This is a genomic window from Lactobacillus bombicola (assembly GCF_900112665.1).
GTDB classification, from domain to species: Bacteria; Bacillota; Bacilli; order Lactobacillales; family Lactobacillaceae; genus Lactobacillus; species Lactobacillus bombicola.
In genome coordinates this window covers 288,358-329,658 of record NZ_FOMN01000002.1, presented here as the reverse complement: position 1 = coordinate 329,658, position 41,301 = coordinate 288,358, and the positions used below count along the sequence as shown (strand labels likewise).

The window sequence follows — 41,301 nt, the reverse complement described above, 5'->3', positions numbered from 1 at the left end:
CAGGTGCAAGTAACGGAACTTCAACCCCAGATGCAGGAAATGGAACTTCAACCCCAGGTGAATTACCAACACCGGGCGAACTACCAACACCAAAAATTGGACTTAAGTTATACTTAAATAGAGCCTCATATCAATATACTAAAGCAGGTAAACGTGTACCAAAAAGCAAACTTTCCAAGAAAAAGACCGTTATGAGTAATGGTAAAGTTTACACTATTAAAGGCAAAAAGTATTATTGTATTGGTCATAATAGATATATTAAAGCAGTTAACGTGCTCCCATATAGTAAAAAGCATGATGAACTACTTAAGTTATATTTAAATAGAGCGTCATATCAGTATACTAAGACAGGTAAACGTGTACTAAAAAGTTTGCTTTCCAAGAAAAAGACAGTTATGAGTAATCGTGAAGTTTACACTATTAAAGGTAAAAAATATTATCGTATTGGTCATAATAGATATATCAAAGTTGCTAACGTTGTTACTCCTTATTAATGATTGGGAAAATCAATTAATCAATTGAATTTACAAATGTACAACTAATTGCCTAACGTAAAGCGATATTGTAAAAATAGAAAAATACCCTAAGTTCGTTTGAACCTAAGGTATTTTTTTATACAATTGTATTTAATTAAACTGCACATAACAATATAGAGTTGACAGTTTATGTTGAAGTTTGTTTACTTAAATAGTGATTGGAGTAACCAAAAGCGCTTATTTAAACTAGTTTCAGCCGGCTTTGACCCTTTAGCTTTTCTAAATTTTAATATAGGAGACTTACGATACTGGCGCTTACTGATTGCTTCTTTTTTGCTTTCAGCTTTGTGACTTCTTTTTTTGCTGTTTTTGTAGCAATAATTTTTGAACTTATACAAATAATTAATAATAGGTGGATAAAGTATGAGGCTTAACTAAGCAAATAGTCAAATTGTTTTAAGAATAATCTTTCCTGACTATTGACATTAGGAGTTTTATAGCATAAATTAGTCAATAATTAAATTGTGATTAAACAAATTGGTTAAGTAGGAGGTTTTTATGAAACAACGAGTAGAAGATCTTGATTGGAAAAACTTAGGTTTTGTGTATCGCGATTTGCCATATCGCTATGTAGCAAAGTACAAAGATGGTCAATGGCAGGAAGGTAAATTAGTCGAAGCTTCAACTTTGACCCTGTCTGAAGGAGCTGAAATTTTACATTACGGCCAAGAAATCTTTGAAGGTCTAAAGGCTTATCGTAGAAAAGATGGTAAGATTAACTTATTTCGCCCGGAGCAAAATGCCCATCGCTTTACTTTGTCGGCGGAGCGCTTGGCGATGCCACCATTTCCAGAAGAACAATTTGTGGCTGCAGTTAAGCAAGTCGTTTTGGCTAACCAAGAATTTGTACCACCATATGATAGTGGCGCCACCTTATATTTACGGCCATTCATGGTAGGCACTTCTAATGTTTTGGGCGTTCAAGCCGCCAATGAATATACTTTTCGTATTTTTGCCGTACCAGTTGGCGCATACATTAAGGGGTTAAATCCGGCGGCTTATATTGTCAGTGACTACGATCGTGCTGCTTATGCTGGGACAGGTCAAGCTAAGACTGCTGGCAATTATGCCAGTAGTTTATTGCCGTCAGTTGAGGCGCATCAAAAGGGGTATGCTGATTGTCTTTATCTTGATCCCCGCGAACATAAATATATTGATGAATTTGGCGGGGCCAATTTCTTTGGCATTACGTCAGAGGGGCAATTTGTGACACCTAAATCCCCGTCGATTTTGATTTCCATTACTAAAAAATCACTGCTGGAATTGGCCAAAAAGCAAGGCTTAAATCCAGTTGAACGTCAGATTACTTTAGCAGAGGCTTTTGAATTGAAAGAAGCAGGCGCCATGGGTACAGCAGCTGTTATTTCGCCAGTTGGGTCAATCACTTACCAGGGGCAAAAGCATGTGATTTATAGTGAAAAAGAAACCGGTCCGATTACAACCAAGCTGTATCAAGAATTGGTTGACATCCAATATGGTAATGAAGAAGGACCGGAAGGTTGGGTACAAGAAATTAGTGAATAAGGGAATAAAAAAATGGATACGCTATTGATTATTTTTCTCATTTTAGCTTTTGAACTTTTACCAATAGACTCTTGGCTTAATAAGCATAATCTAATCTATGTTACCCCTATTTGCTATAGTTTATTGCTGATTTTGATTTTACTACTTTCCGTATTTGGTTTTGCGAATGCTTTCCATTGGTATGACTATGTAATAGCAATCATTACCTTTATTTATGAATGGCTAGTACTTTTTAAACGTATTCAAAAAAATTAGGTATCTTAATAAAAAACAAGCGGCAACAATTATGAGGGTTGCCGCTTTTATTTACTGTTATGAATTAAAAAGAATCAACTAGTAGTTAATTTTTTAAGACGGATTGACAAAGTACTTAGTTTGAGTAGAAAAAATAATTCAAATAAGCCAAAGAAACCTAAGCCAAAGTATCTTGCCCAGCCACTATTGCCATTACTAATATCAGTCATGAGCATTTGAATTAGTGGTAATGGAAATAGCGTTGTGAGTAATATTTGTCTGCGAATGCGTTTTAAATAGCTTAGCTTGGAGTCATTATCTGAATAAAGTTGAAAGTCTCCTTGAACTGCGGAACGCCGGAAATAGATCCATTGGCCAATTTGAGCAATTTTTTCGGCACCGGTCTCTTCAATAAAATTAATATAATCTTGTTGTTTCGTTTTAGAAGCTTTAGGATCAAGAAAATCAATGCGATAAATATATTTGGGCTTTTGATTAGTAAAATAATAGAGTAACCCCTTAATTTTGGTTAACTGCCAGCCAGCAGCTGCCATTTGATTAAGCCAAGTTTCTTCTTGTTTGTCACTAAAAAATAGCCGGAACTTCTTCTTTTCCAATTTAGTTATCCTCCATAATTTTGTGCCCATTATTTACCAATTCTTCTAATCTCTTAAGTTCATTGATTACAATTTCTTTCCCTTGGGAAGTAATAACGTATTGTTTTTTGTGATCAATGTTGTTTACGGGCAAGGCTTTAATCCATTGATTTTGCTCTAATTTATTTAGTGCTCCATACAATGTACCTGCAGCTAGCATGACTCTTTCGTCAGATAGCTCAGCAATTTTCTTCATAATGCCATAGCCATGTAATGGTTTAAATAATGATAATAGGATGTAGTAATAGGCTTCTGTTAGAACGATATGTTTAGGATGCAAAATTGACACGATCCTTTATATAAGTAAAGTATAAAATAAATTTCAGTAAACGCTTTCTAAAAATGAAAGAATGTGCTAACATAGAGGTTAAATAGGATCGTAACAGTTTAAAAACTGGCGAAACCGAAGAAGTATATAAGTTATATGCTTTTTCGGTTTTTTTGTGTCTAAGGGAGGATTTTTATGGAACAAAGACAATATTCGCATACTTTAATTGAGGAATTACAAACAAAGACTATGCGAAAAGTTATTAATGGAGTGGAAGAAATAGTTAAGCCTGTTCCAGGACAAGATGGTAATCCAAAATTAAATATTGTGGATCCGCACGTTAAGATGATTATACAGAAAAAAATTGATGAGGGAATTGGTGACAAGCCTTTTTCACTAAATTTTGATCGCAATCGTCCGGAAAACATTACCTATGATTTAACTACCAGTCCAGTTAAACTAGATGAAAAATTAGTAGAAATTGATGGTGATCATTATATTGATACATTTATTTATAGTGCAGAAAACTTAAATCATGCTAACCCTATATTAATCTATTTTCATGGTGGAGCCTTTATGACAGGTAAGATTGAAGAATTTGGCGAGCAGATGAAATTTATTGCTGAACAAGCTAAATCAACAGTAATTTTCCCGCATTATCGTTTAGCACCAGAAAATCCATATCCTGCAGCAATTGATGATGCGATGGGAATCATTAATTGGGTAAAAGCCAATCATCAACAACTGGGTTCAGATAATGAAAAAATAATTTTAGCAGGTGACAGTGCGGGGGCAAGCATAATTAATTCTTGCATTGTGCGATTACACAATACATCAATTATTGCTAAAGCAGTTGAACTATACCCAGCTATTGATAATGACATGGAAAAGTATTATAAATGGAGCAAGTTCGATGTTTGCTCTAAAGATGAAAAATATGCTAAAAATAGAGTTAACAGGATGCTTAAGTCTTTACCTGCATTTGAGAATAATTATTTACATCACAAAATTGATCCAAGAGATGAGATAGTTAATCTTTTTAATCTAAGAGATTGGGGTAAGCTGCCCCCGATTACATTTATTGTTAATCAATATGATTTGTTGACGTTAGTAACAGAAGAATTTGTTAAAAAGGCACTTGAACATAATGCTGATCTAAAAGTTATTAAATATATGGGATGTGATCATGGTAGTCTTAACTTTTTTGGAACAGAACCACAAGCAGAAGATATGTGCTTGGAGATAGCAAAAATCATAATAGAATCATCCAATTTAAATGAAAGCACTTGCAAAAGCAAAAATTGATTGATAAGATAAAGAAAATTAAATAAAGGATCGTAACAGTTTAAAAACTGGCGAAACCAAAATAATGATTTATACACGTCAAATTGTGTCAATAATCATTGTTTTGGTTTTTTGTTTTTTGGAGGAATAAATAATGGCAATTGTAGGAGCAAGAATTGATAATCGTTTATTACATGGTATAGTAGCAACCAGTTGGGCACCAGATTCAAATGCTACAAGAGTAATGGTGGTTGATGATGGGGTAGCCAATGACCCACAAAAAAAGCAAGCTATGAAACTTGGACGTCCATCAGGTATGGCAGTATCAATCATTACTAAACAAAAAGCATTGGACAACTTCAAAAATCATAAATATGATCGACAGAAAGTTTTTATTGTATCACAAACACCAGATGTATTTTTAAATTTAATTGAACAGGGAGAAAAAATTTCTGAACTCATTTTGGGTGGTACTTTAACTTTTGATGATGCAATTAAAGTAACTAATAGAGCATATATAAAATCAAAGCAAGTTGATACATATAAAGAAATTATTGCTAAAGGATGTAAAATCATTTCTAAATATGTTCCGCAGGATGATAGTGTTGATGTTGCAGAAGTTTTAGGTAATAAGAAAGCTGGTGCTTAATTATGGGTCTAACAATTTGGCAAGTAATTTTGATTACAGTTATTGCTTATATCCAAAGATTAGATTTTGAAACAACTCAAATCATTTCAATGAATTATATGTTTTGGTCTTGTGTAGTTGGTGCTTTATTAGGCGACTTTCAAATGGGACTCATAGTTGGTGCAACTATTCAGCTAATGTCGCTGGGAGTGGCTGCTTTAGGAGGTAGTTCTACGCCGGACTATGCAGTTGCAGCTATTATTTCAACAACTGTAGCAATTACTGCAGGTAAGGGAATGGCAGCTGGCTTGGCTCTAGGTATTCCTGTAGGAATGATATGTATTCAATTAGATGTTTTATTAAAGATTATCAACTCGTTTATTACCAATAAGGCGCATGATTTAGCTAATAAACGCCAATATAGAAAAATGAGAAACCTTATCCCTGTTATGACTGTGTTGATGCCTCTTGAATCAGCTATTCCTGTATTTATTGCTGTGCTATTTGGTAAAACTGTGGTTAGTAGCATTCTTAACTTTATGCCAGCCTGGTTTACCGTTGGCTTAAATGTAGCTGGTGGAATGTTGCCAGCAGTTGGGATGGCAATGTTGTTAACTTACATGCCTCTTAAAAAATATGGTTACTGGTTATTAATCGGGTTTGCTTTAACCGCATATTTAAAAATGCCGGTTCTAGGTGTTGCTTTAATCGGAACAGCTGGTGCAATACCAACATTTATGAATCATTCAAATAGTGGTAATAGCTTGGTAACTACAACAAATGGAATGACAGAGGAGGATATGGAAGATGAATAGGGACAATGTAGTGGAAAAAAATGATCAAGTTTTAACAAAAAAAGATCTTTGGCGTGCGATGAGAAGGCACTATTTGGCAATTAGTACATATAACTATGATAGTGGCTTTGCAGCTACGCTTGTTTGGGAATTATTCCCTGCTTTAAGTAAAATCTATAAAGATGATCCAGATGGTTTGCAAGAGTCAATTGATAATCAATTTAAGTTTTATAACTGTAATCCATGGGTTTCTCCAATTATTACGGGAGCAACTTTAGCAATTGAGGAAAAGGGTAAAAACAAATCTCTTCAAGCTGTCCAAGATTTAAAAGCTGCCTTAATGGGCCCTTTTTCTGGAATTGGGGACACATTGATTTGGGTATTATTTCCAACAGTATTAGGAGCTATTGCTGCTTCAATGGGAAAACATGGCAGTAGTATAGGTATGTGGATCTATGCAACAATTTATATACTATTCTTTTTCTTACGCTCATTTTTATATAATGTTGGTTATCAATCAGGCACATCATTAATGACTAATATGAGCGATAAGCTTTCTGCTTTAACTGATGCAGTTTCGGTATTAGGCATTGCCGTAATTGGTGCGATAGTTCCAGCAACAGTTAATTTCAAATTGGCACTAAAGTTTAGTCAAGCAGGCGTATCTTTGACAGGGCAACAAATCTTAGATCAATTAATGCCAGGATTAATGCCCGTACTGTTAACTGGGTTATTATACTGGATGCTTAAAAAGGGTCATAAAATGACAACTTTAATTTTAATGGTAATCATTATTGCAATGGCTGGAGCAGGACTAGGTATTTTTAAGGCATAATATGAAACAAATAATAATTATATCGCATAAAACAATGTCACAAGGGATGGTAGAAACAATTAAGTTTTTTGCTGGAAATATTCAGAATTTGCACTTTATTTGTGCCTATGAGAATGAAGAAAATGAATTTCCAATTGATAAACTTATTAAACTGATTGATGGTTTTAATTCTCAAGATCAAGTCTTTTTATTAACTGATTTATTGGGTGGAAGTGTTAATCAAAATTGTACACAACTTATTAATGAGAGACATGTTAATGTGATTACGGGAATAAATCTAGCTATAGCTTTGTCAATTGTACTTGATACTGGCGATTATCTTTCAAATGAAAAAATAAGTGAATTAATTAAGGAGGCGAAGAGTCAGATGATTTATATGAATAATTATATTGATAATAATGAATCAGATGATGAGTAGGAATTAGTAAAATGAAAGTAATCAAAGTCTTTAACAATAATGTTGTTTTAGTTAGTGATCAAAATCATCAACAAGCAATTCTTTTTGGTAAAGGAATAGGATTTAAAAAACATCCAGGAGATGAAATAGCAAAAAGTAAAGATGTACAAACTTTTATTAAAAATATTAGGGATCCTGAATGGCTTAATTCACTATCAAATTTACTTGAGAGTGTGCCAATAGAATATCTGGCAATTTCTAAAAATATCATTGAATATGCAGAGAAAAAACTCAATACAACATTTAATCAATTTTTGATTATTAGTTTAGCAGACCATATTTACTTTGCAGTAAAGCGGAGTAGTGAACATGATGTGTCTTCACTTGCTAGTGTCAGGGATGTTTATCCATTAGAATATAATGTTGCACAAGAAAGTGTTAAAAGAATCAATACAACTTTTAATGTAATATTACCACCTGGTGAAGCAGGCTTAATAGCAATTCATTTTGTGGAAAATGAAATTAGTCCGATTAATGAGAATCAGCAATTAAGTGAAAATTTTGTTACGCTACACCTAAGTAAAGTACTGCAAATTATTATTTCAGATTTAGGTTATCCTGCTCAACCCACATCTTTGGAACGCTTGACAATACACTTAAGATTCTTAATTACGCAAATTCAAAGTAATAGTAAGTATTTAGTAAATACGTCCTCGGATAATAGACAGATATTGGATTCCTTTTTAAAACAATTTCCCGAATTAAGAGAAACACTTAAAAAATTACAAGATTATTTTTACCAAGAAATGGAATATAAATTAAATAGCAGTGAACGGCTTTACTTAGTTATTCACCTAAAGCAAATTGAGAATGCAACAGATGATGAATGATGTAATTAGCAAAAAATAAAATTTTATATGAATTTGGCTTTTTTAAAGTTAAATATCCTATCCCCCTGACGATAACTTTTAGTAATACTTAGTATTAAGTAATTGGTATTTTAAATTAAATGATTTTTGTTTAATAATTAAAATATGCAAAGATTATGATAGGGAGAGGGATAATGAATAGTATTAAGAACCACTACTTTACAGGCGAACGAATCCTTTTTGGACTTAAAAAAGCCGAATTGGCAGGTATTGTTTTTGGAGAAGGTGAGTCACCGCTCAAAGAAGCGCATAATCTGAATATTAAAAATTCAATTTTCAAATGGAAATATCCTTTGTGGTATGACACCGATATTGAAGTTGAGAATACTACGTTTGAAACCATGGCGCGCAGCGGCATCTGGTATACCCAAAATATTAAAATGACGAATTCAGCCCTTCAGGCTCCTAAGTTGTTTAGAAGATCAGCCGGCATTAAGTTAGACCACGTTCATTTTGCTAATGCTGAAGAAACAATGTGGAGCTGCCAAGATATCAAAATGACCAATTGTCAGGTTAATGGCGCTTATTTTGGTAAAGATAGTGCGAATATTTATCTTGACCAGGTAAGTATTATTGGCAACTATGCTTTTGATGGCGCAAAAAATGTTGAGGTACATCATTCTACCTTAATTTCAAAAGATGCCTTCTGGAATTGTGAAAATGTGACTGTCTATGATTCCACAATTGTTGGTGAATATTTGGCTTGGAATAGTAAAAATATTAAGTTTATCAATTGTAAAATTGAAAGCAATCAAGGCTTAAATTACATTAATCAACTTAAAATGAAAAATACTAGCTTGTTTCATACAGACTTAGCTTTTGAATATGTATCAAAGCTTGATGTTGAAGTGACGACTAAGATTGATAGTGTCAAAAATCCTATCTCTGGTAAAATTGTTGCCCCAGAAATAGGTACATTAATTATTGATCCCAATAAAGTCTCTCCAGATAAGACGCAGGTTGTATGTGATAAGATCGGTATAAGAACTGTTTGTTCAGATTTAAATCAGAAACCCGAGGATTAAATGATGGAAAATAAGTATGATTTTATTAATGCCCCTGATCGGCGCCAAACTGATTCAGTAAAGTGGGCTGTTCAAGCTGGGGAGTTGCCCATGTCGCTTGCTGATATGGACTTTAAGACAGCTCCCGAAATTATTGCAGCACTGAAAGAAAAAATTTCCTTAGGTTGCTTTGGTTATGAATGGCCAAGAGATAATTATTTTGAGGCTGTTGCTGACTGGTATGAAAAAGAACACAATCAGCGTCCTAAAACTGAGTGGATGCTCTTTACTACTGGAGTTGTGCCAGCTATTTCTGCAATTGTGCGTCGTGTATCGCAAATTGGTGACAATGTTTTAGTACAAGCGCCAGTTTACAATGTTTTTTATAATTCGATTGAAAATAATGGGCGGCATGTTTTGAGTAGCGATTTAAAGTTTGCTGATAATGAATATCACATTGATTGGCAGGATCTAGCAGCAAAATTAGCCCAGCCACTGACTAGCTTGATGATTTTTTGTAATCCGCATAATCCTATTGGCAAAGTATGGACTAAGGCAGAAGTGCAACATTTAGCGGATCTTTGTTATCAAAATCATGTTATCTTACTATCAGATGAAATTCATGGCGATTTAGTTAGAAATGGTGAAGATTATACGCCAGCCTTTGCAGTTAATGGTGAAAGCCTGGCTCAAGTTATTTCGTTAGTCTCTCCAAGTAAAACTTTTAATGTGGCTGCGCTCCATGCTGCTACAATCATAGTACCTGATGCTAATTTGCGAGCACAGGTTAATCGCGGAATAAATAGTGATGAAGTAGCTGAACCAAATTTATTAGCAATTCCCGGAACAATTGCTGCTTATGAGCAAGGTCATGAGTGGCGGCAAGCATTATTAGCAGAGTTAAGGTCAAATTTTACTTATGCTGAGAATTTTATCAGTCGAGAAATTCCTAGCATAAAAGTTGTCTCGGGGACGGCAACTTATTTGTTATGGTTAAATGTTGGACAGTTAAGTAGCAATTCTTCAGAATTAGCGGCTTATTTACGTCAAGCAACAGGGCTAATTCTAGCACCCGGAAATATTTATCGTGGAAATGGGAACCAATTTTTACGAATGAATTTGGCCTGTCCATTATCCATGGTGCAAGATGGGTTAAATCGTTTAAAAAATGGGTTAGATTGTTGGATAAATAGAGTATAATTTTTAATTGTATATTAGAATAGATTATTTTATTTTTTTAACAGAAAAATAAAATAATCTGTATAAACATTAATGGTAATGCGATATTATAGTTTTGTTCAATCCATATATACTATATAATTAAACTATATATTAATAGTATTATCTATTATTAATAATTTTTATATATTGCAAAAATTTTAATTTTGTTATATTATATTTCTTGGCTTAATGCTAATATCTAAATGGGGGGACGTTAACATGAACTGGTTACAAATTTTGCAACTTATTCTTGACACGCTTAAGCACATCTTTGCTTAATGCCAAGTAATAACAAAAAAGCCTTATTCTAAATAAGAATAAGGCTTTTTTTATTTCTCTATGCTGTATAAGATTTAAAAATTCATGTCGTGTTATCGTTATTTATGACATGCTTTAGTTTTGTCCTATCATTTATGTTAGCTGTAACAATTATTTAGTATTACTTGCTTTGAATTTTTTGGCAAGATCAATTGCAGTTAGAATATAATCTAAGATAGACATAATTGATAAAATTGATTTTTTAGGATTAAATGTTTTTTTGATAATAAGCGGTATTTGACTACTAAAAGCGATAAAAAGAACGATAACTAATAATTTAGTTGCAGGAAATGGACTATTTTTTTGATCGAAACGATTTAATAGATTTCTAATTGTGTTAACTGCTTTTGGTGAAAGCTTCATTTTGTCGGCTAGCAAACTTAAAAAAGCTTGATTTTTAAAAATAGGAACCAGTTCAGTGCTTGCTTTGTGCGACAATTGGACTAATTGTTGGTGCACCTGTTCGCTATTTTTGGCACTATCAGCTAATAATTTTTCTACTTGTTCTAAGCCGGATTGAGTCCAGGAATAATTGCTATCTGGTAACTTTTGCCAAATTTTTGGCCCCTGATTACCTACTATTTTTAGTTGCTTAAGTAAATTCAAAGGAAAATTAATAAAATACTTTTTAATGTTCATAATTTTACCTCCTAGCGGCCTCATTATAGCAGGGATATCAACTAAATGAATTAAATATGCTTGATTTATCTTGCAATAACTTAAGTATATTATTCTTATTTAAGAATCAAAAGAGTGAAAGGCTCTCATGTGAGAACCTTTCACTTCGTTAAAATTTATTCAATTTTGCCATTTGTTTTTAGATGATTTTGCTAAATTATTAATGCTGAGTAAAATTTTGTTGAATATTAATATATTCCATGTGAGCGACTTGAGCAAATCTTTTGATAATTGAAGTTACTGGTTTAATCGTATCTGCAGGATTACTACCTTGAATAAAGACGGAAAGTTTTTTTCCTGCTAAAGTGTCCAGTTCTGGATCTTGCCCAATTCGTTCAATTAAGGTTTTGAGATAACCACTCATATCATGCCAATAAGCAGGTGTACCAAGGACAATCCAATCTGTTTTTTGTAATCTGGCTAATACTTTTCCAAATTGATCATCGGAATAATGTTGATTGATTTGGTAAATTTTATAATCAACTAAATTGATTTGCTCAAAGTCTTTGTCTTTAAGAAAAGCCTTTCCCATCCGGCTAGTGTTACCTGCTTGATTTTGACTCGCATTAATGAATAAAATTTTCATTTTATCTACTTTCATTTTATTCTGAATCGATAATTAATAAAGATTTAATTGCTTCTCGTTGATCCATTGCCTCATATGCTTCTTGAATCTGGTTTAAAGAAAAGCGTTTAGTGAAGACTTTTCCGGGATGAATTTTTCCATTTAAAACAGCATCAAGTAAAATTTTGCGATCATCAAAAGTAACGGACGCAATTCCACCACGCAAGCCAATGTTGCGCCAGAATAAGTTACGCGTATCTAGACTTGAGCTTTGTGGAACACCAACGCGACCAACAATTGAACCGGGACGTCCAACTTGAACCGCTGTTGCGACAGCTTGATCAGTACCTACACATTCTAGTACAGCATCAGCACCTATTCCATTAGTTAATGTCATTACGTGGTCAACTGCTTGTTTGCCTCTTTCTGGCACGATATCGGTTGCTCCAAACTCTGTTGCTAATTTTTGCCGATCTTCATGGCGACTCATAGCGATGATTTTTTTGGCTCCCAATAGTTTAGCAGCAATTACACCACATAGACCAACCGCACCGTCACCAATAACAACGACTGTATCACCATTTTTAACTTCGGCACTGTCTGCGGCATGGTAGCCAGTTGCCATAACATCAGCTAATGTTAGAAAATCATTTAATTGTTCATCACTGTAATTCTGTGGTTTTCCCGGGATCTTGACTAAAGCCCAATTAGCATTATGAAATTCAAGATATTCGCCTTGATAGCCACCGTTAGTATCATTGCCTTGATTTAAACAGTTTCCATCAAAACCTGCTAGACAAGCGGCACAATGACCACAACCATGGGTAAAAGGAGCGATTACAAAATCACCTGGTTTAATATTAGTCACGTTTGTACCAACTTTTTCAACAATACCAATTGCCTCGTGTCCAGTTGTCGTATTAGGATCACGGTGAGAAAGTCCCCTAAACCACCATAAGTCAGACCCACAAACTGAAGCGCGAACGACATGAATAATTGCATCATCTCCAGATTTAAGTTTAGGCATTGGGTAATCTTGCACTTCAATTTTACCTGGTTTAATAAATGTTCCTACTTTCATTTTTAACCTCCTACTTTTTTTAATATACTGGTTGCTCTTGCCCTTGAGTAGCAGGATCAGCAATTCCAATACTATCATTGACATAAAGTTCGGGTTTGAGCACAATTTTCAAAATTGCATCAGCAATGCTTTGGCGCGACCCCGAGACACCAACATATGGTTGATGACGGGTAGTGATCGTATATTTAATTTCGTTACGATCATTAAGCCATGGCAACCGCAAAGTCGTGTATTGCAAGCCAGAATCTGCTAAAAGTCGATCTGAATTAATTGCGGTTGCCAGTCCACTTAATGTATATTCATGATTCCAACGACCAAATTCTCCACTAACTTCGTTGTATATACCAAGAATATTAGTAAAGAGAACTCTTGATACGTGATGATTTTTCATTGCTGTAATGACGTTTTTAGTAATGGTATTGTTTTGAGAATGATCAACAACTGCAACAAGAACCAGATCCTGCCCGTTTATTGCTCGATCAACTTCATCTTGTTTTAGTAAATCTACTTCTAGAACACGTGCGCTATCAGCGTGGCGTAGACCTAAGGTTAACTTGATATTGTTAAAATCAGGCTGATTTAAAATACGTTGTTCAACAATTTGAGCAATTTGCCCGTTTGCTGCTAATATTAAGAACTTCATTTATAACCTCCTTTTTGTTACTTACCAAAAGTATATGACCTTAGAGCAACTCTAAGTCAACTTTTTTAAAAGCTATTTTAGTTAATAATTAAATTCACCTAGTATTAGATAGAGATGAATTTTTTAAGAGCTATTCATAGAAAAGTATCAAATAACAGATGTTAATGAACTATTATGAAAGGATTGTTTTGTTAATGCAAATTTCAAAAATTTTCCTTTCAAGCATAATTGTTGCTTTATTATTGTAAGCGCTATAAATTAAAGATAGGTTAATGAAAGGAGATTATAATGATGGACAACAACTTAATAAATCCGTTAACTCGTTACCATGATGATGATTTTTCCAAACAGTCACAAAAATATCCGGGAATTCAAAGTAAGATGGATCCGTTACCTAATGGTGATATGCGCGACTATGAGGGACATAATTTACTTACTGGTCGCCATGCCTTAATTACTGGAGGCGATTCAGGTATTGGTCGAGCAGTAGCGATTGGTTTTGCTAAAGAAGGTGCCGATGTTGCTATTCAATATTTACCAGAAGAAGCTGATGATGCCAAAGAAGTTGCAAAATTAATTGAACAAGAAGGACAAAAGGCAGTGCTGATACCGGCTGATTTTCGCAAGCGTGGTGAAGCATCCCGGGTGAGTGAACAGGCAATTAAAGAGTTTGGTAGTCTAGAATTACTGGTAATGAATTCAGCAATCCAGCAAAACTCTGCTAGCTTGGAAGATTTATCAATGGATCAAGTTCATGATACGTTTGAAGTTAACATTATTTCAATGTATGAAATGGTTAAAGCTAGTGTACCAAAGATGAAACCAGGTAGTGTGATCTTGACGACGACCTCGCTGCAGGCATTTAGTCCAACCCCAATTTTACTTGATTATGCCGCAACTAAAGCAGCCATTGCTAACTTTTCAATCAACTTGGCGCAAGAATTGGCGCCTAAGGGGATCAGGGTCAATAGTGTTTCGCCCGGTCCCGTTTGGACACCACTTCAAGTGGCTGGAGGACAACCGACCGACGCTTTAGAGAAATTTGGGCAAGAAGAACCATTGAATCGGGCGGGTCAACCCGATGAATTAGCTCCAGTCTATATCTTCTTAGCTTCTAATATGGCTAGTTATATCACGGGACAAGTTTATGGTGTGACTGGTGGTCAATCAATTAATTAGCTTAAAAGTTATCTTGAAGCTCCATTGCTATTTGAAACCTATCAAGTAACAATCGGGGCTTTATTTTTATTTAATTTTTTGATAAATTATATTTAATAAATTACCAAAAATAAGACAAGACCGTTTTAATAAAAACTTTCATTTTGTTTTGTCAGTATTTTGGCGGCAAGTTTATTGAAAGGGTTAGAGTGATTGACTTAGAAAAAGTCCCACAAATAGCTCTATTATTTAGCAAAGAAGCTGGAAGGAGCAAAAAATGGACCAGCAATGGCAAGAAATGCTTGCGGCAGCAAAGAAAGTCCAAGGCTTTCGCTTAATTGGTAATCACATGGAGGTCGGTGGTGTAGCAGCCGCTGTTTTATCAGAGTCTGGTAAAATTTATACTGGCATTTGTGTTGATACTGCCTGTGGGTTGGGGTTATGTGCGGAAAGAAACGCCTTAATGAGTATGCTTACTCAAGGCGAAACAAGAATTACTAGAGTGTTAGCGATTATGTCAAATGGGCAAAATGGCGCCCCCTGTGGCGCTTGCCGTGAATTTATTGTTCAATTAATGGAAAAAGATTATCAAAAGGTTGAAGTAATGCTAGATTATAAGCAAGCAAAAGTAATGACAATGGGTGAATTAACACCACAATGGTGGCTCTAATGAATGAAGAAACAATTAAATATTGGCAAGACTTTTGTCAAAAACATCAATTACCTCAAAATACGCCAGTTACGGCCTGGTCATTTGGCGCTACTAGTGATAAATTAGCTAATTTAGTAAAGCAAGGGCTTAAAACGGCGACGACTTCTGCATATGAACTTTACACAAAAGATGAGCCATTGCCACAAGTTGGGGATTGGAATATCATCCTTGATCAGGCTGCTAGGCCAGTTTGTGTAGTTCAAGATAAAGTAGTTGAAATAATTCCCTATGAGCAAATTTCAGCTGAGCATGCCTATCATGAAGGTGATGGTAGTTATCAAAATTGGCGCCGAATTCATGATGAGTATTTTACTAAAGAATATCAAGAAGAAGGAAATAAGGAATTTTATCCGCAAGCACCAATGGTTTGTGAGGTTTTTGAAAAGATTGATTAGTTTTTATTTAATCTTTTAACAAATATGATATAATAATTAAAAGATGAAGAAAGAGAGACTACTACTAAAATGAAAAATTAATTTCTGAAATATTATTATGCGAAAAAGATTGATAACCCATACATTTCGGTGTGTTTTTTTTTGCTGATAATCAGAAATTAGTCTTGAATTTAGCTTAGGTAGTCGTATCTGACACTGGCTTTTTTGTGCACTGCTAATTTAGGTTGGAAGCAACTGTTATCAGTGCTTTTTCTTTACTCAAGAAAGCGAGTTATTAGGTATGGAATATCTCAAAATTAATCAATTGCAACTTGAATACCAAGGAGAAAAACTATTATACGTTGACAAACTAAATGTACAAGATGGGCAGAGGATTGGCCTGATTGGTAAAAACGGTACTGGCAAAACGACTTTGTTTAATGTAATCAGCCAAAAGCCAGTGGTATTTAGCGTTACGGGCCAAATTCAACGTAATTGTCAATTGGCAATGGTAGCACAGATTATAAGTTACAGTAAACAAAGTGGTGGTGAAAGGGAACGACAGGAAATTATGACAGCAATGGCGCAAATGCGCCATAGTAAGAATACTTTACTATTATTGGATGAACCTACATCGAATTTAGATATTGGTCAACAGCAATGGCTCATTGAAATTTTAAATCACCTAAAAAACCCATATATTGTAATTAGTCATGATCGCCATTTTTTAACACAAACTGTCAATACAATTTGGTATTTGAATGACAAAAAAGTTATTGCGTACAAAGAATCATTTTTAAATTTTGAACAAGATCTCAAAAAAAGAAGAGAAAATGAGGCAATACAGTATCATAATCAAATAAAGCAAATTCAAAAATTAAAAAAGGCGCAGCAACGAAAGCAACAACAAGTCAATCGTGCCAATCGTAAGAAAAAACCTTTATCTTGGTCAGAATGGAAAAATCGAGATTATGGTGGTAAAGAAAAACATTTGGCGCATACACAAAAGATAATTAAGCAACGGATTAAAGAAGAAACTACAAACATAGCAAGACCATATATTCATAAACCAATGACATTAAATAATTTGAAGTGGCAATCTTCAGCTATTTCTATAAAAGATAACTTACTCCGCATTGAGCCACAAAAAATAACTATTGCCCAGCGTGAATTATTTACAATCGCAACGCAACTAAAGCTTAAAACTGGCCAAAAAGTGGCTTTAACGGGTCCTAATGGTTGCGGCAAGTCTGTTTTTTTAAGTCAGATAGTTGCGAAAACTTTGGTTGAATGGCTTAATCCTCAAGCTAAAATTGGCTTTTTTCGGCAAGATTTTCGGCAAGAAACTAAAAATAAGAAGACTGTTCTAAGTGAAATAATGCAACTTAGTTTATTCGATAAAACAGCAACGCTTCAATTTTTAGGTGATTTACGTTTACAACCGTTTTTAAAAACAACAATATGTTCTCTGAGTGGAGGACAATTAGTTTGTTATAAATTGGCACGGGTGTTATTGGGACAACATGATTTATTAATTCTGGATGAACCAAATAATTTCTTAGATCTTGCTGCAATTAAAGCGGTAGAAAATTTTCTGAATAACTATCCTTTTGCAGTAATCTTGGTTTCACATGATCAACAATTTTTAACTAATTTGAATTTTCCAACTTGGAAAATCAAAAAGCAGCAATTGCTTCTACCAGAAAGCGATTCTAACCAAAAAAGCATACAAAATAATAGTGAATTAGAATTATTAAAGTTTAAGTTAGCTAAAGCTATTTCCGACCCTAATGTGGCAATTGCCGAAGTCAAGCAACTAAAGCAAAAAATAACTGACTTAACGCTGCCTAAATAGTTAAAAGAGATAAGTAAGAAAGCAAATAACCCCCCAAATAAACGGATTACTATTATAATGTTATTAGTAAGAAGATGAATTGTGTAGCAAAAGAAGTGAGATAAAAAATGAAAAAACCAATTATAGGAATTTCCGGTTCAATCATAATTGATTCTGGTGGAATGTTTCCTGGCTATCGGCGCAGTTATGTTAATGATGATTATATTGATTCAGTAGTGCAAAATGGTGGTGTGCCTTTTATTATTCCATATTCGGCTGATGAGGAAGTAATTAAAGCACAAATGGAACATGTTCAAGGTTTAATCTTGTCTGGTGGGCACGATGTTGATCCGCATTTATACGGTGAAGAGTTATTGCCACAAATTGGCGAAATTTGGCCAATGCGTGATCATTTTGACATGTTATTATTGAAAATAGCAGAAAAAATGGGTAAACCAATTCTTGGCATTTGTCGTGGGGCACAAATTATTAATGTTGCCCACGGTGGTAGTCTTTATCAGGATATTACATATCGTTCAGAAAAAACTTTTAAGCATGAACAAGGGCATACGCCAGATTTACCAACGCATCGGGTAAAAGTTGAAGCAGCTAGTTTATTGGCACAGACTTTAGGTGAGACAGACTTTTTAACTAATTCTTTTCACCATCAATTAATTAAAACAGTTGCTCCTGATTTAAAAGCAGTTGCAAAAACGGATGATGGTGTAGTTGAAGGATTAGAAAATCAAACTGGTAATCTTTTAGCAGTACAGTGGCATCCAGAAATGTTACATCGCAATCAACATGTTAAGTTTATGAATAATTTATTTAAATTTGTAATTGAGAAGGCTAGGTGATTGGATGCAAGGAAATAAAACTGTAAATGATAAATTAGGCTTTTGGTCGATTGTTTTTTTAGCAATTAATTCAATTATTGGTTCAGGTATCTTTTTAACGCCAGGCAGTGTGGTTAAACAAGCAGGTAGTAAGGCATTACTTGTTTATTTGATTGCGGCAACTTTTGCGGCCATTTTAGCTATTTCATTTTCGGCAGCGGCTAAGTATGTGACCAAATCAGGGGCATCATATGCCTATGCTAAAGCAGCATTTGGGGATAATATTGGCTTTTATGTTGGTATTTTACGTTATTTTTCGGCTAGTGTTGCTTGGGGCGTAATGGCAGTAGGGGTAATTAAATCAGCTATTTCTATTTTTGGTGGTAATCCAGATAATATTAGTGCAGTGACCCTTGGCTTTGTAATTTTGATGGTAGCAATTACGGTCATTAATATATTCGGGCAAAAATTTGTTAAATTTGTAATGAATCTTGCTACAGCTGGAAAGTTAGCTGCTTTAGTTTTGATTATCGTTGCAGGTGTGACACTCTTGATCACAAGTGGTGCATCCCATAATTTAGCAGAAGTTGATCAAATTACACAAAATGGTCAAAAAATTGTCCCAACATTAACAACCACTAGTTTTGTAATGGCAATTGTATCTGCTTTTTATGCTTTTACCGGGTTTGAATCAGTTGCTTCAGGTTCAGACGATATGCAAGCACCCGAAAAAAATCTACCGCGGGCGATTCCCTTGGCAATTTTTGTGATTGCAGCAATTTACATTGGCGTTGTAGCGGTGGCGATGGTACTGAATCCGCGAGCACTGATGACGACTAATCAGGTAGTTGCAATTAGTGCAATCTTTAATAATGAAATTTTACGAGATGTAATTTTAGTAGGTGCCTTAATTTCAATGTTGGGTATTAATGTTGCATCTAGTTTCAATGCGCCCCGCATTTTAGAGGCCATGGCCCGTGAACATCAATTACCAATCTCGTTGACTAAAAGAACGCAAAATAATTTTCCAATTAGAACATTTTTCATTTCTGCAGCTTTAGCTCTTTTAGTACCGTTAGCTTTTCAATATAATATGGGCAACTTAATTACCTTGAGCGCCATGGTACGTTTTCTGGGTTTTATCATTGTTCCATTGGCCGTTATTTGTTTTTATTATGGTAAAAATAAAGAGGCAATTTTACCTGCTGCTAAAAATTTTTTAACCGACATTATTGTGCCTGTTTTATCAATTGTCTTAGTTATCTTTTTATTGATTAATTATAATTGGCAAGCACAGTTTGGTATTATTGCAAATGGAAAAGTTATCGGGATTAATTGGTACGCAATCTTGATGATGATTTTTGGTTTTGTTATTTTACCATTATTTATGTTCTGGTTTTCCAGAAAAGAACGGCGGTAACAGTAATTTATAGATAAATATTATGTAATTAAATAATCTTATCTTTAATTACAATATACCCCCTTTGAGAGTAGCAGCTCAAAGGGGGTATTTATTGTAGACTCATAAAATATATTTTAGAAAGTAATTAATTGTTTTATTAGTTAAACTGTTAGTACCTAATAACTAATGTTTATTTTTAGTTTGTAGATAATGAACGCCACTATAACAAAATAAGATTGTCATACCTAAACTAGCAATTGTTATATCGGCACGTGCAGATCCATTACCTAAAGTATTACCTAGCCAATTAATAATTGTTGGTGAAACAGCACAACCTATATTAACTAAAATTAAAGTAATCGTTGTTGCAAAATTAATTGAATTTTTGGGGGCAACATTACCTAGCCAGTTGAAGATATAGGGAACCGATAGACCAAATCCGGTACCTAAGACAATAGCAGCAAATATTAACATTAGAAGATTTGCTGAAAAAGCAATTGCTAATAAGCCAACAACTTGTAAAAATAAACCAATTGGTAAAATCAAATCTTGCAATTTCTTTTTTAAATAGCCATAAGCTAACCCGACCGGAATGCCGATAAGAGTTATCATTGAAGAAACAAAAGCAACTTGACTAACATCAGCTATTTTTTGACTAATTGCTAATTGTGGTAATTTAAAAGTCATTGGCATGAAGAAGATGTACATAAAAAACATTAGTAAAGCAATTTTTATTACCTGAATATTTAATCTATTATCATTTTTAGTCATCTGATTTTGTGATGCAGCTATCTGATTTTGCTCACGAGGCAGTGTCACTATCCAACTGAATAAAACTAAAATTGGTAATGCAGCTAAATAAATTAAAAATGTAGTGTGCCAACCCAGTCCAGCTAAACATCCTACACAGAATGAAAAAAGTGCCGCACCAATGCTTCCCATTGAATTTTGAAATCCTAGCATGGTTGATAATTCATTACCCTGATAAAATTTTGCTAATAGGCTAACCGCTAATGAATTAAATAAACCAATGCCTAAACCTAATAAGAAACGGGAAATTAGAATCATGTAATAATTTGTAGAGTATATAGGATAAGTACCTGCTAATAAAATAATTAATAATCCAGATATAATTGTCGGTTTACTGCCAACTAGTCTTATTAAAAATGGGCTTAGCATTAAGCCGATAACAATTCCAATATTAGGAATAGTACTTAAGGTTTCGACGCCAGCTCGAGAAATAGTGGGAAAGGACGAATACATTAAAGGCAATACTGGTGAAATTTGGGGAGCAATCATTAATAATAATGAAATTGATAATAGGGCAATCTTGAATAATCCAGATTGAGGCTTTGCTTTTTTCATATAATTCCTCTTTTCTAAAATAGATACACTGTTATTTTAATTTTTAGTAACTTAAATATGGCGTTGAGTAACTTTTTTTATTTGCATACTTGTTTTTCCATAATTAGCAACTAGTGCCCGATTCATTGAGCGGACACCGCTAAAACCAGTATTGCTTGCAATAGTAGTTAATGTATGTGAACTATTACAAAGCTCATGATAAGCTTTTTGTGCTCGATATTTTTTAAGATATTTTCCTAAAGTAATCCCCATATTTTGCCTAAAAATTTTTTGTAGATATTGGCGTGCTAAATGACAATTATTTGCAATGTCTTGTAGTGAAATTTGTTCTTGATAATGAGTTTGAATAAAATCTAATGCATTACGTAAATGACCAGTAATAATTAAGTTATCAGATAGACGACTGTTATTATCTCGCGGCTCTAGGAAATATTTGAGTAAAATTTCGAGAACTTGGTAGCTCAGGATAGTTAGTTCTAAATTTTTAAATGTGTCACTATTATTTAAACTGATGGTTGTCATTTGACTAAGCAGAGTTTGTAGGTGGTAATACTGGCTTAGCTGATTAAATGCTAACTCTGATACATTTTTTAAAACAATCAGATAATGATTTATTTCGGGAAACATACTCGAAACTAGTGAATAAGGGAAAAGTATCGTTAACATCAAATCTGTTTGTTTATTGTTAATGTTTTGTATACTATGAACGATTTGTGTATTAATAACTAGAATCTCACCTGGGTGTGTTTGGTAATCTAGACCTTCAATTATGAAATGATCAATTTTACCTCTCATGGTAAAGCTTAGTTCAATGCTTTGATGCCAATGAGGTGGAACTTCAGTTTTTCCTGGCTTTTGATGCACTTTAATATAAATTGGTAATTTATCTAGTTGGACTAATTCGTGTATATCAGTGTTCATATTTTCTACCTTTATAAAAAATGATTAAACACTTAGCTCCTATGTCAACCATTATTTCGTTAGCTTGCTCATGCATTAATTTATGTATTTTCGGAAAAAGTTTAATTCGTCTAAATTGCATTGTCTGGCTAAATCATCTTTTTGATTAATGTGAAATACATGTCCACGCAGATGGTTAGTATCACCATAGAAATGCATTTCATGAAAAATATTTTTAGCAGATAGATACCCAGAAAGTGTAAAGGCACTATTTCGTAAAAAATCGCCATTACTAGTCATTAAAAAAATTGGTGGTAACGCTTGAGTTAAGTAGCGTTCTACGTTCAATTGATCATGCTTAGTTAAACGAATTTCTGGACGAAAGTAAGCTTCTGGGGCACCAACTATTAAGTTAGTTTCTGTTAAAAAGTACAGACCACAATTTAGTGCGGCTGCTTTAATGGTTAGATTGGGTAAAGTATAGCCAAAATATTTACGATACTCATTATTAGTATAAATTGCTAAAATCTGTTCTGCCATCTGTCCGCCAGCACTGTCGCCGACAATGAAGACATTATTAAGATCAAACTGGTAGTTGTTGGCATTGGTACTGTCTGCTATCCAATGAAAAACTAAATTTAGATCATCAAGTTCACCAGGATAGACTACATCGGGCGCTAAACGATAATTGGCGTTGACTACAGCAAAGCCCGCTTTAGCTAAAGCAAGACAGTAGAATTGATATGTTTCTTTTGTACCATAAACCCAGCCGCCACCATGGATATTAACAATTACAGGCAATTTTTGGTCGGTTCTTTTTTTGGGTAGATAAACATCAAGCGACTGAAATTGCGGTACGACCCCGTAGGATAGATTGTCAAAGCGCTCAACTTCAGGAATTTGTGTTGGTAATCCTGCATCGCGTTTATCATCTCCTTGTTTAAATTCAGTACGCATTTTATTAACTAATTTTTGATAGTCTGGTTCAGTCATTTTTTACTCCTTTATGAAATCGCTTTATTTAATTTTAATCCATTGCAAGCAAAAAAAAAGTGCATAAAGGCACTTTAAAATGGCAAATAGTAATAAATTTAATCAAGAAAATCAAGAATGTTTAGTAATAAATTCTTGATACGCCTGATTTTCAACTGTCGATTTAACTTTAAATTTAGTAAAATCAATTACATTTTGATGCAGTTCATTTTCAGCAACTTCGATGTAGTGAGTAAAAGTGGCATTACCAATTAGTTCAATCCAATAATGGTTATTATCCTGATGAACAATAGTTTGTACAAAGCCTCCGGGATTAGTGACAGTAATTAGGTTATTAAACAGGGAGTTTTGGGGATAAGTTAGGGCATAAACTAGACTAGCTGCCGACATGCCAGTTCCGCAGGCATTGGTAAAACCAACGCCACGTTCAAAGGTGCGGACAAAAAGGCGTTGAGGATTAATAATTTGGGCAAAACTAACATTAATGCCATCAGGGAAATAAGAATTAGGTCGATTAAGCTGGGTTCCCAATTGTTTTAATAAATCTGTTTGCATCAGATCGGCTGATACTATGCTAATAAGATGAGGATTAGGAACAGCAACTGCCGTAAATTTCAAGTTAGCAGCAAATTCGGGAACAGGTTGATTAATTAGCTCTTTTTTGCCTAAATTGCTGAAGGGTAAGTCTTGCTGCTGAAAACTAACTGGACTAATTTCCACACTAACTGCTTTGACGTGTGGTGCCCAATCTGGCTGACAACTAACTCTTAAATTGGCTTGGTCAGTTTCGACGATTAAATTTTTCTGCTGATATTTTTCTGCTAAATAGCGCCCGACTGTTCGTAGTCCATTGCCACACATTGAGGCAATAGAACCGTCAGCGTTAATTACCTGCATTTTGCCACAAGCACTGGGTTGAGAAGATGGGCTCACGACTAAAAGACCATCAGCCCCATTTAAAAGATTGTGCGAATTAGTTAATTGCTTTGTTAAATTGACTAGTTCCAGTTGGGTAAAAGTTTGATTAAGTTGTGTTTGATCAAGTAAAAAAAAGCTATTTTGTGAACCATGAACCTTTAATAGTTGTACCATTTTTACTCCTCCGGAAATTAATTGAAAAATTGTTGATAAATTTGTTTAACGGCTATCGGGGCATCAGCTTTTTTAGTGCCTAACATGATTGATATACGCGAAGCACCTTGATTAATCATATGGATTGCAACCTTCTTTTTGGCTAATGGTGCAGTAATGCTTCTCATGGCGCCAATTTTATTTCGCATTCCTTCTCCCACTACCATAATGATGGCATAATCATCAATCCATTCAAGATAGTCAGGTTTTAGAACTTTTTGGATTTCATCACACATATTTTGCTGAATTGCTACTGTAAATTGCCGTTTATCAAAAATAACCGTTAAATCATCAATTCCAGAAGGCATATGCTCGTATGAAATTTTAAACTTGTAAAATATTTGGAGTAATTTAAGCGTAAAACCCAATTCTTTATTCAATAAATATTTATGTAAGTATAAAGCGGCAAAATGATTAGAACTAGCTACGCCTGTAACTATATTTTGTGCTAGGAAATTTTTTGCGGGTACAATTTTAGTCCCAGGTAAGTCGGGATAATTAGTATTTTTAACATTAATTGGTATTTGACCTTGAATGGCTGGTATAAGAGCTTCATCATGAAAGACAGAAAATCCAGCATAGGATAATTCTCTTAATTCGCGATAAGTCATAACTTTAATAGCGCAAGGATTATTAACAATATGGGGGTCAGCTGCATAGATTGCATTAACATCAGTAAAATTCTCGTATAAATCGGCTTGTACTCCACGCGCCCAAATCGCTCCAGTAATGTCTGAACCACCACGAGAAAAAGTGGCAATATCCCCTTTTTTTGTAATACCATAAAAGCCTGGAAAAATTAATAATTGATTAGTGTGATGCCATTTATATAAATTGTGATAGGTCTGAGGTAAGATTTGAGCATCATTGGCACTATCAGTAACCATGAATTTAATATTTTGAGGATCTAAAAAGCGAGCTGGTAGTTTTTCTTGTTGCAAAATTAAGGCTAATAACTCAGCACTTAATTTTTCTCCTTGAGCTTTAAAAGCAGCAATTAGAAAATCAGAATTACGATAATTATTTTTTGGTAAATCAAATAGTTGCTGTTTTAGCGGTTGTAGTAAGGCAGGTGTTATTTTAAAATAAGCTGCTATTTCTTGGTATCTTGCCCAAATTTCTTTAACTACAGGCTGATAATTTTTTTGGGTTAAATATTGTTTAGCATATTTTATTAATAAATCTGTTACTTTAAAATCATCAGCAAATCTTTTACCAGGAGCAGAGGTAATAATAATTTTACGTGCAGGATCGGCCTTGATAATATTAATAACTTTTTGAAATTGTGTTCCATTAGCTAGCGAACTACCACCAAATTTAACGACTTTCATTCCTAATCCCTTTCTTAAATTAAATTAATTTTAGTTTTATTAGTTTTGCATTTTAACATTCTAATTTAAATATGCAACTATGACTTAGTTAATTGCTAATTATATTTTTAAATATTAAATCTTGCTGAAATGTATTGACATTAATATTAATTAATAATAATATTTTTAATAAATCGAAGAGGTTGCAACTAACATGAGTAACTAGCCGAGTTTCTGCATAAACAATGAAACTAGTAAAAGGGAAAGTTGCCGAAGCATTAATTATTGCAGTGATTAATTAGCTGGGACGTAATTTAATAGATTACGGACTGTCGCAAATGTAAGTTTGCGGAGCGCTATCGGCCAAAATTGAATCCAATTATAATTTCAATCTGAGGACTCTTTTGTGTACTGTGCGCACAAAAGAGTCCTTTTTACATAGAGAGGATTTTACGCATGAATAATTATTACCAAACCAATAACCAAGGACATTTAATAATTGGTGGGGTTGATGCTTTAGAGCTAGCTAAAAATTATGGTACGCCATTAGTAGTCTATGATGTTGCCCAAATTCGGCAACAATTTCAAGCATTTCAGCAAGCTTTTACCAACCTAAAAGTAAATTCCGTAATAAGTTATGCTAGTAAAGCTTTCTCTGCCATCGCTATGTATCAACTGATTAATCAGTTAAAAGGACATATTGATGTGGTTTCTGGGGGGGAATTGTATACCGCGCTTAAAGCAAATTTTCCGACAGATAGAATCAGCTTTCATGGCAATAATAAAACTAAAGAAGAATTAGCATTGGCTGTTGAAAATCAAGTTGGTGTAATTATTCTTGATAATTTTCATGAAATTGAACTACTTGAGCAGATTCTGAATAATACGTCTAAGCGTGTGTCAGTTATGCTTAGGGTAACGCCCGGTATTACAGCTCATACTCATCAATATGTACAGACAGGTCAAGAAGATAGCAAATTTGGGTTTGATATTTCTTCGGGTCAAGCTGAACAAGCATTGCTTAAAGTACAAGCTAATAAGCAATTGAAATTAATTGGTATTCATGCTCACATTGGTTCACAAATTTTAGCGGTAGGCGGTTTTAAATTAGAAGTAAAAAAGCTCATGCATTTAATACATGAGTGGGCCCAAAAATATGCTTATCAACCACAAATTTTAAATTTAGGTGGCGGCTTTGGTATCCGTTACACCGCGCAAGATCAAGTTTTAGCACCGGACATCTTTATTAAAGAAATTGTCCAGACAATGCGTGCTTATGCGCAAAAATATCACTTGGAACTGCCTGAAATTTGGATTGAACCGGGACGCTCAATTGTAGGCCAAGCAGGCTACAGCTTATATACGATTGGCTCAAGTAAAACAGTTCCTGGCCTTATGCCGTATATAACGGTAGATGGTGGTATGGGTGATAATATCAGACCGGCGCTTTATCAAGCTGAGTATGAGACAGTACTAGCGCGCTGTCCACAAGCTGAACCCAAGCAGGTAGTACACCTAGCTGGTCGCTATTGTGAATCTGGTGATATTTTGATTAAGCAAGCTTCCTTGCCACAAGTTAAAGCAGGTGATGTAGTGGCAGTCTTAGCTACTGGTGCTTATGGCTATAGTATGGCATCTAATTATAATCGTGTACCGCGTCCAGCAGTGGTTTTTGCAGAAGCTGGACATGCTCAAGAAGTAATTAGGCGGGAGACTTATGCTGATTTAGTTAGTCATGATTGTTTTTATTAGGTAAAAGGAGATTTTAGTATGGAGAATATGTCAGCAAGCGAAATAATTGATTTTATTGCTCAAGCACCTAAGCAAACTGCAGTTAAAATTTATCTTAAAGGTGAACTAGATAAATTGACCTGGCCTGATAAAGTAAAAACTTTTATTGAAGGTCATATGGGAGTTGTTTTTGGCGATTGGCAAGAAATTGCTCCTTTTTTAAGAGATAATGCTGATTTGATTACTGATTATCAAGTAGAAAATGCCAGTCGTAATTCCGCTATTCCACTATTAGATTTAAAAAATATCTCTGCTCGAATTGAGCCTGGAGCTTTAATAAGAGAGCAAGTAAGTATTGGTGATAATGCAGTGATTATGATGGGCGCGGTAATTAATATTGGAGCGCAAGTGGGTTCTGGAACCATGATTGATATGAATGCTGTTTTAGGTGGCCGCGCAATTGTGGGAGCAAATAGTCACATTGGGGCTGGAGCAGTCCTAGCTGGTGTTATAGAACCAGCATCTGCCCAACCAGTTAGAGTGGGAAATGGCGTGTTAGTTGGAGCTAATGCGGTTGTTTTAGAGGGGGTTAAAATTGGCGATAATGCAGTAATTGCAGCCGGAGCTGTGGTAACTAAGGACGTACCAAAAAATGCAGTCGTTGCGGGCGTTCCTGCAAAAATAATTAAACAAAAAACACAAAAAACTACTGCTAAAACAAAGATTGAAGCAGATTTAAGAAGGTTGTGATTTTATGCTATCAGTAAATGAACTAAATGAGATAAGACGTAACTTACATCAAATTCCTGAAGTGGCTCTACAGGAATTTAAAACGCAAGCATATTTAGTTAAGATAATCAGCCGCTTTAACCAGCAATATTTACAAATTAAAACTTGTCCAGCAATGCCCACAGCATTATTAGTCCATGTTCAAGGCAGCAATCCTAAAAAAACAATTGGTTATCGGGCCGATATTGATGCTTTACCGATTCAAGAAAAAACAGCCCTGCCCTTTTCTTCACAAAATCCGGGTCAGATGCATGCATGTGGCCATGACATACATATGACGGTAGCTTTAGGAATTTTAAGTTATTATAGCGAGCACCAACCTCAAGATAATTTATTATTCTTTTTTCAACCAGCAGAAGAGAGTAAAAATGGCGGTAAACTTGCTTATGAACAAGGAATTTTTACTGGTCAATGGCGCCCAGATGAATTTTTTGCCTTGCATGTTACTCCGGATTTATCGGTGGGCACAATTGGCTGTTGTTTAGGAACTTTATTTGCTGGGGCAGCTGAGGTAAATATTGATCTTTATGGTCAAGATGGGCATGCGGCCTATCCCCAAAGGGGTAATGATATGGTTGTTGCAGCAGCTGCTATGATTGGGCAAATTCAGACGATTGTTTCACGTAGCATTGACCCAATTGAAGGTGGCGTAATTACTATTGGTAAGCTACGAGCGGGGAAAATTAGGAATGCAATCGCTGGTCATGCTAGATTAGAAGGAACTATTCGCGGTTTAACTCAAACAATGATTGAGCAAATTGAACAACGATTACAAGATGTTACACAAGGAATTGCGCAAAGCTTTGGGGCAAAAGTAGAAATTGAATTTAATCAAGGTGGTTATTGGCCGGTAGAAAATAATTCAGAAATTACGACTGAATTTATTGATTATCTGAAAAAAAACCCCGAAGTGAACTATCAAGCAACTCCACCAGCAATGACGGGAGAAGATTTTGGCTATTTATTAGCCAAAATTCCCGGAACTATGTTTTGGTTGGGAGTAGAAGATACTTCACAGCTGCATTCAGCAACATTTTCCCCCCAAGAAAAAGCAATTATGACTGGAGTTAAAACAATGATAGGTTTTTTACAGAAGCATATGTAAGTAATTAAAAGGAGCACTTGCAATGATAGATTTGACACACGCAGATATTTTAACAGCACTAATTACGCCGTTTGATAAGCAGGGAAAGATTGATTATCCAGGTTTAGAAGAGTTAGCGGAGCATTTAATTGAAACGGGTACTAAAGGTTTTGTAATTGGAGGCACAACTGGCGAAGCAGCAACAATGACACATGATGAAAAAGTTGAACTGTATACTCGTTTTGCCCAGATAATTAATAAGCGGGTACCACTGATTGCAGGCACTGGCAGTAATGATACCGCTCAAACAATCCAATTTACGCAAGAGGTGGCGCAGATACCTGGAATTGATGCTGCCCTAGTAGTTGCTCCTTATTATAACAAGCCTAATCAGCGGGGAATTAAAGCTCATTTTGAAGCTATTACAAGTCAAGTTAAGTTGCCAGTATTAATTTATAACATTCCGAGTCGAACGGGAATAAAGATTGCTAAAGAAACTTTGGTAGATTTAGCGCGTAATTCACAAATTATTGGCGTTAAACAATGCACTAATTTAGAAGACTTAGAATACATAGTTGAGCATACTGATGATGACTTTTTAGTTTATACAGGAGAAGACTTACAGGCTTTAGCGGCTAAAGTTTTGGGTGCACAAGGTGTGATTTCAGTAGCTTCACATATTTATGGTAAAGCGATGCGTCAAATGTATGACAATTTAGCGCAAGGTAATTTAGCAGAGGCGGGTAAATTACAACGACAGTTAATGCCTAAAATGCAAGCCTTATTTATGTATCCTTCGCCAGCCCCAGTTAAAGCCGTTTTAACTGCGCAAGGACTAGCAGCCGGTGGGTGTCGGCTACCAATAGTTGAATTAAATAATGAAGAAAAGCAGCAACTAGCCTTAGGCTTGGGCTTGAATAAAACTGCCTTGTTACATCCACTGGCAAGTATTTAGGAGAAGATTAATGAAGAAAATTATAGTAGCTGGTGCTACCGGATCAATGGGGCAGCAAGTAGTGAAATTGATTGAAAATCAGTCGGACTGTGAATTGGTAGCTGTTTTAGCGCCCAATATGGCAAGTAACTCAAATTTTAAGCAGGTGGTTAAATGTTATAAAAGTTTAAGGGATATTAATAACCTGACAGCCGATATTTGGATAGACTTTACGACCCCAGCGGCAGTCTTTGAAAATACTAAATTTGCGATTGAGCATCAGATATGTCCACTGATTGGTACTAGTGGCTTGACGACAGAGCAGATTACACAATTGCAAAAAAAGGCGCAGGAACAAAAAATTGGTGGTCTGATTGCGCCTAACTTTGGCTTATCTGCTGTATTGTTAATGAAATTTGCCCAAGAAGCTGCTCGTTATTTTCCCGATGCAGAAGTGATAGAAATGCATCATGCTGATAAATTAGATGCACCCTCGGCAACGGCAATTGCTACAGCGCGTTTGATTGCTGCTAACCAAGAGCAAGCAATTGACCAAAATAGTAGCAATGAGTCAAGGGCAAGAGGGGAAAATTATGCTGGGATTCCGGTACATTCAGTTCGCCTGCCAGGCTATGTTGCGCATGAACAAGTATTATTTGGTGGATTAGGCGAAGCCCTTACGCTTAGACAAGATTCTTTTGACCGGTCTTCTTTTATGTCAGGGGTGAAGCTAGCTTTGGAACATATTATGGAATTACCAGAATTAGTGGTTGGTTTAGAAAAAATATTATAAATAGAAGGAGAAAAAATGCCTCAATTAGCTGCTGATTTAGCTGAAATTATTAATACGCCGCTTGAAAAAATTCCCCCGTCGGGTATTCGCGCATTTGCCCAAAAGATTAATGATATTCCTGATTTAATTAAGTTAACTTTAGGTGAACCAGATTTAGATACACCTGAACATGTTAAACAAGCGGCAATTAAAAGTATTATTACTAACGATTCCCATTATTCAGCGCAAAAAGGTACATTAGAGTTGCGGCAAGCGATTAGTAATTACCTAAAGCGCAAACAGAACTTAATTTATGATTGTAATAGTGAAATTATTGTCACTGTTGGTGCTACCGAAGCAATAGCAGCTAGTATGCTATCTTTATTTCAACCAGGAGATGAAATTATTGTTCCTACGCCATCATATGCACTATATTTTCCCTTAATTAAATATACTAAGGCTCATTTAATACCGATTAATACAGCGACTAGTGATTTTGTTTTAACTCCTAGTCTTTTAGAACAGACTTTACAACAATATCCACAGGCTAAAGCGATTTTATTGAATTACCCAACTAATCCAACTGGAAGGACATATTCAAAGGAACAATTAAAAGGCTTAGCAAAAATCATTGCCCGTTACCATCTTTATGTGATTGCTGATGAAATTTATAGTGAACTGACTTATGGTTTTCAACATGTTTCTATCGCTCGCTATTTGCCTGAACGTACTTTAATAATTAATGGTCTGTCTAAATCACATGCAATGACTGGCTATCGGATTGGTTATCTAGCAGGGCCTAAAAAAATAATTAATTTAGTTGCTAAAATGCATGCCTTTATGGTAACTGCACCGTCTAATCCAGCCCAAGCAGCAGCAACTGAAGCCTTAGAACATGGCGATCAGGATCCGGTAATAGCAAGAGAAATTTATCGCCACAGGCGTGACTACGTGCGATCAAGTCTTAATAAAATGGGCTTAAAAACGGTAGCTAATGAAGGTACGTTTTATGTTTTTGTGAAAATTCCTGAGCGGTATGGCAAAGATGATTTAAGATTTGCCTTGGACTTAGCTGATCAAGCTAAAGTTGGTGGTACTCCTGGTAGTGCTTTTGGCATTGGAGGTCAAGGGTACATTCGCTTTTCTTATGCAGCTAGTGAGACTGAGTTACAACTTGCAATGTTACGTATCCAAAAGTTTTTAGTTAAGGAGAATTAGAATGAAAGAGTATGTGATGGCAATTCTGGGGGCTACTGGTGCCGTTGGCCAGCGTTTGGTCAAGGAATTAGCCCAAGCAAATATCCCAATTAAACAGGTTAAGTTACTTGCTTCGAAAAGGTCAGTTGGTAAAAAGTTAAAATTTAAGAACCAAGAAATAGAAGTGGAGCAGGCGCAACCAGATTCTTTTACTGGCGTTGACATAGTTTTATCATCGGCTGGTGGAGCAATTTCGAAAAAATTATTACCCGAAGCAGTCAAACGGGGAGCAGTTTGTGTAGATAATACTAGTGCTTTTCGGATGGCAGAAAACGTCCCGTTAGTAATTCCTGGTGTCAATGACCAGCAATTAGCCCAGCATCAAGGAATTATTGCCAATCCTAACTGCTCTACTATTCAAATGGTTGCTGCATTATATCCGCTTTATAGACGTTGGGGTATCAAGCAGATTGTAGTTTCAACCTATCAAGCAGTATCAGGAGCAGGTAAAAAAGCTTGGGATGAAATGCTGGGGCAGGCCCAAGCTAGGCTAGACAACCAGCAGGTGGCAGCTGCTATTTTACCTACTCCAGCAGCTAAGGAGCACTATCCGTTAGCTTTTAATCTTTTGCCCCAAATCGACATTTTTGAAGCTGATGGCTATACTCATGAAGAATGGAAAATGATTCATGAAACTAAAAAAATTTTGTTTAATGACCAAGATTCGAATCAAATTAAAGTAACGGCTACTTGTGTTCGAGTTCCAGTAGAAATTGGTCATGGTGAGGCGGTTTATTTTATACTGCAAGATAAACAGGTGACGGTTAAGGAAATCCAAGCTGAAATTCAAAAAACAGCCGGGCTAATTTTACAGGATGATTTTAAAAAACAACTTTATCCGCAACCATTGCAGATTGCAGGTAAGCGGGAAACCTTCGTTGGTCGTATTCGAGCAGATCAGGAAAACTTGGGTGCTTTTCATATGTGGGTCGTAGCCGACAATTTATTAAGAGGAGCTGCGACTAATACAGTTGAAATCGCGGAATGTTTAGTACGCAAAAATTTAGTAAGAGTCCCTAATATTTAGCTAAAAATGGTATTAAAAAAGCATTCATTTTTAAAATGAATGCTTTTTTAATTACTTATGTAGCCATTCAGTGATTAATTTTTTATACTCACTAACTTTTAAAGAACTTGCGGTTCCGGTATCTGCAGCATTAAAAACATCGACATATCCCTTACTGTTTGGAATCATATGCGCCATGCCCATGATACAATGATTCTTGTTCACTAAGTTTAAATAATGCCCTGACTCTTTATAACCATTAGCGCCATAAACGGCATATCCATATTTATTGTTCTTCCAATTAGGAGAAAACTCGTAAGGTGCTAAGCTTGGTGTTTTAGTGACATTTGCTTTCCAATTAGCTTGTTCACTTAGCCATTTTTTGACGGGATCAGTTCCACTAGCTAAGTTTTCTAAATTATTCGTATATTCATAATATTGTGGTTCAGTTAAGGTGCCATGCTTTTGATAATCTGCATCAATCATTGAAAGTGCGGTTAAAATGGGCGAAATTCTTAATTGTTTTTCTTTAAGTTGAGCACGTACTTTATTAACATTGCTCAAATTTTTAAGGGTAGCCTGAATGTTACTAATGCTGGTAGCATCTTTTGCGCTATTCAAGTCAACGTAAGTTTTAAACCAAACAGGAGCTGATTTATTACCTAATTTACCAGTTCTGAGCAGAGTAGCAGCTGTTTTAGCAGCTGCTTTTTGGGCGGCAGTCAGTGAATTATTAGTAGAAAGAAAGTCCATAAAGGTAGCAGCATTGTTATTTTGCTTTGGCTTTTTATTAGGTGTTTTATTTTTCTTTGACTTAGAAGATGCACCTTTATTCGATTGCTTATTAGTTTTTGAATCGGCAAAATATTTACTATATGAAGGTTTTAGTATATCGAATATCTTCTTAATTTGATCATCAGTTATATATTTATTTTCTTTTTTGGTTACATTTGCCTTAACGTCACTTTTGGTAGCTGCAGTTACTTTTGGGGTAAAGCCAACTAATCCAATTGTTAATAAAAAAATAAAATTAACAGCTAAAAATTCTAAAGCTTTTTTTGTAGTTTTCATATCTGTCAAATCTTTCTATACTTAAACTTGTTGTATATTTTAGCAAATGCATTTAATGAAAACAATAACATATATAAGTATAATTTTGGCAGGGTGGTTTTATTGCTACGTTGTTATTTATAGATTTTAATTAAAAACTGCAAAAAAAAATCTCAGTACTGACTACCTAACAATACTGAGATAAATATTATTTTAACGGAATTTTTTTAATATTACCACATTAAAATAAAAGTTTATCAAAAAAATATTTTGAGAGTTATTTATCGCCATTTAAAATTGTATTTTTTACAATAACGTAATCGACTAATCTAATGGAATTAAGATTGTTGCCACCTGCATAAGAAATCGCGGACTGTAAATCTTCTTGCATTTCCTTCAAGGTATTAGTAATTGATCCGCGAAACGGAACTAGCATTTGCTTACCTTCAACGTTACGATAAGCGCCCTTTTGAACTTCAGAAGCTGATCCCCAATATTGTTTGTATGTTTTACCATTAATTTTAATAACATTGCCCGGTGATTCTTCATGACCAGCAAGCATTGAACCAATCATGACCATTGTTGCGCCAAAGCGGATTGATTTGGCAATATCACCATTATAACGAATACCGCCATCAGCAATGATCGGCTTGCTGGCAACTTTACTACACATTCTAAGCGCTGCTAGTTGCCAACCGCCAGTTCCAAACCCAGTCTTTAATTTGGTGATGCAGGCTCGACCAGGTCCAACGCCAACTTTGGTGGCATCAGCACCAGCATTTTCTAGTTCACGTACAGCTTCAGGCGTGGCAATATTACCAGCAGTCAAAAAGGTATCTGGTAATTTGGCTTTAATGTACTTAATCATTTCAATTACAAAATTAGAATGTCCATGTGCGACATCGATAGTAATGTATTCAGGGATAATATCTTTTTCAGCTAATTGATCAATAAAAGAATATTCTTCTTTTTTGATACCCACGGAAATAGATGCAAATAAGCCCATGTGATGCATCATTTCAATAAAGCTAAGCCGCTTTTCTGGTTGAAAGCGATGCATTACATAATAGTAGTTATTTTTAGCGAGCCAGATTGCCAAATCTTCATTAATCACACTTTCCATATTTGCTGGAACCACTGGTATTTTAAATGTTCGGTTTCCAAATTTAATACTAGTATCAGCATCGTGGCGACTTTTGATGATTCCTTTATTTGGTACTAACTGAATATCATCATAATCAAAGGCTTCCATGCTAAAATAATTACTCATAAAAAATATACTCCTAAATAAATATCTGTTAACCAAAGCAACTATAATAAATTTATTTAATTTTGTCAATTAAAAATCGAACCATTTATAACAAATAATCTATAATAATTCGTATTTCTATTTGACTATCATAAAGTAAATTGCTAAACTATTCATGTTATATTGGTATATTTTTGTATGAGGTGGATAAAATGACAGCAATTGCAGTAGTTGGTAGTCAATGGGGCGATGAAGGAAAAGGGAAAATTACGGATTTTCTAAGTAAAGAAGCTTCATATGCAGTTCGTTCCAATGGTGGCAATAATGCAGGACATACAATCGAAATTAATGATAAGTCTTTTAAAATGCGTTTACTCCCGTCCGGAATTTTTGCAGCAGCTAAAGGAGCCATTATTGGTAATGGGGTAGTTATTAATCCAGAAGTTTTATTAGCAGAATTAGAAAATTTAACTGAAAATGGCATTGATACTGGTAAACTGCGAATTTCTAACCGTGCACATGTCATTATGCCCTATCATATTAAGCAAGATGAATACCAAGAAGAATCAAAAGGTGACAATAAAATTGGTACAACTAAAAATGGAATTGGTCCAGCCTATATGGATAAGGCTTCTAGAATTGGAATTCGCGTCTGTGATTTACTTGAAAAAGATACTTTTGCCACAAAATTAAGTGCTAATTTAAAGGAAAAGAATGCCTTATTTACTCAAATTTATCACAAGCCAGAACTTAACTTTGATGATATTTTTGCTACTTATTATGAATATGGACAAAAAATTAAAAAATATGTAACTGACACCTCAGTTTTAGTCAATCAAGCACTTGATCAAAATGAAAAAGTCCTTTTTGAAGGAGCACAAGGAATTATGCTTGATCTTGATGAAGGGACCTATCCTTTTGTAACATCTTCAAATACAATTTCAGGTGGTTTAACTAGTGGCATTGGTGTTGGTGCTAATCGTTTAGATACCGTAATTGGTGTATGTAAGGCTTACACTACAAGAGTCGGAGCCGGTCCATTTCCTACCGAATTATTTGATCAGACTGGTGATCGTATTCGCGAAACGGCGCATGAATATGGTACAGTTACTGGTCGACCACGCCGTATTGGCTGGTTTGATGCAGTTGCCTTGCGTCATGCAAAGCGAGTTGCGGGCATTAATGCCTTAAGTTTGAACTTATTAGATATTTTTAGTGGCTTTGATAAAGTTAAGATTGCTATTGCATATGAATTGGACGGCAAGCAAATTGACTATTATCCAGCAAGCTTAAAAGAACTGGCGCGCTGCAAGCCAGTTTATGAAGAGCTACCAGCATGGCAAGAAGATATTACCAACGTCAAAACTTGGCAAGATTTGCCAGAAAATGCCCAAAAATTTTTGCAACGGATAACAGAAGTGGTGGGGGTTCCTTTAGTAACAGTCTCGGTCGGACCAGAGCGGGAACAAACTATTGTTTTACAAAATCCTTGGGAAAAATAAATTATGTTAGAACGTTATACACGCCCAGAAATGGGTAAAATTTGGTCAACTAAAAACAAGTATGCAGCCTGGTTAAAGGTAGAAATTGCTGCTACTAATGCATGGAGTGAAGTTGGTACGATACCTAAAAATGAGGCAACTAAAATTGCTCAAAATGCTAATTTTACTGTTGAACGAGTGAATGAATTGGAACAAGTTACTCATCATGATGTGGTTGCCTTTACGCGGGCAGTTTCTGAGAGTCTTGGACCAGAAAAAAAGTGGGTCCATTATGGGCTGACCTCTACTGATGTAGTAGATACGGCTCAAGGTTACCTTTTAAAACAAGCTGATAAACTAATCCGGCAAGATTTACTGCTGTTACGACAAACAATTGCCCAAAAAGCTATTAAATATAAAAATACAGTTGAAATGGGACGGACTCACGGGGTACAGGCTGAGCCAACAACTTTTGGCTTGAAATTAGCACGGTGGTATGCAGAAATTAACCGAGATATTGAGCGTTTTGAACATGCTGCCCATGGGGTTGAATCGGGGAAGATTTCTGGTGCAGTTGGTACTTTTGCTAATGTTTTACCTGCAGTTGAGACCAGTGTTTTAAAGCAATTAGATTTGACGCAGCAACCAATTACAAGCCAAATTTTACCACGTGACTTACATGCAGAATATATTGCTACGATGGCTCTGATTGCAACTAGTATTGAAAATTGGGCCACGGAAATACGCGGTTTACAAAGATCAGAAATTCATGAAGTTGAAGAACATTTTCGTGCTGGTCAAAAGGGGTCTTCGGCGATGCCACATAAACGTAATCCGATTGGTTCAGAAAATCTATGTGGGATGGCTCGAGTTTTAAGAGGGCAAATGCTTACTGCTTACGAAGATGTTGCTCTTTGGCATGAACGTGATATCTCCCATTCTAGCGCTGAGCGAATTATTTTACCTGATGCAACAAGTGGCATTGACTATATGTTAACTAGATTCAATCGCATCTTAACTAACCTGGATGTTTTTCCCAACACTATGCGTCAGAATATGGATAAAACTTATGGTTTGATATATTCTCAAAGATTATTACTTAAATTAATTGATGAAGCAGGATTATCACGTGAAACAGCTTATGACATGGTGCAAAAATTGACGGCTAAGTCTTGGAATAATGGTCTTTCATTTAAAAAGCTAGTTGAAGATAGTCAAATTATGAATTATCTTTCACAAGAAGACGTGAACGATGCGTTTGATTATCATTATCATTTACGTCATGTCGATGAAATTTTTAAAAAGGTTGGATTAGAATAAAATCTAATTTAATAATTTTAAATATTCTATATATAGGTATTAATGGATTCGATCGTATTGGTCACTTAGTACTAGAGCGCATGTACGAAAAAACTAACAATAAAAAAACTGCACATTTGCATGCAGCTGTGTTAAAAAGTATATTGATTTCTGCTCAAGCTGGCAATATTAAAATTATTGTTTATTGCTTTAGTGATACAACCACACGATTTATAGCACAAATTATTTGGATATTAAATAATTAATAAAAAAGAGTAAATGAATTACTCTTTTTTTAATACTCATAAGTAATTGCTATTTATTGACCTTAATCATTACGATTAGAGTAACAATGAAAACTATGACACTAAGAGCTAAAACACCGTATAAGGCGTAGGTAACGTTGATTACACCGGCAATAGAGGTAAATAAGGTAGTCATTAATGGACCAGCAATTGCTAAGATGGTGTTTAAAAGCCCTGCTGAGGAAGCTAAAATTTTGCGGTCTACGGAGATAACCAACCATTGCATTAACTTAGGACTGCTCGTACCAGCTAAGAAACCAAGGGTGGTCATTAAAATTAGGCAAGCTATGATGCTCTTATTTAGAATTGCAATGGCCATAATAGCACTGTTAACGGTAGATAATAAAGATAACTGAAAAAGTGAAGTACTTTTAAGGAGTTGGGTGCCAACTGCACTACCAAGAGCTAAGCCGATTGCGGCCGTGGCGCCTAGGAGTGCAATGGTGAAACTATAGTTGCCAATAAACATATTTTTATTGCCGGCAATAACGATTGAAATTAATGGCTCAACAGAGCTGAGTAGGCCGTTAAGCATGGCTATAACTAAAACAATTGTTAGGAGTCCTTGGGCTTGCCGTACTTGCTTGAGTGATGAACCAATCGTGGCAAAAAAGTTTTGGTCATTGACTTCTTCTTTCTGGTTAGGCAGCTGCTTACGAACACTTGCGCCAATGTTGGCATAGAGTAAGCCAGCTGCTAAAAAAGTTAGGGCATTGACCACGGCTAGTTCTGAATATGACATGAAGAGCAGGAGACCGGAACCGACAAACTGGGCAACTAGCGTAATTAGTTGGGATACGCCACTGGTAAAGCCCTGGGCTTCAGCCATTTCATTTTCACCGACTAGGCCGACAATTAAGGGCGTTTGTAAACCGCTAGAGTACATGCCGGAGAGATCAGATACAAAGTTGAGTCCGACAACCATTAAAACCAGGTTCCAGCCGGCAATATTGGTGACAAAGAGCAGACCTACCAGCATATACAAAGCAAAGCGAATGACTGCAAGCCAGACAAGTACGCGGTACTTATTATGTGTCCGGTCGGCCAGGTAGCCACTGAGACTTTGAATTAAGTCTGGTAGTGACTCGGTAATCGCAATCAAAGATAAGGCCAAGGAATAATTTTTCAATTTGCTAGCATAAGTCATGAGAGCCAGGTAGAAAAGGATGTTGCCTGCACCAGATAACCAGCTGGCAAGAGTAAATTTTCTATAGTTTTTATTCTTTAAAAAGATGTTCATAATATTTGCCTCTCATTTCTTAATTTGATGATATTTTTATTATAAATAGGCTATAATTTCAAATATAAAAATGTCGTATTCGAAACTTTATAGTTAAATAAGAAAGAGGCAAGTGAATCCGAACAAATATAATATTAATACTGACTGGGAAAAATAAATTCAGGCGTAATAAAAATTAAAAATATAGTATTGCAAGTAACAGGAATGGAGAAAATTATGACTATTGGTAGCTTATTAAGAAAATTTCGACTGAATAAAGAAAAAACTCAACGAGAGTGGATTGGGGATATTGTAAGTCCTTCCTATTACTCTAAGGTAGAAAAAGATATTCATCGTATTTCTGCAGAAGATTTAATAAGTTTACTGAGTTATAATTCTGTCTCTTTACTTGATTTTTTTGGTGAACTAAATAATTCTAAACAATCAAAATATAATCAAGAACGTGAATTAATGACGGTGATTAACGATGCCTATTATCGGAATTCAAAAGATGAATTGGTGAAGTTAAAAAAATTTGTTGATAAAAGTGATTTGCCAAATAAGGAGACTGACTTACTTTATCTGGATGCTTATATTGCTAATGTAAATAATGAAGATTTAAATGATACAGAAAAAAAGGCTCTAAAAGATGAAATATTTAGTAGACCTAATTTTGATAAGTCTAAGTTAGTGCTGTATTGCAATTTTATGATGTTTTATGATCTTGAAAGTAATATGTTAATTACTAGAAGGATAATTAAGCAATTCCAAGGATCCAATGATGTGAAGACGTTGGCAATGGTTCTAACTGTTATTGGTAATTTATTAATTCAGTGTATTGAAGAGAATGAATATGATGCAACACACTTTTTAATTATAGCTGCAGATCAAATCGATACTAAACCTGAATTGTTTTTTTATAAAAATGTCATTTTGTTATTCAAAAATATGATTGGGTATCATTACAAAGCAGAAGATAAATATTTAGATATTTGCCAAATAGCAATTGAGAATTTTTCTTTATTGGGTATGCCTGAGTATGGCAAAGAATTAGAACGATTTTTAAAAAAACAAAATGGTTAATTATTAGCGGGTTATCTTTCTTGGCAGAATCTTTTCAATTACTTGTAAAAAAATTATGACTATTATATTCACTTATTAAAATTGACCGCTTACTTAGATAAAGGAACCACTTGCACCATGTTGCTGGCTTTTATGTTTAAATTAGGGTTTAATTAAAATTACCAATTGAAGGGCAGGTGAGAGTTTTGAAAGTTAAAATTGATTTGAATGCGGATACTGCTGAAACAATGGTTACTATTCAGGCACCAGAATTAACAGCCGAAGTGGAAGAAATCTATCGGCAACTGCAAGAATTAAGTGAACGACCCAATCAACTAGAATGTTACAAAAATGAGCTGACATACTATTTAAATTTAGATGATATTCTATTTTTGGAAACGGAAGGTCGTCAAGTAGTTGCGCATACAAAAGGTAATTCTTTTAGCGTTAATT

At 35.0% G+C, this 41,301-nt stretch carries 42 protein-coding genes and 1 riboswitch (1 of these 43 only partly in view); of the genes, 28 read left to right on the top strand and 14 right to left on the bottom strand.

The features are described 5' to 3' along the window. Together BM203_RS03130 and BM203_RS03125 are read left to right on the top strand one after the other, a co-directional pair. Positions 1–494, top strand: a 494-nt coding sequence (locus tag BM203_RS03130) for an SLAP domain-containing protein (RefSeq protein ID WP_208856618.1), incomplete at its 5' end; no start/stop codon positions are given. Between the two features lie 540 nt (positions 495–1,034). Continuing rightward, a complete protein-coding gene (locus BM203_RS03125) occupies positions 1,035–2,060 on the top strand; it encodes a branched-chain amino acid aminotransferase (protein WP_090092669.1) in 1,026 nt (341 codons plus the stop codon). Between the two features lie 329 nt (positions 2,061–2,389). Here the strand turns inward: BM203_RS03125 and BM203_RS03115 are convergent, their stop codons facing one another. Beyond that, positions 2,390–2,911, bottom strand: a complete 522-nt coding sequence (locus tag BM203_RS03115; protein ID WP_159428283.1) for a DUF2812 domain-containing protein — start codon at positions 2,909–2,911, stop codon at positions 2,390–2,392. Between the two features lies 1 nt (position 2,912). After that, on the bottom strand, positions 2,913–3,230 hold the full coding sequence (locus BM203_RS03110) for a PadR family transcriptional regulator (protein WP_205755854.1): 318 nt from the start codon (positions 3,228–3,230) through the stop codon (positions 2,913–2,915). 183 nt (positions 3,231–3,413) lie between these two features. On the opposite strand from BM203_RS03110, the gene BM203_RS03105 reads away from it, so the two are divergent. The 8 genes from BM203_RS03105 to BM203_RS03070 all read left to right on the top strand — a co-directional run bounded on the left by BM203_RS03105 (position 3,414) and on the right by BM203_RS03070 (position 10,289). Further along, positions 3,414–4,523 carry an alpha/beta hydrolase fold domain-containing protein gene (locus tag BM203_RS03105; protein WP_090092664.1) on the top strand — a complete coding sequence of 370 codons (1,110 nt, stop codon included), beginning with the start codon at positions 3,414–3,416 and terminating at the stop codon, positions 4,521–4,523. Positions 4,524–4,656: 133 nt separating this feature from the next. Then, positions 4,657–5,151 (top strand): PTS sugar transporter subunit IIB, encoded by a 495-nt coding sequence (locus tag BM203_RS03100; RefSeq protein ID WP_090092662.1) that lies wholly within the window; start codon positions 4,657–4,659, stop codon positions 5,149–5,151. Positions 5,152–5,153: 2 nt separating this feature from the next. Next, entirely contained in the window at positions 5,154–5,945 is a 792-nt protein-coding gene (locus BM203_RS03095; protein ID WP_090092661.1) for a PTS mannose/fructose/sorbose/N-acetylgalactosamine transporter subunit IIC, read from the top strand. Beyond that, positions 5,938–6,759, top strand: coding sequence for a PTS system mannose/fructose/sorbose family transporter subunit IID (locus tag BM203_RS03090; RefSeq protein ID WP_090092659.1), 822 nt, complete (start codon positions 5,938–5,940; stop codon positions 6,757–6,759). Before BM203_RS03095 ends, BM203_RS03090 begins: the two co-directional genes overlap by 8 nt. 1 nt (position 6,760) lies before the next feature. Beyond that, entirely contained in the window at positions 6,761–7,177 is a 417-nt protein-coding gene (locus tag BM203_RS03085; protein ID WP_090092658.1) for a PTS sugar transporter subunit IIA, read from the top strand. 11 nt (positions 7,178–7,188) lie between these two features. Beyond that, positions 7,189–8,046, top strand: a complete 858-nt coding sequence (locus tag BM203_RS03080) for a PRD domain-containing protein (RefSeq protein WP_090092657.1) — start codon at positions 7,189–7,191, stop codon at positions 8,044–8,046. Between the two features lie 173 nt (positions 8,047–8,219). After that, a complete protein-coding gene (locus BM203_RS03075; RefSeq protein WP_090092656.1) occupies positions 8,220–9,110 on the top strand; it encodes a DUF3737 family protein in 891 nt (296 codons plus the stop codon). Then, complete coding sequence (locus BM203_RS03070) at positions 9,111–10,289, top strand: MalY/PatB family protein (protein WP_090092655.1); 1,179 nt, start codon at positions 9,111–9,113, stop codon at positions 10,287–10,289. Positions 10,290–10,739: 450 nt separating this feature from the next. Here the strand turns inward: BM203_RS03070 and BM203_RS03065 are convergent, their stop codons facing one another. The 4 genes from BM203_RS03065 to BM203_RS03050 all read right to left on the bottom strand — a co-directional run bounded on the left by BM203_RS03065 (position 10,740) and on the right by BM203_RS03050 (position 13,595). Further along, the gene (locus BM203_RS03065) at positions 10,740–11,267 is read right to left on the bottom strand and encodes a hypothetical protein (RefSeq protein ID WP_090092654.1); all 528 of its coding nucleotides are present in this window, start codon (positions 11,265–11,267) and stop codon (positions 10,740–10,742) included. A gap of 199 nt (positions 11,268–11,466) precedes the next feature. Next, positions 11,467–11,907 carry a flavodoxin family protein gene (locus BM203_RS03060; protein WP_090092653.1) on the bottom strand — a complete coding sequence of 147 codons (441 nt, stop codon included), beginning with the start codon at positions 11,905–11,907 and terminating at the stop codon, positions 11,467–11,469. Between the two features lies 1 nt (position 11,908). Then, positions 11,909–12,952 (bottom strand): zinc-dependent alcohol dehydrogenase family protein, encoded by a 1,044-nt coding sequence (locus tag BM203_RS03055; RefSeq protein ID WP_090092652.1) that lies wholly within the window; start codon positions 12,950–12,952, stop codon positions 11,909–11,911. A gap of 19 nt (positions 12,953–12,971) precedes the next feature. Beyond that, positions 12,972–13,595 (bottom strand): NAD(P)H-binding protein, encoded by a 624-nt coding sequence (locus tag BM203_RS03050; protein WP_090092651.1) that lies wholly within the window; start codon positions 13,593–13,595, stop codon positions 12,972–12,974. Positions 13,596–13,883: 288 nt separating this feature from the next. Between BM203_RS03050 and BM203_RS03045 the strand changes: the two genes are divergently transcribed. The 6 genes from BM203_RS03045 to BM203_RS03020 all read left to right on the top strand — a co-directional run bounded on the left by BM203_RS03045 (position 13,884) and on the right by BM203_RS03020 (position 19,929). Next, positions 13,884–14,774 carry an SDR family oxidoreductase gene (locus tag BM203_RS03045; protein ID WP_090092650.1) on the top strand — a complete coding sequence of 297 codons (891 nt, stop codon included), beginning with the start codon at positions 13,884–13,886 and terminating at the stop codon, positions 14,772–14,774. Between the two features lie 256 nt (positions 14,775–15,030). Further along, positions 15,031–15,423, top strand: a complete 393-nt coding sequence (locus BM203_RS03040; protein ID WP_165777842.1) for a cytidine deaminase family protein — start codon at positions 15,031–15,033, stop codon at positions 15,421–15,423. Beyond that, positions 15,423–15,860: an ASCH domain-containing protein gene (locus BM203_RS03035; protein ID WP_090092649.1), complete on the top strand. Its 438-nt coding sequence runs from the start codon at positions 15,423–15,425 to the stop codon at positions 15,858–15,860. Before BM203_RS03040 ends, BM203_RS03035 begins: the two co-directional genes overlap by 1 nt. 280 nt (positions 15,861–16,140) lie before the next feature. Beyond that, entirely contained in the window at positions 16,141–17,694 is a 1,554-nt protein-coding gene (locus BM203_RS03030; RefSeq protein ID WP_090092648.1) for an ATP-binding cassette domain-containing protein, read from the top strand. A 107-nt stretch (positions 17,695–17,801) separates the two neighbouring features. Further along, on the top strand, positions 17,802–18,530 hold the full coding sequence (locus tag BM203_RS03025) for a gamma-glutamyl-gamma-aminobutyrate hydrolase family protein (protein WP_090092647.1): 729 nt from the start codon (positions 17,802–17,804) through the stop codon (positions 18,528–18,530). Between the two features lie 4 nt (positions 18,531–18,534). Continuing rightward, positions 18,535–19,929, top strand: a complete 1,395-nt coding sequence (locus BM203_RS03020; RefSeq protein ID WP_090092646.1) for an APC family permease — start codon at positions 18,535–18,537, stop codon at positions 19,927–19,929. A gap of 165 nt (positions 19,930–20,094) precedes the next feature. Here the strand turns inward: BM203_RS03020 and BM203_RS03015 are convergent, their stop codons facing one another. From BM203_RS03015 to BM203_RS02995, 5 genes are all read right to left on the bottom strand, one after another. Next, entirely contained in the window at positions 20,095–21,276 is a 1,182-nt protein-coding gene (locus tag BM203_RS03015; RefSeq protein WP_090092645.1) for an MFS transporter, read from the bottom strand. Between the two features lie 51 nt (positions 21,277–21,327). Beyond that, entirely contained in the window at positions 21,328–22,197 is an 870-nt protein-coding gene (locus BM203_RS03010; protein ID WP_090092644.1) for an AraC family transcriptional regulator, read from the bottom strand. 75 nt (positions 22,198–22,272) lie between these two features. Further along, positions 22,273–23,169: an alpha/beta hydrolase gene (locus BM203_RS03005; RefSeq protein ID WP_090092643.1), complete on the bottom strand. Its 897-nt coding sequence runs from the start codon at positions 23,167–23,169 to the stop codon at positions 22,273–22,275. 111 nt (positions 23,170–23,280) lie between these two features. Further along, positions 23,281–24,261 (bottom strand): diaminopimelate epimerase, encoded by a 981-nt coding sequence (gene dapF / locus BM203_RS03000; RefSeq protein WP_090092642.1) that lies wholly within the window; start codon positions 24,259–24,261, stop codon positions 23,281–23,283. A gap of 17 nt (positions 24,262–24,278) precedes the next feature. After that, positions 24,279–25,631: an aspartate kinase gene (locus tag BM203_RS02995; RefSeq protein ID WP_090092641.1), complete on the bottom strand. Its 1,353-nt coding sequence runs from the start codon at positions 25,629–25,631 to the stop codon at positions 24,279–24,281. Between the two features lie 168 nt (positions 25,632–25,799). After that, positions 25,800–25,977, top strand: a riboswitch (Lysine riboswitch). Between the two features lie 89 nt (positions 25,978–26,066). Between BM203_RS02995 and lysA the strand changes: the two genes are divergently transcribed. The 7 genes from lysA to BM203_RS02960 are packed head-to-tail and all read left to right on the top strand — an operon-like array spanning position 26,067 to position 33,204. Beyond that, positions 26,067–27,362: a diaminopimelate decarboxylase gene (gene lysA, locus BM203_RS02990; protein ID WP_090092640.1), complete on the top strand. Its 1,296-nt coding sequence runs from the start codon at positions 26,067–26,069 to the stop codon at positions 27,360–27,362. An 18-nt stretch (positions 27,363–27,380) separates the two neighbouring features. Then, the gene (gene dapD, locus BM203_RS02985) at positions 27,381–28,091 is read left to right on the top strand and encodes a 2,3,4,5-tetrahydropyridine-2,6-dicarboxylate N-acetyltransferase (protein WP_090092639.1); all 711 of its coding nucleotides are present in this window, start codon (positions 27,381–27,383) and stop codon (positions 28,089–28,091) included. 4 nt (positions 28,092–28,095) lie between these two features. Continuing rightward, positions 28,096–29,235 carry an N-acetyldiaminopimelate deacetylase gene (locus tag BM203_RS02980; protein WP_090092637.1) on the top strand — a complete coding sequence of 380 codons (1,140 nt, stop codon included), beginning with the start codon at positions 28,096–28,098 and terminating at the stop codon, positions 29,233–29,235. 22 nt (positions 29,236–29,257) lie between these two features. Continuing rightward, on the top strand, positions 29,258–30,169 hold the full coding sequence (gene dapA / locus BM203_RS02975) for a 4-hydroxy-tetrahydrodipicolinate synthase (RefSeq protein WP_090092635.1): 912 nt from the start codon (positions 29,258–29,260) through the stop codon (positions 30,167–30,169). A gap of 10 nt (positions 30,170–30,179) precedes the next feature. Next, positions 30,180–30,941: a 4-hydroxy-tetrahydrodipicolinate reductase gene (gene dapB, locus BM203_RS02970; protein ID WP_090092634.1), complete on the top strand. Its 762-nt coding sequence runs from the start codon at positions 30,180–30,182 to the stop codon at positions 30,939–30,941. 15 nt (positions 30,942–30,956) lie between these two features. Further along, positions 30,957–32,138: an aminotransferase class I/II-fold pyridoxal phosphate-dependent enzyme gene (locus BM203_RS02965; RefSeq protein ID WP_090092632.1), complete on the top strand. Its 1,182-nt coding sequence runs from the start codon at positions 30,957–30,959 to the stop codon at positions 32,136–32,138. Between the two features lies 1 nt (position 32,139). Further along, on the top strand, positions 32,140–33,204 hold the full coding sequence (locus BM203_RS02960; RefSeq protein ID WP_090092631.1) for an aspartate-semialdehyde dehydrogenase: 1,065 nt from the start codon (positions 32,140–32,142) through the stop codon (positions 33,202–33,204). A 51-nt stretch (positions 33,205–33,255) separates the two neighbouring features. Here BM203_RS02960 and BM203_RS08570 read toward each other — a convergent pair whose 3' ends face one another. Both BM203_RS08570 and BM203_RS02950 read right to left on the bottom strand, forming a co-directional pair. Further along, on the bottom strand, positions 33,256–34,254 hold the full coding sequence (locus tag BM203_RS08570; protein WP_228150087.1) for a CAP domain-containing protein: 999 nt from the start codon (positions 34,252–34,254) through the stop codon (positions 33,256–33,258). A gap of 256 nt (positions 34,255–34,510) precedes the next feature. Beyond that, positions 34,511–35,503, bottom strand: a complete 993-nt coding sequence (locus tag BM203_RS02950) for a GMP reductase (RefSeq protein WP_090092630.1) — start codon at positions 35,501–35,503, stop codon at positions 34,511–34,513. A gap of 191 nt (positions 35,504–35,694) precedes the next feature. Between BM203_RS02950 and BM203_RS02945 the strand changes: the two genes are divergently transcribed. The 3 genes from BM203_RS02945 to BM203_RS08415 all read left to right on the top strand — a co-directional run bounded on the left by BM203_RS02945 (position 35,695) and on the right by BM203_RS08415 (position 38,528). Next, positions 35,695–36,984, top strand: coding sequence for an adenylosuccinate synthase (locus BM203_RS02945; protein WP_090092628.1), 1,290 nt, complete (start codon positions 35,695–35,697; stop codon positions 36,982–36,984). Positions 36,985–36,987: 3 nt separating this feature from the next. Continuing rightward, complete coding sequence (gene purB, locus BM203_RS02940) at positions 36,988–38,283, top strand: adenylosuccinate lyase (RefSeq protein ID WP_090092627.1); 1,296 nt, start codon at positions 36,988–36,990, stop codon at positions 38,281–38,283. Between the two features lie 80 nt (positions 38,284–38,363). Continuing rightward, positions 38,364–38,528, top strand: a complete 165-nt coding sequence (locus BM203_RS08415; protein ID WP_159428281.1) for a hypothetical protein — start codon at positions 38,364–38,366, stop codon at positions 38,526–38,528. A 49-nt stretch (positions 38,529–38,577) separates the two neighbouring features. On the opposite strand, the gene BM203_RS02935 is transcribed toward BM203_RS08415, so the two are convergent. Then, complete coding sequence (locus BM203_RS02935) at positions 38,578–39,807, bottom strand: MFS transporter (protein ID WP_090092625.1); 1,230 nt, start codon at positions 39,805–39,807, stop codon at positions 38,578–38,580. Between the two features lie 204 nt (positions 39,808–40,011). On the opposite strand from BM203_RS02935, the gene BM203_RS02930 reads away from it, so the two are divergent. Continuing rightward, positions 40,012–40,869, top strand: coding sequence for a helix-turn-helix domain-containing protein (locus tag BM203_RS02930; protein ID WP_090092623.1), 858 nt, complete (start codon positions 40,012–40,014; stop codon positions 40,867–40,869). Positions 40,870–41,054: 185 nt separating this feature from the next. After that, positions 41,055–41,301: the 5' portion of a LytTR family DNA-binding domain-containing protein gene (locus BM203_RS02925; RefSeq protein WP_090092622.1), read on the top strand. It continues 212 nt past the right edge of the window; 247 of the gene's 459 nt are visible here — the first part of the coding sequence; its start codon is at positions 41,055–41,057; the stop codon falls past the right edge of the window.

What these genes read in the sequence shown, in the direction of transcription:
- BM203_RS03020 (WP_090092646.1), top strand. Translation starts at nt 18,535, where the DNA reads ATGCAAGGAAATAAAACTGTAAATGATAAATTAGGCTTTTGGTCGATT.
- BM203_RS03105 (WP_090092664.1), top strand. Translation starts at nt 3,414, where the DNA reads ATGGAACAAAGACAATATTCGCATACTTTAATTGAGGAATTACAAACA.
- BM203_RS03060 (WP_090092653.1), bottom strand. Translation starts at nt 11,907, where the DNA reads ATGAAAGTAGATAAAATGAAAATTTTATTCATTAATGCGAGTCAAAAT.
- BM203_RS03010 (WP_090092644.1), bottom strand. Translation starts at nt 22,197, where the DNA reads ATGAACACTGATATACACGAATTAGTCCAACTAGATAAATTACCAATT.
- BM203_RS03080 (WP_090092657.1), top strand. Translation starts at nt 7,189, where the DNA reads ATGAAAGTAATCAAAGTCTTTAACAATAATGTTGTTTTAGTTAGTGAT.
- BM203_RS02965 (WP_090092632.1), top strand. Translation starts at nt 30,957, where the DNA reads ATGCCTCAATTAGCTGCTGATTTAGCTGAAATTATTAATACGCCGCTT.
- BM203_RS03055 (WP_090092652.1), bottom strand. Translation starts at nt 12,952, where the DNA reads ATGAAAGTAGGAACATTTATTAAACCAGGTAAAATTGAAGTGCAAGAT.
- BM203_RS02960 (WP_090092631.1), top strand. Translation starts at nt 32,140, where the DNA reads ATGAAAGAGTATGTGATGGCAATTCTGGGGGCTACTGGTGCCGTTGGC.
- BM203_RS03075 (WP_090092656.1), top strand. Translation starts at nt 8,220, where the DNA reads ATGAATAGTATTAAGAACCACTACTTTACAGGCGAACGAATCCTTTTT.
- BM203_RS02935 (WP_090092625.1), bottom strand. Translation starts at nt 39,807, where the DNA reads ATGAACATCTTTTTAAAGAATAAAAACTATAGAAAATTTACTCTTGCC.
- BM203_RS03030 (WP_090092648.1), top strand. Translation starts at nt 16,141, where the DNA reads ATGGAATATCTCAAAATTAATCAATTGCAACTTGAATACCAAGGAGAA.
- BM203_RS03085 (WP_090092658.1), top strand. Translation starts at nt 6,761, where the DNA reads ATGAAACAAATAATAATTATATCGCATAAAACAATGTCACAAGGGATG.
- lysA (WP_090092640.1), top strand. Translation starts at nt 26,067, where the DNA reads ATGAATAATTATTACCAAACCAATAACCAAGGACATTTAATAATTGGT.
- BM203_RS03025 (WP_090092647.1), top strand. Translation starts at nt 17,802, where the DNA reads ATGAAAAAACCAATTATAGGAATTTCCGGTTCAATCATAATTGATTCT.
- BM203_RS03035 (WP_090092649.1), top strand. Translation starts at nt 15,423, where the DNA reads ATGAATGAAGAAACAATTAAATATTGGCAAGACTTTTGTCAAAAACAT.
- BM203_RS03100 (WP_090092662.1), top strand. Translation starts at nt 4,657, where the DNA reads ATGGCAATTGTAGGAGCAAGAATTGATAATCGTTTATTACATGGTATA.
- dapB (WP_090092634.1), top strand. Translation starts at nt 30,180, where the DNA reads ATGAAGAAAATTATAGTAGCTGGTGCTACCGGATCAATGGGGCAGCAA.
- dapA (WP_090092635.1), top strand. Translation starts at nt 29,258, where the DNA reads ATGATAGATTTGACACACGCAGATATTTTAACAGCACTAATTACGCCG.
- BM203_RS03040 (WP_165777842.1), top strand. Translation starts at nt 15,031, where the DNA reads ATGGACCAGCAATGGCAAGAAATGCTTGCGGCAGCAAAGAAAGTCCAA.
- BM203_RS02980 (WP_090092637.1), top strand. Translation starts at nt 28,096, where the DNA reads ATGCTATCAGTAAATGAACTAAATGAGATAAGACGTAACTTACATCAA.
- BM203_RS03005 (WP_090092643.1), bottom strand. Translation starts at nt 23,169, where the DNA reads ATGACTGAACCAGACTATCAAAAATTAGTTAATAAAATGCGTACTGAA.
- BM203_RS03125 (WP_090092669.1), top strand. Translation starts at nt 1,035, where the DNA reads ATGAAACAACGAGTAGAAGATCTTGATTGGAAAAACTTAGGTTTTGTG.
- BM203_RS02950 (WP_090092630.1), bottom strand. Translation starts at nt 35,503, where the DNA reads ATGAGTAATTATTTTAGCATGGAAGCCTTTGATTATGATGATATTCAG.
- BM203_RS02945 (WP_090092628.1), top strand. Translation starts at nt 35,695, where the DNA reads ATGACAGCAATTGCAGTAGTTGGTAGTCAATGGGGCGATGAAGGAAAA.
- BM203_RS03050 (WP_090092651.1), bottom strand. Translation starts at nt 13,595, where the DNA reads ATGAAGTTCTTAATATTAGCAGCAAACGGGCAAATTGCTCAAATTGTT.
- dapF (WP_090092642.1), bottom strand. Translation starts at nt 24,261, where the DNA reads ATGGTACAACTATTAAAGGTTCATGGTTCACAAAATAGCTTTTTTTTA.
- BM203_RS03070 (WP_090092655.1), top strand. Translation starts at nt 9,111, where the DNA reads ATGATGGAAAATAAGTATGATTTTATTAATGCCCCTGATCGGCGCCAA.
- BM203_RS08415 (WP_159428281.1), top strand. Translation starts at nt 38,364, where the DNA reads ATGTACGAAAAAACTAACAATAAAAAAACTGCACATTTGCATGCAGCT.
- BM203_RS03095 (WP_090092661.1), top strand. Translation starts at nt 5,154, where the DNA reads ATGGGTCTAACAATTTGGCAAGTAATTTTGATTACAGTTATTGCTTAT.
- BM203_RS03065 (WP_090092654.1), bottom strand. Translation starts at nt 11,267, where the DNA reads ATGAACATTAAAAAGTATTTTATTAATTTTCCTTTGAATTTACTTAAG.
- BM203_RS03015 (WP_090092645.1), bottom strand. Translation starts at nt 21,276, where the DNA reads ATGAAAAAAGCAAAGCCTCAATCTGGATTATTCAAGATTGCCCTATTA.
- purB (WP_090092627.1), top strand. Translation starts at nt 36,988, where the DNA reads ATGTTAGAACGTTATACACGCCCAGAAATGGGTAAAATTTGGTCAACT.
- BM203_RS03090 (WP_090092659.1), top strand. Translation starts at nt 5,938, where the DNA reads ATGAATAGGGACAATGTAGTGGAAAAAAATGATCAAGTTTTAACAAAA.
- BM203_RS02930 (WP_090092623.1), top strand. Translation starts at nt 40,012, where the DNA reads ATGGAGAAAATTATGACTATTGGTAGCTTATTAAGAAAATTTCGACTG.
- BM203_RS03045 (WP_090092650.1), top strand. Translation starts at nt 13,884, where the DNA reads ATGATGGACAACAACTTAATAAATCCGTTAACTCGTTACCATGATGAT.
- BM203_RS02995 (WP_090092641.1), bottom strand. Translation starts at nt 25,631, where the DNA reads ATGAAAGTCGTTAAATTTGGTGGTAGTTCGCTAGCTAATGGAACACAA.
- BM203_RS08570 (WP_228150087.1), bottom strand. Translation starts at nt 34,254, where the DNA reads ATGAAAACTACAAAAAAAGCTTTAGAATTTTTAGCTGTTAATTTTATT.
- dapD (WP_090092639.1), top strand. Translation starts at nt 27,381, where the DNA reads ATGGAGAATATGTCAGCAAGCGAAATAATTGATTTTATTGCTCAAGCA.